The 52,422-nt window shown below is 43.3% G+C and carries 44 protein-coding genes, 1 pseudogene and 1 riboswitch; of the genes and pseudogenes, 29 read left to right on the forward strand and 16 right to left on the reverse strand.

Going from position 1 to position 52,422, the window contains the following annotated elements; all coding sequences use genetic code 11:
- Window positions 1–363 precede the first annotated feature (363 nt).
- On the forward strand, window positions 364–1,746 hold the full coding sequence (locus F6J94_RS05030) for an IctB family putative bicarbonate transporter (protein WP_293037572.1): 1,383 nt from the start codon (window positions 364–366) through the stop codon (window positions 1,744–1,746).
- Between the two features lie 71 nt (window positions 1,747–1,817).
- Complete coding sequence (locus F6J94_RS05035) at window positions 1,818–1,988, forward strand: hypothetical protein (protein WP_293037574.1); 171 nt, start codon at window positions 1,818–1,820, stop codon at window positions 1,986–1,988.
- Here F6J94_RS05035 and smpB read toward each other — a convergent pair.
- Window positions 1,975–2,442, reverse strand: coding sequence for an SsrA-binding protein SmpB (gene smpB / locus F6J94_RS05040; RefSeq protein ID WP_293037576.1), 468 nt, complete (start codon window positions 2,440–2,442; stop codon window positions 1,975–1,977). The two genes, F6J94_RS05035 and smpB, sit on opposite strands and share 14 nt — an antisense overlap.
- A gap of 140 nt (window positions 2,443–2,582) precedes the next feature.
- A riboswitch (Glutamine riboswitch) is annotated at window positions 2,583–2,667 on the forward strand.
- Window positions 2,668–2,702: 35 nt separating this feature from the next.
- Between smpB and F6J94_RS05045 the strand changes: the two genes are divergently transcribed.
- Window positions 2,703–2,876 carry a DUF4278 domain-containing protein gene (locus F6J94_RS05045; RefSeq protein WP_293037578.1) on the forward strand — a complete coding sequence of 58 codons (174 nt, stop codon included), beginning with the start codon at window positions 2,703–2,705 and terminating at the stop codon, window positions 2,874–2,876.
- A 371-nt stretch (window positions 2,877–3,247) separates the two neighbouring features.
- Window positions 3,248–3,670 (forward strand): hypothetical protein, encoded by a 423-nt coding sequence (locus F6J94_RS05050; RefSeq protein ID WP_293037581.1) that lies wholly within the window; start codon window positions 3,248–3,250, stop codon window positions 3,668–3,670.
- A gap of 41 nt (window positions 3,671–3,711) precedes the next feature.
- Here F6J94_RS05050 and F6J94_RS05055 read toward each other — a convergent pair whose 3' ends face one another.
- The 3 genes from F6J94_RS05055 to F6J94_RS05065 are packed head-to-tail and all read right to left on the reverse strand — an operon-like array spanning window position 3,712 to window position 6,248.
- Window positions 3,712–4,902 carry a TRC40/GET3/ArsA family transport-energizing ATPase gene (locus tag F6J94_RS05055; protein ID WP_293037584.1) on the reverse strand — a complete coding sequence of 397 codons (1,191 nt, stop codon included), beginning with the start codon at window positions 4,900–4,902 and terminating at the stop codon, window positions 3,712–3,714.
- A 53-nt stretch (window positions 4,903–4,955) separates the two neighbouring features.
- Window positions 4,956–5,381 carry a DUF2358 domain-containing protein gene (locus F6J94_RS05060; RefSeq protein WP_293037587.1) on the reverse strand — a complete coding sequence of 142 codons (426 nt, stop codon included), beginning with the start codon at window positions 5,379–5,381 and terminating at the stop codon, window positions 4,956–4,958.
- Between the two features lie 45 nt (window positions 5,382–5,426).
- Window positions 5,427–6,248, reverse strand: a complete 822-nt coding sequence (locus F6J94_RS05065) for a DUF928 domain-containing protein (RefSeq protein WP_293037590.1) — start codon at window positions 6,246–6,248, stop codon at window positions 5,427–5,429.
- Window positions 6,249–6,473: 225 nt separating this feature from the next.
- Between F6J94_RS05065 and F6J94_RS05070 the strand changes: the two genes are divergently transcribed.
- The 3 genes from F6J94_RS05070 to F6J94_RS05080 all read left to right on the forward strand — a co-directional run bounded on the left by F6J94_RS05070 (window position 6,474) and on the right by F6J94_RS05080 (window position 12,182).
- The gene (locus tag F6J94_RS05070) at window positions 6,474–8,165 is read left to right on the forward strand and encodes a transglutaminase family protein (RefSeq protein WP_293037593.1); all 1,692 of its coding nucleotides are present in this window, start codon (window positions 6,474–6,476) and stop codon (window positions 8,163–8,165) included.
- A gap of 170 nt (window positions 8,166–8,335) precedes the next feature.
- Complete coding sequence (gene hisA / locus F6J94_RS05075) at window positions 8,336–9,109, forward strand: 1-(5-phosphoribosyl)-5-[(5-phosphoribosylamino)methylideneamino]imidazole-4-carboxamide isomerase (RefSeq protein ID WP_293026019.1); 774 nt, start codon at window positions 8,336–8,338, stop codon at window positions 9,107–9,109.
- A gap of 778 nt (window positions 9,110–9,887) precedes the next feature.
- Window positions 9,888–12,182: a polysaccharide biosynthesis tyrosine autokinase gene (locus F6J94_RS05080; protein WP_293037597.1), complete on the forward strand. Its 2,295-nt coding sequence runs from the start codon at window positions 9,888–9,890 to the stop codon at window positions 12,180–12,182.
- A gap of 1,110 nt (window positions 12,183–13,292) precedes the next feature.
- Here the strand turns inward: F6J94_RS05080 and F6J94_RS05085 are convergent.
- Window positions 13,293–14,936, reverse strand: a complete 1,644-nt coding sequence (locus tag F6J94_RS05085) for a hypothetical protein (protein WP_367142165.1) — start codon at window positions 14,934–14,936, stop codon at window positions 13,293–13,295.
- A gap of 294 nt (window positions 14,937–15,230) precedes the next feature.
- On the opposite strand from F6J94_RS05085, the gene F6J94_RS05090 reads away from it, so the two are divergent.
- Window positions 15,231–16,886: a glycosyltransferase family 39 protein gene (locus F6J94_RS05090; protein WP_293037603.1), complete on the forward strand. Its 1,656-nt coding sequence runs from the start codon at window positions 15,231–15,233 to the stop codon at window positions 16,884–16,886.
- 68 nt (window positions 16,887–16,954) lie between these two features.
- On the opposite strand, the gene F6J94_RS05095 is transcribed toward F6J94_RS05090, so the two are convergent.
- Entirely contained in the window at window positions 16,955–18,559 is a 1,605-nt protein-coding gene (locus F6J94_RS05095; RefSeq protein ID WP_293037606.1) for a glycosyltransferase family 39 protein, read from the reverse strand.
- A gap of 434 nt (window positions 18,560–18,993) precedes the next feature.
- Between F6J94_RS05095 and F6J94_RS05100 the strand changes: the two genes are divergently transcribed.
- Window positions 18,994–19,329 carry a DUF4870 domain-containing protein gene (locus F6J94_RS05100; RefSeq protein ID WP_293037609.1) on the forward strand — a complete coding sequence of 112 codons (336 nt, stop codon included), beginning with the start codon at window positions 18,994–18,996 and terminating at the stop codon, window positions 19,327–19,329.
- Between the two features lie 95 nt (window positions 19,330–19,424).
- Entirely contained in the window at window positions 19,425–21,425 is a 2,001-nt protein-coding gene (locus F6J94_RS05105; protein ID WP_293037612.1) for an FAD-dependent oxidoreductase, read from the forward strand.
- Window positions 21,426–22,028: 603 nt separating this feature from the next.
- On the opposite strand, the gene tatC is transcribed toward F6J94_RS05105, so the two are convergent.
- Window positions 22,029–22,811, reverse strand: a complete 783-nt coding sequence (tatC, locus tag F6J94_RS05110; RefSeq protein ID WP_070395249.1) for a twin-arginine translocase subunit TatC — start codon at window positions 22,809–22,811, stop codon at window positions 22,029–22,031.
- 72 nt (window positions 22,812–22,883) lie between these two features.
- Window positions 22,884–24,473: a glycoside hydrolase family 57 protein gene (locus F6J94_RS05115; protein WP_293037615.1), complete on the reverse strand. Its 1,590-nt coding sequence runs from the start codon at window positions 24,471–24,473 to the stop codon at window positions 22,884–22,886.
- 245 nt (window positions 24,474–24,718) lie between these two features.
- On the opposite strand from F6J94_RS05115, the gene F6J94_RS05120 reads away from it, so the two are divergent.
- Entirely contained in the window at window positions 24,719–25,918 is a 1,200-nt protein-coding gene (locus tag F6J94_RS05120; RefSeq protein WP_293037618.1) for a histidine kinase, read from the forward strand.
- 76 nt (window positions 25,919–25,994) lie between these two features.
- Here F6J94_RS05120 and mutT read toward each other — a convergent pair whose 3' ends face one another.
- The 4 genes from mutT to F6J94_RS05140 form a co-directional block, all read right to left on the reverse strand.
- Window positions 25,995–26,408, reverse strand: coding sequence for an 8-oxo-dGTP diphosphatase MutT (mutT, locus tag F6J94_RS05125; RefSeq protein ID WP_202970699.1), 414 nt, complete (start codon window positions 26,406–26,408; stop codon window positions 25,995–25,997).
- 121 nt (window positions 26,409–26,529) lie between these two features.
- Entirely contained in the window at window positions 26,530–27,030 is a 501-nt protein-coding gene (locus F6J94_RS05130) for an A/G-specific adenine glycosylase (RefSeq protein WP_293029534.1), read from the reverse strand.
- 396 nt (window positions 27,031–27,426) lie between these two features.
- Window positions 27,427–27,774 carry a DUF760 domain-containing protein gene (locus tag F6J94_RS05135; protein ID WP_293029537.1) on the reverse strand — a complete coding sequence of 116 codons (348 nt, stop codon included), beginning with the start codon at window positions 27,772–27,774 and terminating at the stop codon, window positions 27,427–27,429.
- A 232-nt stretch (window positions 27,775–28,006) separates the two neighbouring features.
- Complete coding sequence (locus F6J94_RS05140; protein ID WP_293029540.1) at window positions 28,007–28,966, reverse strand: RNA polymerase sigma factor, RpoD/SigA family; 960 nt, start codon at window positions 28,964–28,966, stop codon at window positions 28,007–28,009.
- Window positions 28,967–29,125: 159 nt separating this feature from the next.
- On the opposite strand from F6J94_RS05140, the gene F6J94_RS05145 reads away from it, so the two are divergent.
- The 16 genes and pseudogenes from F6J94_RS05145 (at window position 29,126) to F6J94_RS05220 (ending at window position 46,345) form a co-directional block, all read left to right on the forward strand.
- Window positions 29,126–29,764, forward strand: coding sequence for a histidine phosphatase family protein (locus F6J94_RS05145; RefSeq protein WP_293029543.1), 639 nt, complete (start codon window positions 29,126–29,128; stop codon window positions 29,762–29,764).
- 641 nt (window positions 29,765–30,405) lie between these two features.
- Window positions 30,406–31,863, forward strand: coding sequence for a PAS domain S-box protein (locus F6J94_RS05150; RefSeq protein ID WP_293037621.1), 1,458 nt, complete (start codon window positions 30,406–30,408; stop codon window positions 31,861–31,863).
- A gap of 571 nt (window positions 31,864–32,434) precedes the next feature.
- On the forward strand, window positions 32,435–32,659 hold the full coding sequence (locus tag F6J94_RS05155) for a sensor histidine kinase (RefSeq protein WP_364302468.1): 225 nt from the start codon (window positions 32,435–32,437) through the stop codon (window positions 32,657–32,659).
- The gene (locus F6J94_RS05160) at window positions 32,659–34,398 is read left to right on the forward strand and encodes an EAL domain-containing protein (RefSeq protein WP_367142166.1); all 1,740 of its coding nucleotides are present in this window, start codon (window positions 32,659–32,661) and stop codon (window positions 34,396–34,398) included. The genes F6J94_RS05155 and F6J94_RS05160 overlap by 1 nt, the downstream gene beginning before the upstream one ends.
- A 24-nt stretch (window positions 34,399–34,422) precedes the next feature.
- On the forward strand, window positions 34,423–34,563 hold the full coding sequence (locus F6J94_RS05165) for a hypothetical protein (protein ID WP_293037624.1): 141 nt from the start codon (window positions 34,423–34,425) through the stop codon (window positions 34,561–34,563).
- A gap of 23 nt (window positions 34,564–34,586) precedes the next feature.
- A complete protein-coding gene (locus F6J94_RS05170; protein ID WP_293037627.1) occupies window positions 34,587–34,979 on the forward strand; it encodes a response regulator in 393 nt (130 codons plus the stop codon).
- Between the two features lie 108 nt (window positions 34,980–35,087).
- On the forward strand, window positions 35,088–35,288 hold the full coding sequence (locus F6J94_RS05175; RefSeq protein WP_293037630.1) for an ATP-binding protein: 201 nt from the start codon (window positions 35,088–35,090) through the stop codon (window positions 35,286–35,288).
- 21 nt (window positions 35,289–35,309) lie between these two features.
- A complete protein-coding gene (locus F6J94_RS05180) occupies window positions 35,310–35,537 on the forward strand; it encodes an ATP-binding protein (protein WP_293027949.1) in 228 nt (75 codons plus the stop codon).
- A 171-nt stretch (window positions 35,538–35,708) separates the two neighbouring features.
- Window positions 35,709–36,476, forward strand: coding sequence for a YebC/PmpR family DNA-binding transcriptional regulator (locus F6J94_RS05185; RefSeq protein ID WP_293027962.1), 768 nt, complete (start codon window positions 35,709–35,711; stop codon window positions 36,474–36,476).
- 91 nt (window positions 36,477–36,567) lie between these two features.
- Window positions 36,568–37,455, forward strand: coding sequence for a hypothetical protein (locus F6J94_RS05190; RefSeq protein WP_293037634.1), 888 nt, complete (start codon window positions 36,568–36,570; stop codon window positions 37,453–37,455).
- Window positions 37,456–37,606: 151 nt separating this feature from the next.
- Window positions 37,607–38,680 (forward strand): DUF4231 domain-containing protein, encoded by a 1,074-nt coding sequence (locus F6J94_RS05195; protein ID WP_293037639.1) that lies wholly within the window; start codon window positions 37,607–37,609, stop codon window positions 38,678–38,680.
- Window positions 38,681–39,085: 405 nt separating this feature from the next.
- A pseudogene (locus F6J94_RS05200) lies at window positions 39,086–40,669 on the forward strand (toll/interleukin-1 receptor domain-containing protein); the annotation flags it as partial.
- 540 nt (window positions 40,670–41,209) lie between these two features.
- Window positions 41,210–43,246, forward strand: coding sequence for a WD40 repeat domain-containing protein (locus F6J94_RS05205; RefSeq protein ID WP_293037666.1), 2,037 nt, complete (start codon window positions 41,210–41,212; stop codon window positions 43,244–43,246).
- Between the two features lie 132 nt (window positions 43,247–43,378).
- Window positions 43,379–43,819 (forward strand): DUF29 domain-containing protein, encoded by a 441-nt coding sequence (locus F6J94_RS05210; RefSeq protein WP_293037642.1) that lies wholly within the window; start codon window positions 43,379–43,381, stop codon window positions 43,817–43,819.
- 163 nt (window positions 43,820–43,982) lie between these two features.
- Entirely contained in the window at window positions 43,983–44,489 is a 507-nt protein-coding gene (locus F6J94_RS05215) for a Uma2 family endonuclease (protein ID WP_293037645.1), read from the forward strand.
- Between the two features lie 611 nt (window positions 44,490–45,100).
- Window positions 45,101–46,345 carry an FAD-dependent hydroxylase gene (locus F6J94_RS05220; RefSeq protein WP_293037648.1) on the forward strand — a complete coding sequence of 415 codons (1,245 nt, stop codon included), beginning with the start codon at window positions 45,101–45,103 and terminating at the stop codon, window positions 46,343–46,345.
- Between the two features lie 17 nt (window positions 46,346–46,362).
- Here F6J94_RS05220 and F6J94_RS05225 read toward each other — a convergent pair whose 3' ends face one another.
- A complete protein-coding gene (locus tag F6J94_RS05225; protein ID WP_293037651.1) occupies window positions 46,363–46,986 on the reverse strand; it encodes a hypothetical protein in 624 nt (207 codons plus the stop codon).
- Between the two features lie 418 nt (window positions 46,987–47,404).
- Between F6J94_RS05225 and F6J94_RS05230 the strand changes: the two genes are divergently transcribed.
- The gene (locus F6J94_RS05230; RefSeq protein ID WP_293037654.1) at window positions 47,405–48,883 is read left to right on the forward strand and encodes a leucyl aminopeptidase; all 1,479 of its coding nucleotides are present in this window, start codon (window positions 47,405–47,407) and stop codon (window positions 48,881–48,883) included.
- A gap of 371 nt (window positions 48,884–49,254) precedes the next feature.
- On the opposite strand, the gene F6J94_RS05235 is transcribed toward F6J94_RS05230, so the two are convergent.
- From F6J94_RS05235 to F6J94_RS05245, 3 genes are all read right to left on the reverse strand, one after another.
- Window positions 49,255–49,596, reverse strand: coding sequence for a transcriptional regulator (locus tag F6J94_RS05235; protein ID WP_293030498.1), 342 nt, complete (start codon window positions 49,594–49,596; stop codon window positions 49,255–49,257).
- A 43-nt stretch (window positions 49,597–49,639) separates the two neighbouring features.
- Complete coding sequence (locus tag F6J94_RS05240) at window positions 49,640–49,939, reverse strand: type II toxin-antitoxin system HigB family toxin (protein WP_008189566.1); 300 nt, start codon at window positions 49,937–49,939, stop codon at window positions 49,640–49,642.
- Between the two features lie 392 nt (window positions 49,940–50,331).
- Window positions 50,332–50,532, reverse strand: a complete 201-nt coding sequence (locus F6J94_RS05245; RefSeq protein ID WP_293037657.1) for a hypothetical protein — start codon at window positions 50,530–50,532, stop codon at window positions 50,332–50,334.
- 15 nt (window positions 50,533–50,547) lie between these two features.
- Here F6J94_RS05245 and F6J94_RS05250 point away from each other — a divergent pair, with 15 nt between their 5' ends.
- Entirely contained in the window at window positions 50,548–52,272 is a 1,725-nt protein-coding gene (locus tag F6J94_RS05250; RefSeq protein ID WP_293037660.1) for an ABC transporter ATP-binding protein, read from the forward strand.
- Window positions 52,273–52,422: the final 150 nt, after the last annotated feature.

The following is a 52,422-nucleotide window of genomic DNA, read 5'->3' on the forward strand; positions in this document are numbered from 1 at the left end:
TGGTCAAGCCCGTTATGCTGTCACTGGTGGTGCAGAAGCTTGTGTAATGTTCTCCACCCTGGTAGCCTTTCAAGCCATGGGAGTGTTAGCGACTGACACCTGCCGCCCTTTTTCCTCTGGTCGGACTCGTATTTCTCAAAAAAACTCATAAGTAGAAGACTAACGGCTGATCAGGGTTGCTCAGTTAATAAATTGTTTAATTTTGCTTAGTCTTTGTGAAGTGGTCGATAGCAAAAGTGCTAAAGACCCCCTGAGAACACCAGCTTTTCGGGAAGCGTCGAAAAGTTTTTTAGTATTTGGTGAATGAATCCTGATCTAAAATCAAAGATTATAGATAGGGTGGGTTCAAATAAAAAATAGACAATGAATTCAGCATGGGCTAAGTTTACTCTCTCAAATTTACAGCTGTATCGGTGGCGAGGCACTAGCTATTTGTATCGCCTGGTGGGACTCCTAGATGCTTGGCGTCAGAGTAGCTTGCTCCTACAGTGGTCTGACGCAATAGGAGCGATGATAGTTGCTCTGGTGTTCAGTTTAGCTCCTTTTGTGTCCAATGCTCTAGTAGGCATCTTGTTAATTGCAAGTGCAGGGTTCTGGGTATTGCTAACCCTATCTGATGATACAGGAAAGCCCAAGGTAAGCCCCATTCATCTGTTAGTTTTCTTCTACTGGAGTGTTGCCACTATAGCCACCGCACTCTCTCCGGTGAAAGGTGCTGCCTGTAGTGGTTTGGTGAAATTAACCCTTTATTTGTTGTTTTTTGCCCTGATGGCAAGGGTATTGCGTTCCGGTCGGCTTCGTAGCTGGATTATTACCCTGTTTCTCCATATATCACTCATTGTCAGTATTTACGGCTTGCGGCAGTGGTTTTTTGGGGCTGAAGCATTAGCTACCTGGGTAGACCCCACTTCAGCAGCAGCAAAACTGACGCGGGTCTATAGTTATCTGGGCAACCCGAATTTACTAGCTGGTTATCTGATCCCAGCAGTAGCATTGAGTTTGGCAGCAGTATTTGTCTGGCAGGGTTTGCTCCCCAAAGCCTTAGCACTGACGATGGTGGTCGTGAATTCAGTTTGTCTAGTGCTAACCTTTAGTCGGGGTGGATGGATTGGTTTTGTTGTTTGTATTTTCGTCTTCTTGATCCTGCTGGTGTATTGGTACAGTGTACAGTTGCCCCCTAAATTACGCCCTTGGGCAATGCCAGCGCTATTAAGCAGTTGTGCTGGGGTGATGCTTCTCGCAGTCATGTTTGTTCCAGCTATACGCGATCGCATTGCTAGTATTTTTGTTGGTCGGGAAGATAGTAGTAACAACTTCCGCATGAATGTTTGGTCTGCTGTGGTGGACATGATTCGTGACCGACCCATCATTGGCATTGGTCCAGGGAACAACGCCTTCAACAAAATCTATCCCCTTTTCCAACGCCCGAAATATACCGCCCTCAGTGCCTATTCCATTTTCTTAGAAACTGCCGTAGAAATGGGTTTGATCGGGATGTTATGTTTCTTGTGGTTGCTAATGGTCACTATCAACCAAGGTATGCAACAACTGAGTCGTCTGAGAAATTTAGCTAACCGTCAGGGATTTTGGCTGATGGGAGCCATTGCTACCATGTCAGGAATGCTCGCCCATGGTCTGGTAGATACCGTTTGGTACCGTCCTCAAGTACAGACCCTATGGTGGCTAGTCGTCGCCATTATTGCCAGTTTCTATGTCAATCCCAATTCTGAGTCCTCAAAAGTTTAAAATTTGCAGGTTGCTTTGAAGGTTGCAGGTTACAAGTTACCAAGTTACCAAGGTTGAAGGTTGCTAGTTTTGTGCTAAACAAACAACTTTCAACCCTCCAACCTCCAACCTGCCCTACGGGAACGCCAAAGGCGAACAACCTCCAACCTGCCCTACGGGAACGCCAAAGGCGAACAACCCTCCAACCTACCAATCTACCCTTCACCGAAAGCCAAAGGGCAACAACCTTCAATAACGTTTGATAGCCCGTGCCATATCTCGCTGATCCTGACGCCTCTTGATCGTCTCGCGCTTATCATGGAGCTTTTTCCCTCTGCCTAAACCAATGCTGACTTTAACTAAGCCGCGCTTCAAATAAATCTTTAAGGGGACAAGGGTTAAACCTTGCTGTTCTAATTTACCAGTAAGCTTATTGATTTCTTTACGGTGCAGCAGTAGTTTTCGGTTGCGACGGGGGTCATGATTAAAATATTCGTTGATATTTTGGTACGGAGAGATATGGACATTGAGCAGCCACGCTTCCCCACCACGAATCAACCCATAGCCATCCCGCAAGTTGACCTTGCCAACTCGGATAGACTTGACCTCCGTTCCCTTTAACTCAATCCCGGCCTCGTAAGTCTCTAAAATTTCGTAGCGGAAACGAGCTTGTCGATTATCACTAATAAGTTTATAACTTTCACCTTTATCACTCATCGTCTTGCCACTCCCAGACGCTTGCAGTTATCTCACTCTAGCGCCTGAGGTTAGAACTGGCGACGACGGGAAACTATTAACTTTTATGAAGATATTGAGATTTACCGGCGAAACGGTTACAATAGATACATAAATTACAAATCGTTCATCTGTTCATGACTTGAACATGGGTGATCAAGTTTCATGGATAGACGGAAGTAAGGATAAATCCTGAAGGAACGCGCCTCTTATCACTACACTGACATTATGAGGCGAAGACGATGAAACTTTTTTATCGCGGTGTTAGCTACCAATACCATCCTTGCGAAGTTTCCACCACAGCAGTTGACTTGATTGGCAAGTACCGGGGACTAAATTACCGATTGGGTAGTGCCCATCCGTTACCACTTGTGCAACACAAAGTCAACCTCAAATATCGTGGCGTTTCCTATTAACTAAATATTAACTAAGTATTCTAGCCTACAAATAAGGTGTCTCTAAACTTATAGCCAGTGGTGGCGATATGCCCTAGGCATGTGCCCTATCAGCAATTACTCTCTTGGTGCGCGTTCCCTACCGCTTTGAACCAGTGCGGGGTTCCACCCCATATTTAATTTTGCTTCCTGATTGGATTACAACCCAGCTGGATACAGAAGTACTAGATGCACCCTAACTAATTCCCTCAGCCACTAACAGAGGATATTCTCTGTTAGTGGCTGAGGTTTTTTTTGTGTTGATATCAGTTTTTGCAGATTTTATGATATAAATATTTATTATATTTAATATAAAGTAACAATCGACTACCTAGAGGCAGGAAAAATTAACTATGGGACTCTTTGGCAATTTGTTCAACTCTCAGACCAAGTACGTTGATGAGGACCGCCAGGATATGGCACAGTCTATAAAAGCTAACCAGTCCAAAGAGTATTTCTTGGACACAGATGAAGCCAAAACAATGGGAAACATTGACTACATGCGCAGCAGCGTTAAGGTCAAGAAATCCTATCCCAAGACCAAAACTGCTGTTTTAAGGGGTGAAGTGGTAGAGCAGATCTCTGCTACGGATAAAGTCACCCTTTCCCAAAATCAGACACCTATGGCCACGTCTGAGCCTGCTTCCCAGTCTGGAGCTACATCCGAGTCTGGAGCTACATCAGGACAAAACGGTCAGGTAAGCTCTCAACGCCGTCGCCCTGACTCCAGCCTGGATCCTTTCCTCAAAATGGCTCAGGATCTAAAAAAGGGTTAATTCAGTGCTTTGTAGATTGACTCCCATTCTACAAGGCATGATCAAATCTTAACTGCACCAGTGGTAAATTTGATTTTTAGATAATCCTCTTCCATCTTGGCTCCTGAAGGTTTTAGGGCTGCTAAAGCTTGGGGGAGGACTAAATTGCGCCGATGGTTACCAATGCGAACATTCAATTCATCTCCTGTTTGAGTAAGCTGTATTTTGTCTTTGGGTATACCAGGTAGATAGAGTTCTAGGCTGTACTCATTTTTATGCTGTATTACTCTAATGGTGTTTTCTTGGTAATACACTTGAGTGGGATCTTCTGAACCATAGAGAGTTTCTTTGAGACGCTCCAACGCCTCAATACCGCACATCTCTTGGGAATAGAGGGGAACTTCTTTAATGGGTAAAGGGCGGAAATTGTCGTGAATTTCCTGGCGGTACTGTTGCTGATTTTCTTTCCAGCGTTGGAAAAATGGGTCAGTTACTTGGTCAGGAATGATCCGATTGGCAACAACTAGATCAGTGGCAACGTTGTATAGGCTTAAGTAAGCATGAGCTCGTAAAGACTCCTTAATCACCATTCTCTCAGGATTAGTCACCAGACGCACTGATGTTTGTTGGTTGTCAGTGAGTACCTTCTCTAGGGCTTCAATTTGTTCATAAAACTCATAAGGAGCATCCATGACCTCTTTATCTGGTAAAGAAAAGCCAGCAATGGGTTTGAATAATGGTTCCACCAAAGGTCTCAGAGCAACTGACATAGTTTGTAGTGGCTTATAAAAACGGCGCATATACCAGCCACTTACTTCTGGTAAGCTCAGTAACCGTAGCGCAGTACCAGTGGGAGCTGAATCAATAACCAGAACATCGTACTCGTCTTCATCGTAGTGGCGTTTCATGCGGACGAGACCGAAAATTTCATCCATACCAGGAAGAACGGCTAATTCTTCTGCCTGTACCCCATCTAAGCCCCTAGCTTGCAGCACTTGGGTAATGTAACGCTTAACCGCTCCCCAGTTTCCTTCCAATTCCATCAGAGCGTCAAGTTCTGCTCCCCAAAGGTTGGGACGGACTAATCGGGGTTCGTGACTGAGTTCAATATCGAAACTATCTGCTAGGGAGTGAGCTGGGTCAGTACTCAGAACTAGAGTTTTGTAGCCTAACTCGGCACAACGCAAGCCGGTAGCAGCGGCTACAGAGGTTTTTCCTACTCCTCCCTTACCGGTCATCAAAATTACGCGCATGGTATGCTCCAGCTGTTCTGAGAAAAGTTTACATTTATTTACTTTACATTACTCTACAAAAGCTGCTTAATTACGTCCAGGCGTGAACAGTCCCAATAATCTATATGAGAAACAATTAATCCCTCAGGATTCAGCTTTAACTCGCTCCAGCCAGGAATAGTAATTCGAGGTTTCCAGGGTAATGGCGTAGTCCAGCTCAGAGTCCAGCGGGTTTTAATTGTATCTCCTGACTGGGAAATGTGTTGCAAATCTAGATGGGGCTCAAGGAACCAGCGATTGATAAAGGCAATCATTTGTTTGTAACGCTCAAGCCCGCGAAACTGGTTGAGGGGGTCTTTAAAATAGACGTCTGAGGCGTAGATGCTATAAGTTTGGTCAGCTGGGAACCTTTGATAGTCTTGTTGGAGAATTTGGGCTATAGGACTGAGAATCTCTTGTTCTTCAGGGTCTTGAGTGTTATTATACCGATTTGTATTCATACGTTGTATTCATACAGGTATTAATAACCTAATATATTTCGTTATTTATTTGTTAGTCCTACTGGCTTGTTCAAACAAGGGTTTTTTGGCAATTGGATCTAACCCGACGGAAATCAGCAGTTTGTGCCAAGCTTCTGCCAAGTTCTCGTCATTGGGGCTCTGCCTTCGCAACTCTACCAGAGTCGTTAATGTTTCGTACCAAAGTCGATCATTTACGTAGATCACAACACGCTGTTGGGGGGTTGCTTGCTTTAGACTTTGCGCTAGGTTTGGATCTTCTTCAACTCGCTTGACTCGACCATCAATATAGATATTGTTAAAGGGGCACAGGGAATCAATCAATCCTACCTGCCAGTCATACTTCTGATTAACTTCTAACGGAGGTAGGTTCACAAAGGGAGGAAGCGTTATACTCCTAATTCCAGGATATACCGTATCGGGTAAGGGATACTTGACTGAGTAAAGCTCCTTTCCATCGGCATCTTTCAGCACAAACTTTAAAGATAGCCCTAATGCTGATTCGATAGAGGGCATATACCAAGAGAAAGTGGGGTATTCAGCAACCGTTGTTCCCATCGTAGAACTGGGAACCAACGCTACAGGAGGATTTTTGAGGTTTGGTTTCACGCAGCCGGGACCCCTAGTTCCTCCAGGACGTCCGAGATCCGAGGGTGTACCATCGTTTTCCTCGTCTGAAGGTGGATTATATTCAGATAATTCCCAGTGGTTCGGTATCTTCTCAATCAGTTCCCTCCCTAGGGAAAAACTCGCCTGAGCTTGTACCTGGGCTGGAAGATTGACTGCCAGAGTAAAAGCCAAAGCAACCATTAAGAGCGTAAATTTTGATGAACGTGTTAACCAAGCCATGATAAAACTATTCCCTGGTAGAGCCAAGTTTCTCTTAAGTAAGCAGGATAAGTAACAAGTATGGCAGAACAACAGCCCTTGGAGGAACCCGTAACCCCTCTAAGAGGATCAGGTTTTCAGACCTTACCTGCATCATTTTAACAATAACTTCAGGTATTTGAGACATCGCCACTATAAGCTTATAATCTTGTCGAAATCTTTATCTGTTCTTCATCTGATTTCCTCATGATTCTGAATTCAGCTTCATTTTTTAAAGAGCGACAAAAATTAGACAAAACTATCCGACCAATTGGAGCATCTTCCTTGCAAGGGATAGCATTTTGGAAAGAAAAAATAATTGCTATCGACTCGATTAAGGGTTATCTCCTACAAATTGATCCCTTCACGGATAACACAACAATTTTGAATCCAGAACGGGACTCGGATTTGGTCGGTGTGACTGGTTTAGCCCTGGCAGGAGAAACCCTATGGTTAACACTACAATCTAGTGTATATTTTTGCCAGATAAATGATAATTTAAACCTACAACACTTTGTTGATTTGCCTTACACCGCTAACGGAATCGCTGTTAAAGATTCAACTGTTTATGTTACCTGTAAAAAAGTTGGATATATTATTATTTATAGCAGCAATACAGGTCATGAGATTACCCGGTTGCGTTCTCCCGGAGTTGGCATTGAACATATAACAATCCGCGATGAAGAACTGTGGGTATCGGATGACCAAGAACAGACAGTTTACTGTCTTGATCGAGCAACTGGCGAAATTCAGTTCAGTGTACTCACCCCCTTTGAAAATCCTACTGGCTTAGCGTTTTGTTCTGACCCCCAGACGGGAGACGATACCCTCTATGTTGCTTATGCAACTGAGGAGGCTTACATCCGGGATAACCCTAACGCTGATCCTAATTATGAATTGCAGTATCGCGATCGCACTTTTATTCATCCGTTACACTTTACCTACAATCCGGAAGGTCGCTACGCACTCTCCAATGGCTATTTAATCGAAATGTCCTACGTGGAGGAACTTGATCCCCTCAAGGATATCGAGTTGAATGATTTGGAATGGCGAATTGCCTTGCCATCGGAAACTGACCGACAAAAGGTCTCAAAAGTCGAACCCGTAGGTATACCCTTTACTATAGACGTTCAAGATGGTCAGCAAGTTGCCGTCTTTAAGTTTGACAACCTCAAGCCAGGGGAACGCCATATCTTTGGTTGGAAGGCACTCCTAGAAGTTTGGAGTATCAAGTACCGCCTGACACCACGGGATATGGAGGGGTTGCCTGAGTTAGCGCCAGAATTTCAGAACCGTTATTTGGTTGATGATGACAAGTTAGCCATGGATACAGAAATCATCCGCCGTTCGGCTAAAGAAGCAATTGGTAGCGAAACGAATCTGTTGCGGCAAGTCTACAGTATTCGCAATTATGTCTACGACAAACTTTCCTACCACGTGACCCCTAAAATAGATACTCCAGACATTGTGCTACGACGGGGTGTGGGGTCTTGCGGGGAGTATTTGGGAGTATTGCTAGCTTTGGGACGCCTTAATGGTATTGCCTGCCGCACTGTTGGTCGTTACAAATGCCCTCCCCATCCTGACCAAATCGGTATTCCTTTGGTACCAGATTTTAATCATGTTTGGATGGAATTTTATATCCCAGGAATCGGCTGGCTACCGATGGAATCGAGTGCTGATGATACGGTTGAAGGGGGTCCTTATCCCACTCGGTTTTTGATGGGTCTTGCCTGGTACCATATAGAGATCGGTAAAGGAATTAAGTTTGAAATCCTGAAGAGCCAAGGGGTGCCTGTGAAAAAGGAAGATATTTCTATTGGTGAGTTAGCCATTAATCATGTGCGGTTTAAGATTCTGGCAGAATTGCCCAGTGGTAGTGCTTCAATCGAACAATAACGACTACTACTGGCAAGGGTAGCCAGAAAGAAGTGGCTTGCAGGGGATCTAAGACCAAATCGAGGACGTAACTCCTAGACTTGGGCTACCCCCGTGATGTCAGAAGCCTACACCATACCTGCTGGGATTGGTGTGCCGTAGTTCAGTATAGGTTAGGGGGAAATTTAGTCATGGATGTTATTCCAGCTATAGACTTACTTGAAGAAAAATGTGTGCGGTTAGTCCAGGGAGACTACCAACGTGCGCAAATATTTAACGATAACCCAGTCGAGGTAGCGAAACAATGGGTTGAACAAGGTGCATCAAGGCTGCATGTCGTTGATTTGGATGGTGCAAAACTGGGTAAGCCAGTGAACACTAAAGCAATCGAAGCAATTGTGCAGGCGGTACCTGTGCCAGTGCAAGTCGGTGGTGGATTACGCTCCCGCTCCGGAGTCACTCAACTGTTGACTCTAGGCGTCGATAGAGTCATTATAGGGACGGCAGCGGTGGAAGACCCTTCCCTAGTGGAACAGCTTTGCACTGAATTCCCAGGGAAGATTGTAGTTGGTATTGATGCTCGTCAGGGATGGGTGGCCACTCACGGTTGGTTAGAAACCTCAGAAATTGCAGCTATTGACCTAGCTGAGCAAATGACTCAGCTGGGAGTAACTACGATTATTTACACCGACATTCACCGGGATGGAACTCTGTCTGGACCAAACCTAGACGCTCTAAGAGAACTAGCAAGTCATATCTCCATCCCCGTGATTGCCTCTGGGGGTGTCAGTTCAATCACTGATCTATTGAGTCTACTGACTCTCGAACCTCTAGGGGTTAGGGGTGTAATTGTTGGTCGTGCGCTTTACACCGGAGATATGTCTCTGAAAGAAGCTATTCAAGCAGTCGGTCCTGGAAGGTTACAAGATATCCCTCTAGATATGGGGTTTTCTAGCTTTGCTTGAGGAGTCGTCAATGGAAAAATGGAAAAATGGAAAATTGATCTGATTCGAGCCAAATACCCCATGATCAGTTTTTCATTGTCAGGGGCAATTTATTTTAAGATAATCATTTGTCTAATTGCTTCCTGATTAAACTTTAAAAGTTTAGTAAAGGGGTAAAGGGCAAGGAATTCCAACCATTGACCTTTTCCTTTTTATATTTATAACTTAAATTCAAGACCATACTACTAAACTAAATTGCCTTCTTGAAGTGTTATTTAGCTAGGCAGGAGGACAAGCTAATGGGGAGATAGGTAGATAGTGCTACCGCAAGCATATGCGCTACTTGAGGTGCTACTTGAGGTGCTATCAGTGGTCAGCCGTCAGCTAATCAACGGGAGGTAGTCAACAAGGTTACGGGCTGGTACCGCTGGTTGAAAATTCCTGCTCGTTTTGCTGATCTGATCCCGTGCAGTGAAAGCGGCTGCTAGTTGATAGTTTATAGCTGATAGCTGACAGCGGTAGGCTGAATCCTTACGATAGTGCTACCTATGAATTTAACTTGGTACCAGCAAACACGATTCCCCTAACTTAACCATTCCTTCATTTTATCCGGATATTTGATAAGTTTTGCGTAAAATTTTCCAGTTCTAGTGTCAAATACTAGTTTGTTAACACAAACTAACTACAGAGCTGATGGTTAGTGGCAAATACTGAAGGATATGATAGGGGAGCGATTAGCCATAGGTTCAGTTACTCTTGAACATAACTTAAACCAATAAATAAAAAGGCACATATAGAGATGGGCAATAAATCAGAGCTTTTCCCACAGGGGAATGGTAAATATTTCCACTCACAGCCCGTCATCTACCACACTAGAAACTCAAAATACTATCAGGATGGGCGTAAGCTAGAGGAGATTTGGACGATCATACGGCGTCGCTTTTTAGCGGCTGCTGGTGTAGCAATTACGATCACAGCTAGTATTTTTGTATGGACTTCTAATCAGAAACCTCTGTACGAAGGCAAGTTCCGACTGCGTCTGGAGCCTCTGACAGCACAGGATGATGAAAATCAATCGACACCAGGTTTTGAGAGCTTGGCTTATCAAACCCAAATGCTGGTACTGCGTAGTCATAAACTGATCACTCCCGTGATTGAGGAAATAAACAAGCGCTATGGAAAAACTAGCTACAAGTCTTTAGTCAAGAATAATCACCTGAGGATCAAACACATTGAAGGAACTAGTGTCTTAGAAGTCCGCTACCGTGATAGCGATCCTCAAAAAGTTCACTTTGTTTTAAACCAGCTTGCCGATAATTATATCAAGTACTCCCGCCAACAAGAAGCAAGTTACCATCACAAGGACCTTGAGCTAGCAAATAGAGAGTTGCCTCAAGTTCGCCAAGAGGTAGACAGACTGCAGGAAGAACTGCTGAAGTTGGAGCTAGGGTACAAGTTAATTGACTATGATAATCAAAAACAGCAGCTTTCAACTCAGATTAGCCAGATTAAGCAACAGCAATTAGATACTCACATCCAGCTTAAGGAAGCTCAGTCCTTTTACCAGATCATTTCTCAAAAGCTAGGACTGTCATCAAATCAGGTCAAGGACTCTCGTGCTTCGGAGTTAGCTTTGGCTCAAGTGACTTTGGCCGAAAACCCCTACTACCAAAAGATGCTCAACCACCTAGAACAGGTTGAGGCTGAGATTGCTATCGAGTCAAGCCGCTATACTCCAGACAGTCCCACCATCAAGACCCTCAAGCAGCAACAGTATAATTTCTTATCCCTGGTACGCTCTGAAGCTGAACAGGTACTAGGGATTAAACTTACAGATACAGATGTTCCTAAGATATCACCCAATTCAATTCACCAGCAGCTAACTCAAAAACTGGTAGATCAGAGCATCCAAATATCAGTTTTGCAAGCACGACAACAAGCTCTTGCTGAGGAAGAAGAAAGTCTTGAGCAAGACATGAAACAGATGTTGGCGATAGATCCAAAGTACACCAGTTTACGGCATAAACTTAAAGAGACAACCCAACGATTAGATACTCTGTTGGAGCTTAAGGAAAGCTTCCAGCCTTATTCTTGGGAACTTATTCTCAAACCCAAACAGCCTCAATATCCGATTCCGCAACATCAGGAACTTCAAATTATTTTGGGAGCGATCGCAGGTATATTACTGGGTGCAGGAACAGGGTGGTTGATGGAGCGCTTAGACCATGTGTTCCACTCTCCCGACGAACTTAAACATCGCACCCAATTGCCTCTTCTTGGTGTTATTCCTTACCATCCAGCACTTAAGCCAACCAAGTCATCAACAAGCCGCAAAGGTATACCTTTTGTTCCAAACTTCCCTAAGAATCAGAAAAATAACTCAACGCCAAAACTGCAGCAAGCTTCTCCCTTTTTAGAGGCGTTCCGGTTCCTCCATCGCAATATCGGCTTACTGGGCTGGGATCAGCCAATCCAATCTATTGTGATTAGCTCAGCTAGACCAGCAGACGGTAAATCTACCGTTGCTGTCCACCTAGCTATAGTGGCTGCTGCTATGGGTCGGCGGGTGCTACTGGTGGATACAGATCTGCGCCGTCCCCGGGTACATAAAATTTTTGGTTTGAACAATCAACTTGGTTTGAGTGACGTCCTTAGTAAGGGGATCAAAGCTAACCGAGCCATCCAGCAAGTGCCCCTGTGGGATCATCTTCATGTGCTAACTGCTGGTTCCCCAGCACATGATCCGATTCGGTTACTATCTGCGCCAAAGATGGGAACTTTGATGGAGCATTTTAATGCTGTTTTTGATTTAGTTATTTATGATACACCTCCCGTGATCGGACTTGCCGATAGCCGCCTTCTAGCAGCTAACACGGATGGTATGGTCTTCGTAGGCAGATTAAACAAGACTGACCGCTCATTTCTAATGCAAGCGTTGGATGAACTCAAAACCTCTAGGACTAATCTTTTAGGTATTGTTGCTAATGATGTTGAGAACTACGCAACTAGCTCCTATTATCACCATCAGGACTACTATACAACCGATTCAGCAACCATGAAGGTGAAAAAGCTTCTAGATCAGAACATGAGATGATATGAAGTCCAGTTAATAACTTTTAATATGGTTGATTGCTTTTTTTTAATGGTTAATGGTTAATTGACCATTAACCACTAACCATTAACCATTATAGTTAGTGCTCAGTAGCTGGGAATGAAAATACGTATGTTAACAGGACTAGCATCACCCTTGATAGCATTAAGGTTAGTGTTAAAACGACTAGGGAAACCTGGACAGTTAAGCGTAACCGTTTACCCTTACGATAAAAACGTTTATCCGGTAAAGGGTGAGCAGTTTTAGAAAAGAGTGTTAATGGTTGATGAGGCTGATAAGGATTCCAGAATACATGGGCACCTAAATGCTGATTGACACAGGGTTTCATAGTTCAAAATTAGAGGTAGTGTTTTGATCGCCAAGCAGCGTTTACGCCCTGTGGTGTAAACGTTAGTAGTAAAACTGAGATACTTCCTGTCTCAGTCTTGATAGTGATATCCAACCCTGTCCAAATTGCTTTGGAGTGGCTTGTGGTATTCAACCAGGGCTTAGGTATTTGTTTTAGTTTGTTTTAGAGTAAGGGGAGAGACAGAGCAAGGATATAGGGGGATGATTTTGTTTGGTTATTTTGTCTTTCTTCCAAGTCCACCTTGTCTTCCTTTTCCTGTATTAGATACAGAGCAATGGTTTAGCCCTGGGATAGGTAGGGTTTGATGGCTGAATTTGGTAATGCCTGCTACAATGGAAGAATGGACTTTAACAACAATTTAGGGCATCTAATTAAAATCTTGAACCCAGTCGTTTCAGATAAGTTGAGGGGTTTGACCCCCTAATTAATATAGTTTTGTTTTTTGGGTTCGATTGATTGGGTCAAGAAGGGGATGCGATCGCTTCTTAAAGTGATGATGAAAACCAATAGTTAGTGTCATACCGAGTAGCGTTCAGGGCTGGGATCACGTAAATTGCTAGGGTTTGCCAAATTATCCATTACCCATTAAATAGGTAGGCATGATTCAACCGACTAATGGAACCGACTGATGTCAAGTTTTGTAAAACATCTAGAAATTCAATCTATTCCCTTGAGCCAGCATGTTTAGATAGATTTATTTACATATATTTACATAGCTGCCAGCTTGATTTGGGCTTACCTATTTACCTCTTACCGGTAATCGCAATACATTCGGTATCCAAAACGACAATCTTATCTGTCTCGAAAACAGAACAGGAATCGATAACGTTAACAATTGCCGGAACAATGGCTTGTTTGAGTCGAGCTTGAGCTTCTGCTGCTACTGGTTGATACTGCATAATCCAGCGATTTTTAGTTATATATTGTGGATTAAATGCTGTTTTATCTAACAACCAAAAATCAATGTTGTACTGCCTAATAAATTGTTTGGATTCAGCTAAGTTTGGACTGTACTGGGCTTGAATTAAATCAATCGCTCTGTTGCGAAATTGGTTATAATAGTTAGTATGATAGGGAATACCGTATTCTCTACTGACTAAGACTGACCGTCCAGAAAACGTTGGCAAGAAATCGGCTTCCTTTGATAGTGAGGCAATCAAGATATCCTTTGGTTGTTTAGCAAAGAATTCATAGAGGCCATGTTTCCTCCCAACCTCATAGTTAGTTTTGGGGAAATTATGGAAACCAAGAGGAGACAAGATTAGAGCTATTCCTACGAGTGTAACGATCGCTCGTCCCAACACTGGTTTCCCTGGAATTGGAGGAAAGGCTAGCCTCTGGCAAGCTTGAATAATAGCATCGAGTAATAGAGTTATAGCGATCGCAGCAGCTAAGACTAGCACAATTCGCAGACTATGCTTACTGTAACGGCTGGGTAGATGCAGTCGGAACAGGACAGCATGAGCCATAATGAACATGCCAAGGGATACCAGGGCCAGTTGAGTCAGGAGTACCGTTTCCCCTTTGACTTTCTTCACTAACGGTAGCCATGAGGGAAATCTTAGCAGGATAGGCAATAGTAAACCAGCACAGACAGCTATGGGTAAACGCTTTCTTCGGGGAAATATACCACTGCGAGCATCTTCCAACCAGAAATGCCATGGGTTGTGATCGAAAAAGGCAACTCGCCCTCCTGGTTGGAATTCTGGCATGGTTTTGGCTTGCTGTGCGCTGATAATTGGACCATAGTCAGAAGTGGTCAAAGCATAGGGCAACAGGACAATGAATGCCATACCTAACCCAGCTGCACAAAACCAATAGTCATTCTTCTGGGAGGATAGTCTGATTTTACCCTCTCGCCAACGCAACAGTTTCAGCACCAGAACCCCACAACACAGGAAAACGCACTGAGGATAAAATAAACCCTGGAGGGTGATCACTACGAGACAGGGGATCAATGAGCGCCGTGATAGGTAGTACAAAAATGCTAACAGCAGGGGATAAATAAAAGCCCTAGGGGTTGCTGATACTAAATCATCGAGCATCCATAGGGTTTGATTTAGAAGCAAAGACGCGATAAATCCTGCAGCTGGGATCGGCAGCATTTGTAGACAAAGCCCGAAACAGTAACTAGTGGTAATCAACCCTAGTACCATCGGTAGTAGTTTATTCAATAAGAGGGGATTAATCCCAACAAATGCTATCAGCCGATAGAGGGTAGTATAGCCAGCAGGTGCTACAGATTGGAAGTAATTGGCAATCAGATCATCGGGAAATAAGCTGGGATCAAAAAACCGTTGCATCCAAAATACATGCTGTCTGGCATCATCTTGTACAATGTATTGATTACTAAATGCTTCATCCAGGGCGATCAGGCTGTAAAGCATAGCAAATGCTAGGCTCAAGCTAAACCAAAATATTACTTGGTTTTTAGGGGCATTCGAGGCTGGGGGATTCATACTTTTTTGTGTTTGGGTAGAGACACTTAAAATGGGATAATGGAGTGACGGTTATCGGTAAGTTTATAGATTAAGTATTATTGTTAACAGTGAAATATTATCGTTAACAGTAATCAGGAAACGGTCAATAAAAAGCGTTCAAGTACAATATCTAAATTAAACGAAGACGAATCAATTACCTTTCTACTTTCCTGTATACTTTTCGGTGTACTTTTTTGTGTGATGGAAACCAAACGATTACAGCTAGGGAAATTACCTCAACCTCCCTTGCGACTATTATGCATTACCCTACTGCTCTTAGGTATAGTCTTTCGCTTAGCCAATCTCGACAGCAAAGTCTACTGGGGGGATGAAACTTTCAGCTCCTCTAGAATTGCTGGCTATTCAGCGGAAGAAATTATCGGGGATATCTACACTGGTGAAGTGATTAGCGCTACAGAATTACAAAAATACCAGACCCCTAATTCTGACCGTAGCCTCGCCAATACCTTACGAATTATAGGGGAAGAAGCGCCACAACACCCGCCAGTTTACTATATATTAGCCCGATTCTGGGAACAATGGCTTGGTAGTTCCCTAGCACTCAAGCGCACTTTACCTGCTCTAATTAGCTTGCTGGGATTACCCTGCCTGTACTGGTTGTGCTTAGAACTATTTGGAGCATCATTGACCCCATGGCTTGCCGTGTCGCTATTCGCTGTTTCACCGATCCATATTTTGTATGCCCAGGAAGTTCGGGAATATAGTCTGTGGACTGTGAGTATCTTGCTATCGAGTGCTTCCCTGTTACGAGCGATGCGAGTCAACAGTAGGGTGAGTTGGTGCATTTATGCACTTTCTGTAGCGCTATCCTTCTACTCTCATTTATTTTCAGCACCCATTATCCTAGGTCACGGCATTTATGTCCTGATCATCGCAGGTTGGCAAGGGCGTCAACGGGTAATTGCTTACATCTCAGCGGTCACAGCAGCACTGTTGATATTTTCACCTTGGTTAGCTGTTTTCTTGGAAAACGAACCTAGAGCTAGCAAGGAATGGGGATGGGTCATTAAAGAATTACCACCCCTGGATCTGGGTCGATATTGGCTGAAGAATCTACTCTACGGCTTTTTTGATGTACCCCTAGGCAAGGAGTACCCGTTTGACCTAACCTTTAGCTACACCCAGCCGAGAACTTACCTAGTCCTACCAATTGTGGGGCTAGTGATTTATGGGCTATATTTTCTCTGTCGCTATACTCCAAAACAGGTTTGGCTATTTGTTTTGCTCCTGATGGGATTTACTAGTCTACCCCTAGTGCTACCAGATGTGATTTCAGGAGGCATGCGCTCAACGATTGCTCGATATCAACTCCCAAGTTACATCGGGATTCAACTAACTATTTCCTATTTACTCTCCACCAAACTAACTAAGTTTTCGATTGGTATTTGGCAAAAACGTTTATGGCGATTGACTACAGTTATATTAGTCTCTTGTGGTGTGCTATCTGGTGTGCTGATTGTCCAAGCTGAAACCTGGTGGACGAAGTACAGCGACTACTATAATGCAGACGTTGCTAATATTATTAATCAGTCTCCTGCTCCCCTTGTACTGAGCGATAGTACTCACAATCGAATTCTATCCCTGAGCCATAAGCTTGACCCAAAGGTTCAATTACAACTCATCAAAAAAATTAAAAATGTTTCAGAAATACCTGAAGATAAATTACCAAAAATATCAGGTAACTTTAGTGATGTTTTTGTATTGGAAAATATTCCATCACCATCATGGCTACGCCCAAGTATTGAAAATCATAGTAACTATAAATTTAACCTGATATACGAAGGAAATATTGGCTTTAAAAAACGAAAAGTTCTGTTGTGGAAAAAAAATGATTAGATGGATTAGTCATTAGTCATGAGTGATTGGTCATTGGTGAAGTGGGTTTGACCTTTTGACTTTTGGTTTCACTGCACTAGCTTCCAGAGATGCTTGCGTTTATGAGCTGGTTTAACGTCATAGGGTGACTCCTCTTCAAATTTTTGTCGAAGTTTTGGAGAAGGTCTATATAAGAAGACGTCACTGAAACTGGAAAAAACTTTAGGAGAATCCTTAGTTTTGATTAACTGTAAGGTCACGTTGGGCTCAAGTAAATAACTGAGAGACACTAATCGCATGATATCACTACTAATCACCAAGGGACGATTGGCTTCATTAATAATATGAGCTTCCTCAGGCGTGTAATAGTTACTGTATTTATGCCACCAAGTTTCTGCTTGAGAACTAATGGCACAAGAGAGCACACCTGCTGAAATAACTGTAATAGCAACTAATCGCCATAGTTGTTGTTGTTTTATTGTCTGACCATTAAGGGGATTAATTTTTTTAGCAAGGAGGTAAGCAACAGCAAGTTGTATACCCAAGTAAGAAGGAATGAAATAGCGCGCCATGCTGGAACGCTGTCCTCCTAAAATTAAATCCTGAGCAATAGGAAACATCCCAACAACGGCGATCATGGTCAAGATAAATAACCAAACCCGCTGCTGACTATGACGAAATATAAAATAAATAGAATAGCCGACGATAATTAAAATAAGGATATCGAAATAAATGAGGAAATGGTCGTAGCTAAACTTTAGGTCTCGACCTGACCGCACATCAAATAAGGGATTGTTATAGCCAATCTGGATATCGAAAAACACAGAACTCAGATTGATAAGCCAGCGGGTGATCAGTTTACCGAGTGGAGTCTCTTTATCCGCCCAATCCCCCAATTCAATACCGTTTTCAATTACCAATCTGAGCCAAGGTAAAAAGGCAATAATGCCGAAAAGCGAAGCTAATCCATACCTAACGACTTGTTTACTAAAACGAAATTTTTCTATACAAATAACATAGATACCATGTCCAATAAAAACTAATCCAGAAAGCAAATAGCTGTAGAGATTTAGAGAAACTGTTATGGCATAGATTACCCAACTGATCAGTGTGCTAAGACGCATCGCCCTCAGCAAGGCTATGCTGGAAAGCAATGTGGTCAATGTCCACAAGCTATATTGTCTAGCTTCCTGGGCATACAACACATGGAATGGAGAGACACACAGCAATGCGATCGCAATCCATCCCGTTAGGGGAGACTCGAACAACTCCAAACAAAGCCAATAAATGCACGGCAAAGTCAAAAGACTAATCAAGGCTGGTAAACTTCTCATCACCGTAACGGAATAACCGAACAATTTTGCCCAAAAGTGAGCCATCACAAAATATAACGGTGAATGTTGTGGTTCATGTAACGCTAACCCTTGGATCGTGTCACCTACATCTTTGTTATCATTAGGACGCTGATACTGCTGTAAATCTTTAACATTAATTTGACGACCATCAATGTCTTGGATAATTTCTGCTTTGGTATAGCCAGAAATTCGCAAGGATGTATAGGCTTCATCAATCCAATAGACTTTTTTGTCAATATTGACTAATCGAAAAACTATCCCCAGGAGTAAGATAATAAGAATTAAATACTTAGACAATTGAGCAGATGTAGGTCGATTAAATTTTATATGATTTCCCATGAATTATCGGGGTAGGGGTTATTAATTGGTGGCCTTTGAGCAGAGGTTAAGGATTGGATAAGCGTTGGGAAAATTAAGTTAGCCGTTTCAGGCAACACCAAATGGTAAAGCTTACCCCTCAGCAGCAGTATGGCAAGACTAAATTCATGGCCAGCACTTTCAAACCGTAGCCGAATCGTGATTTAAGACTGAAACTCGGAATTTAGGGAAGGGACCAGTGAAGGCAATACCAAAGGCGGGATATGACGACTGGTAGTTCTGCCTTAGTTAGAAAGATTATCAGCCAACGACACCGGCTTAGCCATCGTATTGATTAGTCCCTTACATATCTTTACATAAATTCGTTCCGTTCAATCAACTCTACCAACTTACCTGTATTATGGAAGAGAAAATCCATAAAGGTAACCCTGGGGAAGCATGGGAGGATTTATTGGATGAATGACATGGATCAACGAAAGCTTTTATCACTGTTATGTCATGGCTCAATATTTTTTAGCTCTTTGGTGGTCTCTATTGCCATCCCGATAGTTATTTTTTTGGTCACCGAAGACTCAGTGGTCAAAGAAAATGCCAAAGAAGCTCTGAATTTTCACATTTGCCTTTATATATATGGGGTGATTTGTTTGATACTGACTGTGGTGATTATTGGGATTCCGCTGCTAATTATATTAGGGCTTGTTAGTCTAATTATGTCCATAATTGCCTTAGTCAAGGTGCTGGAAAATCCTAATCAGCCCTATCGCTACCCGTATATTTTTCGGGTGCTTTGACATGCCATGGCATAATTGATACAACGTTTGGGAGATGACAGTATTGATAAGTTAGGGTAATTTATCGTCAAAGATTTTACTGACTATCTCGAATCATGAAGCGATCGCTTGTCCCTATTTCCCTATTCATATCATTACTAGGGTTTACTCCATCTCCTGGTATAGCAGCTCCCCCTAGAACTCCAGACCAAACCGAAACCTGTGAAATCTTAGTGATTGGAGGTGGACTGGCTGGTGCGGCGGCTGCCTACGAAGGCTTATTGGCAGGGGAAACGGTGTGCTTGACTGAGATTACCGACTGGGTAGGGGGACAAATTTCTGCCCAAGGAACCTCTGCTCTCGATGAACGACCAACTCAGCGATCGCGTTTATTCTATCCTAAGGGCTATCTAGAATTACGCGATCGCATTAAACGCTACTACCGTCAACTCAATCCTGGGGACTGCTGGGTAAGTGAATCCTGTTTTCTACCCCGTGATGCTCACCAAATCCTGTTTAATATATTACGAAAGGCGGCCAAACGGGGAAAAGGGACATTAAAATGGTTTCCCTCTACTGTAGTTAAGGAACTAGAGATTAGCGCCGATGGCAAAACCATTGACAGTGTGATTGCTATTCAACACAAAGGTACTGCTGATGCTCCTGCCCTGAACACCTTTCCCCTATCTCAAACTATTGAAGATTGGTATAGCTACGAGAATTCCTCCCGGTTTGAGAAAAGCATTTTGCGCATTGTTCCCCAACAGACCCAAGACAATAGTTCTAATTGGTATATTATCGACGCAACAGAAACTGGTGAAATTATTGCCCTAGCTGACGTTCCCTACCAGTTGGGGATTGACTCCCGCTCCTACCTAAACCCTTCCGCATCTAGTGCTACTGACGACCCCTATTGCACCCAAGGCTTTACCTACACCTTTGCCATGGAGCAAACCAAGGAGGCTCAAACCCAAGAAATGCCCTCCTTTTACCCGCAATACCAACCTTACTACAGCTATGAATTACAGCGCCTAGCCGACTTTGAAGGAGTATTCACCTATCGGCGAATTTGGAGTTCTAAGCGGGGTAAACGGATCCGATGGGGAGTTACTGCTCCCACTCCGGGAGACATTTCTATGCAAAACTGGACATGGGGTAATGATTATCGTCCTGGCACTTCAGAAGATAATCTAGTTTACACCCGTCGCCAATTACGAACTACTGGTCAACTGGCTCCCGGTGGCTGGATGGGAGGCTTGCGTACGGAAAGTCTACGGAAAGGAGAAGAAAACGCTCTCGGTTATTACTATTGGCTAGTGGCAGGGACTACCGACTCCCAGCTTGGGGATGGGGTAAAAGAGCCTCATCCCAATCACCGCTATCTAAGCGGGTTAGATTCTCCGATGGGGACAATGCATGGGTTGTCTAAGTATCCCTATATCAGGGAAGGGAGGCGGATTATTGGACGCCCTTCCTTTGGCTATCCTCAAGGCTTTACTATATCAGAAGTGGATATTTCCCGCCGTGACTACCAGGATGACTATTATCGGCAGACCCTTTCACCAGATGAATATCGCCGCTTGTGGGCAGTACTGGCTGGATTAGAAGCACCCTCTGTGATTCAAGGTAAAATCCAGCCAGATCAAGTCAGTCAACGCAGTCGCTCTACTATCTATCCTGATTCTGTGGGTATTGGTCACTATGCCATCGACTTTCATCCCTGTATGACCCTAAGTCCAGCAGAAACCCCAGGAAACACCGAGCGTAAAGGGGAACGGCGGGGAGCAGGTCAAGCCTATCCGTTCCAAATTCCCCTGCGAGCAATAATTCCCCAGAAAATTGACAACCTCTTAGTAGCAGGTAAAAGTATTGCTACCAGTCACATTGCCGCTGCTGCTTATCGAGTCCATTCCTTTGAATGGTCATCCGGTGCTGCTGCTGGTACAACTGCTGCTTTTTCCTTAGAAACTGGGATAGCACCTTACCAGCTTATACAAAAACCTCTGCTACAACAAACCCAACTCCAAGCTCTACGCCAGCAGTTGGAAAAAAACGGTAATCCCACCGCTTTCCCAGACACGTCCATCTTTAATCAGAATTGGGACGATTGGCGTTAAAGTCACACACTTAACTAATAGTAAAGCTTAGTAAAGCTCTGTAGTAGGCTACGTCTTTACATACATTTATAATGGCTCTTCCATAGATATTATGCGAAATAAGCGCCCAAATCTATTATCCCCTTACTGGGCAAGCCTTTGACTTGATAAACAGATTTTTAACTGTCAAAGTAATGCCCAGTAAAACTTTCAGCATAAGTGAAATCAAAATTAGCATCAACTTGTAAGGAAGAGCCTTTATTATCTGTTTTTAAATAATCATAATTCCTGCTTGTTCAATAACTTATCACTCTTATGAACTAGAAAAAATAATGCTCAAGATAGTTAGTTAGTTAGTAATTGGTAATTGGTAATTAGATTACTATTCCCTATTCCCAGAAGGTATTCTTAGCCAATATTCAATTAAATTCAGGTTTAGATATTGATCATAATCAGGATTTGGAACTCTTATAGCATGCTGATTCAGCTGATATGTGGTAGTCATAAAATCAGCAAATTAGTTAGTAATTAAGGTTTGTTGACAATTAACGCAGATGCAGCAAATGCTAACACTTAGAAGCGCGATAGTAGTTTTGATAGCCCGTTGATTAATCCGACTTAATATTATTTCCCAACCAACTTAACCATTCCAATCCCACCAAAATACAGACCAAGTACAGCACCCCCCAGTAAACTTTGAGTGAGAGGATCTGTCGAAGGAGTCAGCACCGCTCCCAAGATAGCTGCTCCTAGGACAACTGTGCGCCAACCAGAAAGCATTTGCTTGGAAGAAACAATTCCCAAAAACCCCAGTAACATTTGAATAACTGGGATTTGAAATGCCAAGCCTGTACTAAACATCAACAATAAGACAAATTCAAAATACTTATCAATTGACCACAACTGCTCTACTACATCTGCTCCGTAACTGATAAAGAAATTCAGAGCGGCAGGAATTAGAGCAATGTAGGCAAATACCAAGCCTAGGAAAAACAGAACTGTTGATCCTAAAACCACAGGTCCGATGAAGCGTCGCTCCCGACGAGTTAACCCTGGTAAAACAAATAGAAGGATTTGGTAAAGAATAAAAGGACTAGCAACCAATAAGCCACTATAGCCAGCCACTTTCAAGGACACAAAAAAGTATTCCCCTGGAGCCAGTTGCAGAAACTTGACCCCCCTAGCTGGAATTTCCAGCAACTGAACAATCGGCTTAACTGCCACAAAGCAGCCAGCCATGGACAAGAATACAGCAATCAGCGAGTAAAAAATCCGCTTTCGCAACTCCTCTAAATGGTCGAACAGAGACATCTCGACATCATTAGGTACCTCGTCGAGATAGGTCTCAGGGTCTTTGAGAGTATCCAAACTTTCCTGGGGAGCAGTATCTAACTCAGAAGGCGTCATGGATTTTGATTGGCTTAGGGAACGTTCTCTATTGTATCTTCTTGTATCTTCCCAGGATTGTGTGGGGAGATTTCAAACAGGACGATAGACGCGATAGTTAATCTTGGGAAAGATATTGTCAATTTTCTCGACTTTCTCCAGCCAGCCTGCATCAATCTTGCCCAGCTTGATATCATCGTAAAGCTTATTAAAGCGCATCAAATGCGATCGCGTTCGTCTAACTGCATAAGGTACCATTGTCTCGGTGCGCATAATAAATGCCCAGTCTGACGATTGCGCTAGTAGTAACTCTCGCGCTGCTTGATTTAATGCCTTCCATTCCAACTCATCTGTAGCTTCCAACCTTGACAGCTCAATCATCCGTTCTGTAGCTTTGTGCAGATGAGGGTAAATCCAGGTATTGGTTTCATTCAGCCAGTATTCATGAAAGCCCTGATACCCCCAGCTAGATTGAGAAGGTTTACAGACTTGTTGGATCGGATGATTCCGCAAATAATCTGCCAAATGAGTCATTTCATAGGTGTTCTGGTCATACCAGGACTTACGGAGCAAGACATCCAGAAACCAAGGTCCCTCGTACCACCAGTGACCAAATAACTCTGCGTCATAGGGAGATACCACAATCGGAGAACGCTGTATCATTGCTGCTAGATGTTTAACCTGCTGCTGGCGATTAAACATGAAATTTCCAGCATGTTCCGCAGCTTTGTCTTTTGCCCAATACGGATCATACAGTTGCTTTTCCCCTAATCCTATACCACGGTCTGTAATTTTGTGATATTTTATACCCGTATTCTTCCGCTGTCCATGGGGCATAATATATGCTTTAATGTAATCATAATCTGCTTCCCAGCCTAAATCCTTGTAGAATTCCCGATATACTGGATCTCCTGGATACCCGACTTCCGAAGACCACACCTGCTGGGATGACTCATGGTCACGACCAAAGGCAGCAACTCCTGTCTCAGTATAAATGGGGGCATAGGTACCAAACCGTGGTCGGGGACGAGCGTACAGAATACCATGACTATCCATCAGAAAATAGCGCAAACCAGCATCTGCTAGCATCTCCTCAATCCCTTCGTAGTAAGCGCATTCCGGTAACCAGATGCCCTTGGGCGGACAGCCAAAGTTTTGCTCATAATGTTCACAAGCCACCCGAATTTGAGCCCAAACTGCTTGGGGATACATTTTCATCAAAGGAAAATAGCCATGGGTAGCACCGCAGGTGATAATTTCCAGGTTATTACTGTCTAAAAATTGTTTAAATGCCTTGACTAAATCCCTTTCATAGTGTATCCAGGTTTGGCGAATAGCGCTGAACTCTTGAACATAATGTTGGGCTAGGTAACGGATATGACCATTATGCTGATTATGCTCAACCTCCTTCTTGGCTAGTTCTTGGAGCAGTGACAGATGGCGCTCATAACGTTCTTGTAGTAGTGGATCCCGTAGCATCGACACCAAAGGTGGTGTCATACTAATGGTTATTTTGAAGTCAATCCCATCCCGCTTTAATCCCTCAAAAACATGTAGTAGGGGAATATAGGTTTCAGTAATGGCTTCAAATAGCCACTCTTCTTCTAGAACATAATCACTTTCTGGATGCCTAACAAACGGTAAATGGGCGTGAAGGACAAGAGCAAGGTAGCCAATAGCCATGATCAAGTAGCAGCCGTGGGTAGATTATTAAAGGAGAATTGACGCAATCCGCGATAATGTTACATTATTTTAAGATTTTAGTCTCAAATAGACTGGGAAAGTGCCAGAAAAGGGCTGGTTAGTAACGAGACTATAAAATAATAAAATAGACATTAAATTGTAAGGAAGCACACATCACCAACAAAAAATAACAAATCTTAGTCTTATTCCAGCCTTATTGGTTAAGAGTGCTAACACCAAATTGCATGCAGGCAGCTACAGAAACATACACTAACTCCCCAACCTTTCTACAACTGCTGCTGTTTGTCGATGAACGTCCCGGTTCCCGTAAACAGCTCCAGTCTATCCACCATTATCTGGAAACTCTCAAGACAGAGTATCCCTTTGAACTAAAGGTTGTGGATGTTGGGGAACAACCCTATCTAGCTGAACACTTTAAGCTAGTAGCAACCCCAGCACTGATTAAGATTAATCCGAAACCCAAACAAACCCTTGCAGGTAGTAATCTAGTTGCCCAGCTGAAGAACTGGTGGCCCCGCTGGCAACGCTCTCTAGAAGAAAACCAAACCCAACTTACCCAAGGATTCCCTTTACAACCAACTGTTAGCTCATCTAACTCCTCGGCTGAGACATCACCAGAGACAGCTGGTTCCCTGGCTTGTGCCTTGGAACTGATTCGACTGTCCGACGAAGTATTTCGCCTCAAGAAAGATAGAGAAGAATTGCTTGAGCAGCTGCAATTTAAAGACCAAGTCATATCCATGTTAGCTCACGACTTGCGCAGTCCTTTGACAGCAGCATCCATTGCCTTGGAAACCCTACAGCTAGAGCAACCAGTAGCCCAGAATGGCAGAAAATCTGGGCTGACGCCACAGCTAAAGGCACGGCTGTTTGAGCAAGCTCGTAATCAATTGCGCACTATCAACCGGATGGTGGTGGATCTGCTGCAAGCTAGGAAGGGAAGTAATGCTGAATTCAACATCCGACCTCATAAGCTGAATTTTGGCAGACTTTGCCAAGACGTTCTAGTTCAGATGCATGAACAGTTTCAGCTCAAAGCTCAGGTTCTGCAAACCGACATCCCACAAGACTTGCCTCCTGTCTACGGCGATGAAGAATTGGTGCGTCAGGTGCTAATTAACCTGCTGGATAATGCGATTAAGTATACTCCCAAAGGGGGGAAAATTGCTGTGTCTAGCATCCACCGTACTACCCAGAAAGTTCAAGTTAGCGTTTGCGACAATGGTCCTGGTATACCACAAGAAAATCGCGATCGCATTTTTGAAAACCACTTCCGCCTTAAGCGAGACGAAGCTATAGAAGGCTATGGGTTGGGCTTAGCCCTATGTCAAAAGATTATCCGTGCCCACTATGGTCGCATTTGGGTTGATTCACCTATCAAGGGTGGCAGCTGTTTTCACTTCACCTTACCGATTTATCGATAGGAAATGGGGTTTAAGGTTTAAGGTTTAAGGTTTAAGGTTTAAGGTTGTTTTCTTGAACTGATCAGGTAATCGCTGTTCAGTCTTGAGAGCGCAAAGCCGCAATAATCTGAGTATTGGCTTTGGGGAAGGGAAACTGATCTACTTCATCTAAGGTTACCCAGCGAATCTCATCACATTCAATAGGTTGCGGAACACCACTGAGATGGCGACAGTGGTGTACACTTAGCACAACACGAAAGTGGCTGTAGGCGTGATTAATTGTGATCAGGTGTTCACCAACCTCAATCTCAATGCCCAATTCTTCCTGAATTTCCCGTTTAATACATTCCGGAACAGTTTCACCAAGCTCAATTTTGCCACCAGGAAACTCCCAAAGACCACCCAATAAGCCTTTTGCAGGTCGGCGGTCGATTAGAATTTGTCCCTGGTCGTTCCAAATCACAGCGACACCGATATTTTTTGTGGGTAGGGGAGAAGATGGTTCACGCATAGGTATTTCAGATTGAATACCATGATTGTAAGCCTGACAGTAAGTTTTCCAGGGACAATCAGGGCAATTGGGAGTTTTCCGAGTACAGATAGTTGCTCCCAAATCCATTATTCCGTAGGTTTTACTCTCGAGGATGTTGATGATCCAGTAAGGCTTCTGATAGCTTCCATAATTGTTGAGTGGCTTTGGCAGGTGGTATCGACAATGCTACCAATCGTGCTATTACTCGTTTAACATTACCATCGAGAATAGGCACTGGCTGATTGAAGGCAGCGCTGAGAATACCACCTGCTGTTGTTCTACCAATCCCTGATAATGCTAAGACCTGGCTCAGCTCTTGGGGAAAAACGCCACCATGACACTGCATAATTGTTTTAGCGCAGGCGTGCAAGTTGCGAGCACGGGAGTAATATCCCAGACCCTCCCAAGCTTTGAGGACTTGCTGTAAATCAGCAGATGCCAGATGTTCGAGGGTGGGAAATTGCTCCATCCAGCGGTGATAGTAGGGAATGACCGTTTTGACCTGGGTCTGCTCTAGCAGAATTTCAGACACCCAGATGCTATAGGGTTCCCAACTTCGTCGCCAAGGTAAATCTCGACCAGCTCTGGTATACCAGTCCAAGAGTGATCTTCTTTGTTCCGATACTTTTTAGCTACCAAAGTCTATCAAGATAAACTTTAGCCCGCCAATGCAAGCTGATTCGAACGCCAGGGGGTATCTCCCAAAGCACAAAGAAATATTCCTCGTGCGCCATTAAATTTCTAGAACCAGATCCAATGTCACTACAAAACCCTTGGTTTTCGGGAAATATTAATTAAGACAAGGTCGTGGCACTAATATAATAGTTAAAGTATAGCAAATTACTTGAGGCAATGGCCAACCTTTGTGATACTTTTGCCTACTGTCCACTAACCTCAATAATAGAAACCGACAGACTCAGGTGATGATCTGCCGATATTCGATTGGGCATTTTCTATCAAAAATCTATAGATTCAGCCCTATGGGGCCAAGGTTTGACTAATCTTCCTCCACAGATTGAGATTCAGCTATTTGCAAAGACTTGTCAAAAACCATACGTTGTTCAGCGTTCCTAAGGAAATAGCCGCTAACCATGGCTGAAGCCAAAAGGCGACCTAGATTCTCACGGCTAGTACTGATAGTTACCCCAAAGTCTTGGGAAGGCAAGTTTCCCAACATTCCCATAATATTGTTTTCCATCACCTGATAGACTTCCGAAGACGTTGGTCTAGACAGCTGGGTAATGGTTTCTGGACTCATCGATTGAACATACTGCCAGAGTAAATTATTGTCAGAATCTTTATCAAAGAACTCAGGAACATGATTGGGATTGGATGCGTTATTCACCGTTTTACCTCCTAGCGATGGCTAATTCCGGTTTTTCTACTAGAGTCGGCAGCCAATGATGATGTTTATCTGTTTAGCTCTACTGCTTCGTATTTCTAATTACTTTAACAGGCAAGTGACCATGGCAAAGTAGGTGGAACCGAACCATCTAGGATCTGATTTTCTCACCTATTGGTCATTAGTCATTGGTGATTGTGGCTAATGACTAATGACTAAACCAACTCAGAACAAATTAACTAGCTGGGATATATTCCCGCATATCCCCTTGACGCTTACGAAGTTTAGCGATCGCTTCTCGTTCGATTTGTCGCACTCGTTCACGGCTGATGTTGAGGTGTTGACCAATTTTGGCTAATGTCATTGGTTCGTCCTCTGCCAAGCCATAACGGAGTCTCAACACCTGCCTCTGCTGCGGTGTCAAATCATCCATGAATTTCTCTAAGTCTAGCTGCATTAACGATTGAGTCACAAAGTCTTCTGGTCCAGGACCGGTGTCTTCGAGCAACTCAACTAATTCTGTATCTTTGTTATCCCCCACTCGCAACTCCAAAGAGAGGGGTTGACGTGCTTGCTCGAAGTACTCGCGCAATTGTGATGGTGTTAGGTTCAACTCAATTGCCAATTCTGAGATAGTAGCTGTTCGTCCCAGCTTTTGGGAAAGTTGGCGCTGGGCTTTTTTGATTTTGTTTAACTTCTCGGTAATATGGATAGGAAGGCGAATCGTGCGCCCTTTTTCTGCGATCGCACGAGTAATTGCCTGCCTTATCCACCAGTAGGCGTAGGTAGAAAAACGATAGCCTTTGGTAGGGTCAAATTTTTCTACACCCCGCTGCAAGCCGATGGTTCCCTCTTGAATCAAGTCCAGCAACTCGAGATTACGCTTAATGTATTTCTTTGCCACTGCCACCACCAATCGCAAATTGGCTTCCACCATCTTGCGTTTAGCGGATTCACCAACAGCTATGCTAGACTTTAACTGAGAATCCGTTAGGCAAGATGCTGTTGCCCACTCAGAAAACGTAGGTTCACGACCCAGCTGTTGGACAAGGGACTCTTTGACTTCCTTTAAGGTTGTTAACTGTTTAACCTTTTTCCCGTAAGAAATTTCCTGCTCATGGGTCAGTAATGGTACACGACCGATTTCCTTTAAATAGGTACGAACTAAATCTGTAGAGTCCTGAGCGGTTTTCATTGAATTCGATGGCGTTATCAGTGAGATTTAAATTAAGAAAATTAAAGCAGACCATGCTGGTTTTCCAAACCAGATGATAAGCTTTGTGGGATTCCAGTTAAATTATTTTAATAAATTTTACATAACTTAACTAAATTCCCGAAGAAGGTGTAAGGTAAGATGACCCAAACAGTTTGGATTGCCAGACACGGAAACCGCCTTGACTTTGTTAACCCCGAATGGTTCAACAAGGCAGAGCGACCCTATGATCCACCGCTTTCAGTAGATGGGGAACTGCAAGCAGCGCAACTGGGTCAACGCCTTGTAGGAAAAGGAATTAGGCATATATTCGCCTCACCGTTTTTACGAACTGTCCAAACGGCTAACCAAGTCGCAGAAATTCTGGATTTACCTATTAAGCTAGAGTTGGGTTTAAGTGAATGGCTCAATCCTGAGTGGATGGCAACTGAACCAGAAAGACTGCCTAATGAAGTATTGCACAAGCAGTTTCAGCGAATTGACACCAGTTATACTTCCTGTGTAATCCCTGAATATCCAGAAACAAGTGTTGCTTTACTCAAACGAACAGGTGAAACGGCACAACGTATCACCGCTCAATTTTCAGAAGATTTACTACTGGTTGGTCACGGACCATCAGTAGTTGGAACCACTCAGGGACTAGTGGGTGCCACACAAAACATTAAAGCATCCTTGTGCTGTTTAGTTAAACTAGTGCGCCAAGAAAAACAGTGGGTGATGGAACTGAATGGAGATACCTCTCACCTGAGTCAGACAGAAGATGTCCTCCGGTTTAATTGAAGGGTATAAGCTTCCATAACATACAAAGTTGTTTTTGTCAATAGTCTACAGCCATAGTCTCCTTTGACTCATCATCTCACACTTCCCTTCGCCCAAGGGGCGACAGTGGCGCGAACGGGTAAGACCTAGGGCTAATCTGGCTGAGGGACGCGCTTTGACCCATAACCAATCACCAAAGACCAATGATACACTAACTGTTCGTGAATTTACAGGTGTCAAAATAGACAAACTAGCTAAGACACCGTAGTTTCCACGAGGGCTAGAAATTAAGACTGTGCAACAATTTAGGCATCTAGTGGTGGTATAACATCTTACCATCACCTAAGGTTGGGCGGCGAGTGTTGCCCCTATGTTCTTGGTATGGGCATGAATCGACGCCTTGCAATGGTCAGTGGTCAATGGTCAGTTCCATGCATGTAATTAGCAATTAGCCCATAGCTAAAAGCTAGTAGCTGCAAAACAACTGACACAAATAAACAAGCATGGACAACTGACCTCAAATCCCCCGAATTGATTGGTGGGGATGGGCTGAAAATTATGGTACAGCGTAGAATTGATGGCGGTTGCCTCTATGTCCAGTCTAGGCTAGACAGTTCGGCTCTTAGCTAATTTTATTGGTTATGTTACCTGAGCATACACCCATGGAATCGAGCACTGGACATCAAAGAGTGGACTATCACCTCTTGAAAGTCCAAGCGGAAATGATTAACCAGATTGCCCAGGTTACAAGGGGGACGTTAGTCCTCAATGAATTGCTACCCACCATAGCTAATCAATTACATCAAATCTTGCAAGTGAGTGGCTGTTTAATGTTTCCCACTCACGACCCTCCAGCTATGGCAACTCATCAAGTTAGCTTTCCCATTACCCAATCAGTGGAGAGTACAGGCGAGCCATGTCTGATCGAGGTATTTCGCCACCTCTTTCAGAGTTATCACTCCTGGCTAGCTCAGGGCAAACCGTTGATTATTCCTGAATCGGAGGGAAAACTCCCACCAGAACTGAAGGAATTAACCTATCCATGTGACCTCCGTGCCATCATGATGGTGCCACTGCTGCATGGGCAGTCTTGTCTAGGTAGTATGACCTTGTATCAGTGCGTACACGAACGAGAATGGACAGTCCAAGAAATTGCCTTTATCCGAGGGATCGCCGATCATTTTGCCATTGCCCTAACCCACCAAGAACTTGAGCAACTCTATCAAAAACAAAGCCAAGAACTTAAACAAAAAGAGTCTGCACTAAAAGTAAGCGAGGCTAGAAACCGAGCCCTCTTAGAAGCGATACCAGATGTAATCTTTCGTGTCAATCGGGATGGCTTTTACTTGGATTGGAAAGCGGCCATTGAAAACCCTGTGCTGTTTCTCACCAATAACTGTATTGGGAAACATTTACATAACTGTTTACCCACTGAGGTAGCAGGATTAATTTGGGAGCATGTGGAAATAGCCCTAGAAAGTGATGAGATGCAAGTTATTGAGTCCCCAGTCAGACAAGATGGTAAACTCCGCTACTTTGAGGCTCGTATTGTTAAAAGTGGGTTAGATGAAGTTGCTGTTATTGTCCAGGATATCACTGAGCGTATTGAAGCACGACTCACCCTAGCACAAGTCAATGATGCTTTGGAAGTCAGAGTTCAACAACGTACCGCTGCTCTGAGGAAAGCGAACCAAGCACTCAAGGGGGAGATTATTGAGCGCCAGAAGGCAGAAGAGCAGTTGCGGCAGAGTGAAGAGCGGTTTCGTAATGTCGTAGAAATTAGTAGCAATTGGATGTGGGAGATGGATGAAAATGCTGTCTATACCTACGCTAGTCCCAAAATCTGGGACTTACTCGGTTATGAACCATCAGAAGTAGTTGGCAAAACTCCCTTTGACTTAATGTTAAAGGAAGAGGCAAAACGTGTGATGGAAATTTTAGCTTCCTTTACCGTTTTAAAACAGCCCTTTAGCAACTTGGAAAATACCAGAATTAATAAAAATCGTCAGTTAGTGGTTCTGGAAACCAGTGGTGTACCAATTTTTGATCGTCTTGGCAAGTTTTGTGGTTATCGAGGAGTTGATAGAGATATCACTAAACGGAAACAAACGGAAGTATAAATCATAAATGCACTGGCTAAATAGAAACAACTTGGGGAGCTAAAATCCAGGTTTATAACCATGAAACTTTACGAATTTTGTACCCCTATAATAACGATTTATTCATCAGCGAATTTACTGGGACATTACGGAACAAAATGATCAAAATCTAAAAAAAAACATCACCTACATCGCATTAAAAACATGGTTCAATATATAACCATAATTTTGAATGATATCTTGCTGATTTGCAAGGTATAAGCCGGTAAAATAGAGTTACAGCTAAAGCCGATAGACTTGGAAAGTTTTTGCACCGATTTAATTTATAAAATCCAGCTTAATGAACGAAATGAGCACACAATAAAATTTACTTATAGCTTAGAAAAGTTTTAAAAAAAATTAGGTAGTAATCATGGAAAAAATAATGCGGCTAGTTCGTTATCATCCGCCCGACCGTATATGGATGAAAAATTGCTTAGGCAAATTTTGGAGAATTTGCTGAGTAATGCACTGAAGTATTCTCCCAAAGGTAGCATAGCACAGTACAGTTGAGCTTAAACTCACTTGCTCTGCCAATCAGGCTATCTTTAAAATCAGCGATCAAGGTATTGGTATTCCTGAAGAAGACCAAGGACTACTCTTTGAGACCTTCCATCGAGGTACGAATGTGGGGACAATTACCGGCACTGGCTTAGGACTGGCAATTGTCAAAAAGTGTCTCGATATCTACCAAGGTCAAATTGATCTAGAAAGTGAGGTCACTGTCGGTACAACATTTACTGTAACCCTGCCAATATATTACTTGCTATCAAATTAATGATGAGAAAAATATTAGTGATTGAAGATGAAGAATTTGTCCGGGAAAACATTATAGAACTCCTCGACGCCGAAGGATTTGATGTCATTGGAGCAGAAAATGGTCGTGTTGGTGTTAATTTAGCTAAAGGAACTATCCCAGATTTAATTATCTGTGATGTCATGATGCCGGAAATGGACGGTTACAGTGTCTTAACATCCCTGCGTCAAGACTCAATGATGGCAACAGTTCCTTTTATTTTTTTGACAGCAAAGGCTGCTAAAAATGATTTTCGTCAGGGTATGGAACTAGGGGCAGACGACTATATTACCAAACCCTTTACCAGAGCAGAACTCCTCGGGTCAATTTCCAGTAGACTCAAAAAAAAAGCTGCTGTTCATAAGCATTACAATACTGAACTTCAGGAAGCTAAAAATAAACTCAATTACTTAATCCGCCATGACAGCTTGACAAACCTACCTAATCGGCTGTCGTTGCGAGAACGGTTTAAGCAAGTAAAACAACACATCGACGATAATCACAAACTGCTTACCTTTCTGTGTTTGGGTTTAGATCGGTTTAATCAAGTTAACAATAATCTCGGTCATTTTTGGGGTGATTACTTACTCAAATTTGTGGCTCAACGCCTAACTTATTGTGTGGATAATCAGGGTACAGTTGCTCGTTTAAATGGCGATCAATTTGCCGTTATTATAGCCACAGCTCAACACAAACAAGATGTCATCAATGTTGTCCAAAGCATTCTTGAGAGCCTCTCTCAAACCATCGTTCTGGATGATCAAGAAGTTTTTATCACCGCCAGTATTGGTATTACCATTTATCCCCGTGATGGTGAAGACGTTGAACAATTACTCAATCATGCCAACCAGGCGATGCTTCAGGCAAAGCGTCACGGTGGTGATCAATATCAGTTTTACACCAGTTCCTTGAATGTCAATTCTTCAAATTATCTTACCTTGCAGAGTAGCTTACGCTATGCTTTGGAACGGGAAGAATTCCAGGTTTACTATCAACCCCAAATCAGTCTCGAGACAGGAAAAATTGTTGGTGCTGAAGCTCTATTACGTTGGCATCATCCAGAACTTGGTTTGATTCCCCCAGCAAAATTTATTCCAATCGCGGAAGAAACGGGTCTGATTATATCCATTGGAGAATGGGTATTACAGCAGGCTTGTCAGCAAGCTAAAGTCTGGCAAAATGATGGATTCACCTCTTTTCGTATAGCAGTAAATTTATCAGTTATTCAATTTAATAAACCAGATTTTTACCATAATTTGATCAAGATTTTGCAGTCAACTGAGTTAACCGCTCGAACTCTAGAACTAGAACTAACTGAAAGTATACTAGTAAAAAACACTGAAACTGCTATTCGTCAGTTATATGAATTAAAAAACCTAGGATTAGAAATTGCAATTGATGATTTTGGAACCGGATATTCTTCATTAAGCTATTTACAACAATTTCCCTTTGATGTCATCAAAATTGATCAGTGCTTTGTCCGTAAGATTGAGCATAAACCTAACCAGGCTGCTATTACTAAGGCCATTATACAAATGGCAAAAAGTTTAAATCTACAACTGATTGCTGAAGGAGTAGAAACTCAAGAAGAATTTGATTTTATTTATTATCATAAATGTGATCGAGTTCAGGGTCATTTGATTAGTAGGGCTTTACCAGCGCCAGAATTTAAACGTTTACTCAATAGCGGTATTGGGTTCCCACTACCTCAAGTCAATTAGATTAGTTTCACAAAGCGCAAAAAAATGGTAAGAACAAAAATTATGTTAATTGAAGATGAACCTTCAGTACGAGAAAATATACTGGAGTTACTGGAGGCTGAAGACTTTGAGGCGATTGCTGGTAGTAATGGTCGGATTGGTATCGAGTTAGCCCAGCATGCCTAACATATTTTCGGATTTGCGATGTTATGATGCCAGAATTTGATAGTTATGAGGTATTGCAGATCTTGCGCAAACATCCTGATACGGCAACCATTCCTTTTATGTTTCTCACAGCTAGAGATGAAAAAACTGATCAGCGCCAAGGAATGGAATTAGGAGCAGATGATTATCTAACCAAGCCATTTACTAGAGTAGAACTACTAGGAGCAATTACTACTAGATTGGAAAAGCAAGCTGCCCTTGAGTTGCAAAAAGATAAAAAACTGGATTATTTGCGCAGCAATATTACACTGTATTTGCCCTATGAAATGGATAAACCCCTAAATCTGATTCTGGATATTTCCAAACTAATTATGGATAAATGGGATAGTTTGGAACGATATCAAATTAAGACTATGGCAGAAGATATCCATCAGTAGGCTGAACGGTTATTAAGGTTAATTCAGAACTTTTTACTTTATGCAGAACTTGAAATAATCGCTACAGATTCCAATAAACTGGAAAATCTGCGAAAGACTACCAGTAAATTGCCTAATCCGGTTCTGGCTAATTTGATTCAGAATCTTGCTCAAAAGACAGGACGGGTTGAGGATTTGCAATTAGATTGGCAAGAGGCTACTATTCCTATGTCCCAAAATCGACTTAATAAACTGTTGGAAGAGTTAATTAATAATGCCTTTAAATTCTCACAAGAGGGAACACCTGTTTGGGTCAATAGCTATTCATAAAATAATACGTTTATCTTGTCAGTGCAGGACAAGGGACAAGGGATATCTAAAGCTGAAATGGCTGAATTGGAAGCTGACTTACAGTTTAAAGGTAACCTTTACGAACAACAAGGCTCAGAGTTGGGGCTGCTGATTGCTAAACGTCTAGCTGAGTTACACGGTGGTAAATTAACAATAGATAGTATACTAGGAGAACAAACTACAGTTCAAGTAATCCTACCCCTAATCTCCAAAGGGCTACTGCCTTGACCAAGAACCATTTAACATCTACCATTTCCCATGGACTTTCTTTCCTTAAGTTAGTAGCTATCCTAGAATAAATAATATTATATTATATTATGGAATGACTTGGGTAGGTTATATGCTTAAACCAAGAAGTGGAGGTATTTTGTTAGTTGGGTTGTAATCAACTTAACCGTTATGGCAGGACATAGTAAATGGGCAAATATTAAGCGTCAGAAAGCGAGGGTTGACGCAGTTAAAGGTAAGACCTTTGCTAAAATCTCTCGGGAGATTATAGTAGCTGCTCGCAATGGCATCCCGGATCCGGAGGGTAATTTTCAGCTGCGGCAAGCGGTGGAAAAGGCGAAGGCAGCAGGGATTCCCAATGAGAACATTGAAAGAGCGATCGCAAAAGGAGCCGGTACCCTAGGCAATGAGAGTGACAATCTCGAAGAAATTCGCTATGAGGGGTATGGTCCAGGAGGCGTTGCTATCTTGATCGAAGCTTTTACTGATAATCGGAATCGGACAGCAGCTGACCTGCGCTCAGCATTTACTAAGAATGGTGGCAATCTGGGTGAAACAGGCTGCGTTAGCTGGATTTTTGAGCAAAAAGGTATCGTTACGCTTACGGGTGATATCACAGAGGACCATTTGTTTGAAGCATCCCTTGAAGGGGGAGCTCAAACTTATGAGTTGAACGAGGATTCCGAAGGTGTAACGGCTGAGGTATTTACAGAAGTTAGCAACCTGGAAAACCTGAGTCAAATTTTGAAAAATCAGGGCTTTGAGGTCAGTGAGGCGCAGTTGCGCTGGATTCCTAGTAATACGGTGGAAGTGACTGACCCAGATCTGGCGCGGACGCTTTTAAAATTAATGGATGCTCTGGAAGAGTTGGAGGATGTACAAAATGTTACCGCCAATTTCGAGATGTCCGATCAGCTGATGTCCCTGAGCATGATCTAGCAGATAAAATATTATAAACCACTATAGGTAATTTTAAATGTTTCTATCTGCCAAGACAAAGCAAAAGCGAACAGATCACCAAAAGGTCTTAATGGCTAGATGCGCAGGCATCGCTCCCCCCCGATTGCTCAAGAGGAGAGTTTTAGCTAAGTCTGGTGCTTTGTCCCAGCATGGAAACAAGCCAAACCATCTCATCTTCAAGCAGTTCTTAAATAACCAGCCTCTCACACTCACCTTCAAGAATGGGCAAACGGCTTGTGCTATTCAAGTGGATCATTCTGTTGACTTGTCTGCTGCCCTGAACCAAATCGGTCTTCACGGCTCCCGTCCGGTTCTAGTGGTAGTTGGGGGGGCAAGTAAGATGAGTGATCAGAGTATGGCTCGTCTGCGCTTGTTGTTTGTCAATGTACTAGCTCCCATTGCTGAAACCCTCGGAGCATGTGTGGTGGATGGCGGTACCGATACTGGGGTGATGCAGATGATGGGGCAAGCTCGTGCTGAGATTGCTGGCACCTTTCCCTTAGTAGGTATTGCCCCAGTGGGCCAGATTGCGCTTCCTGATGCACCCCCCTCATCTTCTGGTCAAACATCACTGGAGCCAAATCATACTCATTTTGTGCTGATTCCTGGGTCTACCTGGGGTGATGAATCCCCCTGGTTGGCTCGTATAGCTACTACCCTGGCAGACGAAAAGCCATCAGTGACAGTAATGGCTAACGGTGGGGCAATTACCTTAGTAGATTTATTTGAAAACAAGAAAGCTGGACGACCATTGGTAGTTCTTGGGGGCAGTGGTCGGTTGGCAGATGAAATTACTATGGCAGTACGGTATCCAGAACAAGAAGCACGAGAATCTGTTACGGAACTATTACAACCAAATCACTTGCAACAAAATCAATTGACCTGTTTTGACCTCTCACAACCATTCAGTGAATTGACTAAAATCATCATGGAGGGACTGACTAGACAGTCAATGTAGACAGTAACAAGCACATAAGCTAAAACCCATTTAAAATGCTTTTTAGCAAGGCAAAAGGCAAAAGGCAAAAGGCAAAAGGGGACTGATATATATCTTTTTTATTTGATTTCGCGCGCTTATACAGTTTAAATGCACAACAGCTTAGACTGCCATGACGTCAGAAGTTGAGCCTACATACTCCCCTGGGCCAAACCCAACCCTCAAACGTGCTTGGGAACGTCAGCGTACCTACAGCAAAAATGCCACAGCGGCTCAGAAACGTTTCTTCCTGCTGCGGATAGGAATTCTGGTATTGAGTGTGTTGGCTACCTTGCTAGCTGTGGTCCACTCAGAGTTGGTAGACGTCCTTGGTGATTCACACCAGACGGTCAAAGTAATTCACTACATTCTTCTACTAGTGCCAATTGCTCTAAGTGTACTACTAGCAGGTGCAGTTAAGTTCGACAAAGGTGGCAATTGGATTCTGTTACGGGGTAGTGCCGAGGCAATTAAAAAGGAAATTTACTGTTACCGTGCGCAAGTTGGGGAATACAGTGATAACACGTCGCGGGATGCTAAGCTGGCACGCAAGGTCAAGGTGATTAGTCAAAGGCTAAAAGGAACCACAGTTCACCACACTAGTTTTAGCCCCTACGAGGGGGAAGTTTCCCGTAGAAAACGCTCATCCTTAAGCAAAGACAAGAAAAGCAAGGACAAGAAACATCAGGAAGCTCAACAGCATCATCAAGACGATAAGTTTTCTGACCTCACCCCCGAACACTACCTAGTCTGGCGAGTGGAAGACCAGTTTAAGTGGTACCGAAAGCGAACTAGGAAACTTGATATACAATTGCATGGCTACCAGTGGGGAGTATATATCTTGGGCGGTGTGGGTTCATTTCTGGTGGCGCTGGGTGAAGACATCTGGGTGGCGGTCAGTACAGCCTTTGCTGCAGCATTTTCGAGTTTCCTGGAATTGAAACGGGTTGAGACAACGCTGATTGCTTACAACCAAGCAGCTGATGATTTGTACGATATAAGCACTTGGTGGCATGGTCTCTCAGACGAGGAAAAATTGGAGAAATTTGAGTTATTGGTGATCAGTACAGAGAAAACCATCCAAAACGAAAATGTAGGCTGGGTGCAAGAGATGAATGATGCACTAGCAGAACTCTATGGTGAAACCCAGGAGTCTGAGGCTCAGGAAAAAAACACCTCTCCGTCTAAGAAAGTCGATACTAAATGAGATCATTTATAATATCATTTACGTGCTTGACAGACTGGCTTTCTTGTGGTGTAAATTCATCCGATGGGCAGAGCACCAGAGGTGACACCTCAATCCTAACTATTCTTCAGCTGCTCCCCATTGGTTATATCCGTTACCTATCCGTTACCCATCTGTTGCCCCTATTTCCTTGTCTTGATGCAATAGCGAGTGGGGGAAACCACGGCAGTCGCTCATGGGGGAGACCCCCAAGACCGCGCTGCCTCCCCAAGACCGTAATGGTGCTTTTTCCGTAGGCGAATTAAATTCGCCACGGGTCGCACCTCTGCATCGCTCTCACAACTCTTCAAGCTTGCTCGATTTACGAAATCCAGGGTGTTACAAGTGTAGTGTTAAGTAGATCTCCTCACTTAGACCCCTGGACAAATGACTATATTTTTCGATGCCTTTATCTCCTACGGACGTGCTGACAGCAAAGCCTTTGCTACTAAACTTGAAGCTAGACTAACACAATTGGGCTTAACGGTCTGGTTTGACCAGAAGGACATTCCGCCTGCTGTAGATTGGCAGCATCAGATTGATAATGGCATTGAGAGAACTCATAACTTCATTTTTATCATTTCCCCCCATTCCGTTAATTCAAAATACTGCCTCAAAGAAATTGAACTGGCTATTAAATACAATAAACGCATTATTCCTTTAGTGCATGTTAAATACCCTCGTGACAAAATTCCTACGATTATCCGTAAACTGAACTGGATCTATTTCCAAGAGAAAATCAACGATTTTGAAGCGTCCTTTAAACAATTAATGAATTCCATCCGTAAGCATGCTGATTATGTAGAACAGCATACTCGGTTTTTAGTTAAAGCTCTGGAGTGGGACAGAAATCAACAAAAAACGAACCACCTGTTAATCCAGTCAGAACGTATTCAAGCTGAATCTTGGTTAAAGGTGCGGTTTAAAAAAGAGCAAGCTCCTTGTGTGCCAACGGATTTACATTGTGAGTTTATTTGTGAAAGCACCAAAAATGCCAATAATTTAATGACCCAAGTGTTTATCTCTTATTCTGATAAAGATCAAGATATCAAGGATAAACTTAGCAAAACCCTGATGCGGGAAGGAATCACAATCTGGAAACCTGAAACTGATATTAAAACCGGTATAGACTTCCAAGCGGCAATCAACCAAGGAATTGAGGAAGCTGATAATGTCATTTACTTAATTTCACCCAATTCGAGTCAATCAAAATACTGTCAGCAAGAACTTGAACACGCCTTTGCTCACAATAAACGGATTATATCACTACTGATTGAAGACACGGATATTGACCAAATACCACCAAAAATTATTTCATTACAATTCCTAGATTTTACTAAGTCTAACCATGAAGGAAACTACCGCTTAATGGCTGCTCAATTATTAAAAGAATTAAATCAAGATGCTCTCTATTACGAAGAGCATAAGCTTTTGTTAGTCAAAGCGATCAAATGGCTGAGCCAAAACCGTAATTCTAGCATTTTATTGCGGGGTCACAATTTAAACTATTACGAAAACTGGCTGAACGTAAATCGGCAACGCCTGGAACATCCACCCCTAGGATTACATGAAGAATTTCTGGCGGCTAGCAGGAATCAACAGCATGAATCTTATCTAGACGTTTTTATTTCTTATTCCCGTACTGATTCAGATTTGGCTAGGAAGTTAAATGAGGCATTGCAGTTACAGGGTAAAACTACTTGGTTTGACCAAGAAAGTATTCCTCCGGGCAGTGATTTTCAATAGGAAATCTATCGTGGAATTGAACATTCTGATAATTTCTTATTTATTATTTCCCCTGCTTCGGTAAATTCACGCTACTGTGCTGGGGAGGTAGACTATGCTCAGACATTAAATAAACGGTTTGTGACTGTGCTTTCTTCACAGGTAGCAGCAAAAATGCTACATCCTGGATTAGCTAGCATCCAGTGGATTGATTTCAACCGGCATGGAGGAGATTTTTATCCCAATTTCAGTGAATTGGTCAGAACCCTTGATACTGACCGAGAGCATGTGCGCAGTCACACCAAATGGTTGCAGCGAGCTAGGGAATGGCAGCAGTCTAAGCAAGATACAGATTTGCTGTTGCGTGGCAGCGAATTTTCTATTGCCCAACAATGGTTGCTTGATGCCGAGACCAATGATAAACAGCCGACTGCGACACCTTTACACAAGGACTATATTGCTAAAAGTGGGGATGCCATATCGATTTTGACAAAACGGGAAAAGCGTCGATTAGTTATCTTACGGTTGTCCCTTACTTTGATGAGTGCAGCATTTGCAGCAGCTGTTGGCTTTGGCTTGGTTGCTTTCATGCAATGGAAACGGCCAGAAACGGTTAGGGAAGGTCACATTAATGCTCTGAGTCGATATTCACTGGCTCTGAGAGAATCAAATCAGGAATTTGATGCCCTGATCGAAGCAATCAGGGCTGCACGGCAACTGCAAAAACAGATACGTAGTGTAAAACCTGAAACTGAGGGTCTGGTTAGGACAGCATTGCACGGAGCAATGTCTTGGGTTAGAGAATACAACCGTTTGGTAGGCCATAACAGTTGGGTTACTAGTGTTAGTTTTAGCCCTGACGGTAATCTGATTGCTTCTGCTAGTAAAGACCATACTGTCAAACTGTGGAGCCGCAAGGGTAAGCCACTCCAAACCTTTAAGGGACATGACGGTACCGTTTGGAATGTTAGTTTCAGCCCAGATGGCAAGACTATTGCTACAGCTAGTCAGGATAAGACGGTCAAACTGTGGAGCTTAGACGGGAAAAACCTCCAAACCTTTAAAGGACATCAGCGTGGAGTGCGGAGCGTGAGTTTTAGTCCGGACGGCAGGATGCTGGCTACGGCTAGTAACGATAATACTGTCAAGCTGTGGAGCCTCAATGGCAACCAACTCCAAACCTTTGAGGGGATTGCGGCTGGATATCGCAGCATCAGCTTTAGTCCGGATGGCAAAATTCTGGGTTCTGCTGGAAGTAACAATACTATCAAACTCTGGCACCTGGATGGGACAAGTATTGCAACGTTCAAGGGGCATAAGGCTGAGGTTAATAGCATCAGTTTCTCACCCCAAGGCAAGATGATTGCTTCTGCTAGTAGGGATAAGACTATCAAACTCTGGAGCCTTGATGGTCGGGAACTAAAGACTTTTCCAAAGAAATTCCCTGGAGTCAGAAGCGTCAGGTTCAGCCCGGATGGCAAAACCCTCGCCTCTGCTAGTCGGGATAAAACTGTTAAACTCTGGAGCCTTGATGGCTCGGAACTCCAAACCTTCCGAGGGCATCAGGCTGGGGCTTATGACCTTAGCTTTAGCCCAGATGGCAAGACCCTGGCTAGTGCTAGTGAAGATAAAACCATTAAACTCTGGCGCTTATATGCGAAAACACCTCGCACTTTCAAGGGTCATAGGAGTAATGTCTGGAGTGTGAGTTTTAGCCCAGATGGCAAAACCTTGGCTAGTGCTAGTGAAGATAAAACTGCTAAGCTATGGCATTTAGATTATACCTGTGGCAAGGAAGGATTAGGGGAGAGAAGGTTTAGTAAAACTATCAATGTGGTGGATTTTTGTTTGACTCCAAAGGTTCTAGAAAACCACAGGGATGTAGTGTTTAGTGTTAGTTTCAGCCCCGATGGCAAAACTATTGCTACAGGTAGCCGGGATAGTAAGGTTAGACTTTGGAGTAAGGATGGTAAAAAAATCCAAACACTCCAGGGGCATCAGGCTGGAGTCTTTAGCGTTAGTTTCAGCCCTGACAGTCAGACGATTGTATCTGGCAGTTGGGATAAAGCTGTCAAGCTTTGGACTTTTAAAGGAAGAGAACGCCAAAGGTTTAAAAAGCTTAGGGCTGCGGTTAGAAGTGTTAATTTTAGTCCCGATGGTATGATGATTGCTGCTGGTAGTGATGATAATACTATCAAGCTTTGGAGTCGGGGAAACTTATGTAATGGTGAATTAAAATCAGCAAACTTAAAATCAGTAAACTTAAAAGCAGCAAACTTAAAACCAGCAGTTGGCTCAGACCATAACACAAATTTTTTGCCTTTTTGCTTAACTCCTACTATCCTCAAAGGTCATGATGATGTAATTTGGAGTGTCAGTTTTAGTCCCGACAGTCAGATGCTTGTCTCTGGTAGTGAGGACGAAACAGTTAAACTTTGGAGTAGAGACGGTAAAGAAATCCGAACTCTCAAAGGGCATAAGGGTAAGGTGTTTAGCGTCAGTTTCAGCCCAGATGGCAAGATGATTGCTTCGGCTAGTGGTGACAAAACGGTTAAACTCTGGAATTTGAAGGGGCAAGAACTTGAAACTCTGATTGGACATAATGATGGCGTTTTTAGCCTCAGTTTCAGTCCCGATGGCAAAATCCTGGCTTCATCTGACTCCAGTGGCAATGTGATTATGTGGGATATGGATCTAAGTTTAGATTTCAATGACCTTCTGGGTCGGGCTTGTGATTGGGTAGGGGATTATCTCAAGCACAATTCTGCAATCGATGAAAGCGATCGCACTCTTTGTGATGGTATTAAACCCAAATCAAAATAGACTGGATTAAGGAAAGGCAAGAGGCAAGAGGCAAGAGGCAAGAGGCAAGAGGCAAGAGGCAAGAGGCAAGAGGCAAGAGGCAAGAGTTAATAAAGTAAGAGATAAATTGGGTATAGAAAGGGAGAGACACTTGTGGAAAAAGCATACACAAAAGACTTTAATTCCTGGACACAACAAACAGCACAGTTGTTGCGAGAAGGTCGTTGGCAAGAGATTGACTTAGAAAATCTGATTGAGGAGGTTGAAGACTTGGGCAAGAGTGAAAGGCGGGGAATTACTAGCCAATTGATTCGCCTGCTTTTGCATTTGCTCAAGTGGCAATACCAGCATCAGCGTCGCTCCGATAGCTGGCTGGATTCGATTACTGACGCTCGGACTCAGATTGAGTTAGCTATTGAAGATAGTCCCAGTCTCAGGAGCTATCCCGCTGAGCAGCTGGAACAAAGCTATCAGCGGGCTCGCCGTAAGGCAGCCCAGCAAACAGGAATGTCTGTTTCGGTTTTCCCAGAGGCTTGCCCCTATTCTCTTGAATTGATTTTAGATCAGGATTGGTTACCAGAAGCTGAAAATTAAAGCCTATTTTAGCATAATATAGTGAATATTAAATTAATTGATATTGGGGTGATTAAACCCATAACTTGGACTCAAAAACTAAAGGCACTAGAGGCACGGGTTGATAAATGGGAAACGGATAACCCCTCATACAATTAAGCTGTATTTTTAAAGTTAAGTTATCATGACCCTGATCAAAACTAAACGCTTTAGCCTAGCTGACTATCATCGCTTGATTGATAATGGTTTTCTAACAGAAGATGACCGGGTGGAGTTGATTCGGGGAGAGTTAATACAAATGGTGGCGAAGGGTACGTCCCACTCGGTTTGCAACACTAAGTTATGGCGAGAGTTGGACAGACTAGTAGGCGACCGTGGGGTGGTACGGGGACAGGAACCAATCATCCTATCGAACGACAGTGAACCGGAACCGGATGTTGCGATCGCATGGGGTCAGGCGGATGACTACTTGCCAAATCACCCTTATCCAAAGGATATATTCCTAGTGATTGAGGTGTCAGATTCAACCCTGGAGTATGACCAAACCGTAAAGCTATCCTTATATTCAGAAAACCAAATTCAGGATTACTGGATTGTTAACCTGGTGGCTGGTCAACTAGAGTGCTATACTCAGCCCTATCAAGATACTCAAAGAAATTTCGGCTATCGCTTGACACTCCCCGCCCTATAAGAGCGGGGATTCTTAGTTCTACGACATGCCTTAAAATTAGTTATCCTGAAAGGCAATACTTAAGCCAAATATCCGTCCAGAAGAACCAAATATTGAGCCTAATTTAACTAACCCCAGTGGGCTTGTCTCCCTAAGCGTTGGGATTTACCGTTCCCGTGTGCCCCACGGTACGTTATATACTTTTAATTTGTACTTTACTGGTTTTCGGTGTCTGTTAAGACCCATGCGTTTTAGAGGTTTTTCGCGCCTCGTGTACTAGCATCGCTTTACGTCGTTGTTGAGTGAGGCAGTACCGACGAATCCTGCCTGTGCTAGGCTACACACTTAGATATATTATACACTATTTTTTTTATAACTTCTGGAAAAGTCGCCCTAGAAGGGCGTTCGCCTAGCGTGGCCATAGGCCAGGCTTGAAACCCAAAATTTTTGGTCAAACGGGTAGTGTTGCCCAATGAAACGGTTACCATTCCTGGTCTTGGAGATTTGTCCCTAGAGTTAAGTCGTGTGTTTCCAGGTTGAGCAAAATTGGATCAGTTGATGGGTTGATCTAAAAGCGTCAAAATGAAAAAGAGTATATATTACTATTTACCGAGACACTTACTACTATAGTTATGGCGCTGGAACTGCTGATTCAAACTACCTCAGCAACCCATCAAAGTTTTGATTACGACCTAGCCATTGTCGGGGGTGGCATTACTGGTTCTACCCTGGCCTGTGCGTTGAAACATTCTGGGTTGAGCGTATTACTCATAGAAGCCAAACCCAAGTCAGTGGCAGTTGCCAGGGTACAAGCCTATGCTTTGTCTATCCTCTCAGGGCGTATTTTCGCAGGTATTGGGGTTTGGGATAAAATCCTGCCACAGATTAGCACATTTCGGCAGATCAGGCTTTCCGATGCTAACCATTCCGGTGTGGTGCATTTTTCCCCTTCAGATTTAGGTACCAACGCCCTAGGGTATGTGGGAGAACACCGTCCGGTGCTAACGTCGTTGCAAGAATTTTTGACAGATTGCCCCAATGTTGACTGGCTGTGTCCAGCAGAAGTAGTGGATGTAGACTATCAGGAGTCTGGGGTGGAGATTACTGTCAAGGAGGGTGATACTCAGCATCGAATTAGGACACGGCTAGTGGTGGCGGCGGATGGAGCGCGATCGCAAATTCGGACTAAGGCTAGGATTACGACTCGTGGCTGGAAATACTGGCAATCTTGTGTGACTGCCCGGATTAAAACCGAAAAGCCCCATAATAATACGGCTTTTGAACGCTTCTGGCCTAGTGGTCCGATGGGGGTGCTGCCCTTGTCAGAGAATCGCTGCCAGGTAGTGTGGACAGCACCCCATGCTGAAGCAAAAGCGTTACAAGAACTAGATGAAGAAAAGTTTCTCGCTAAGCTGGAATACTACACTGGTGGTCTGTTGGGTCGCTTGGAGTTGGAATGCGATCGCTATTTGTTTCCAGTGCAATTGATGCAGAGCGATCGCTATATTCAGTCACGATTGGCACTAATTGGTGATGCTGCCCATTGTTGCCATCCTGTCGGTGGTCAAGGACTAAACCTCGGCATTCGCGATGCTGCTGCCCTTGCCCAAGTCTTGACTGAAGCACACCAAGCAGGGGAAGATATTGGATCGATAGAGGTTCTTAATCGCTATGAAAACTGGCGCAAGCAAGAGAATCTGGTCATCTTAGGGTTTACCGATACCCTGGATCGGATGTTTTCCAACAACTGGTTACCAATAGTGGGGATACGCCGTCTCGGGTTATGGATGCTGCGCCGGATTCGTCCAGTGAAGATTTATGCCTTGAAGTTGATGACTGGTTTGAGAGGAAATATTCCTCAAGTTGCTCAACAATAGAGCAGTGGCTCTCTTACTCAATTACTGCTAGAGAGCGCTGCGATCAGAATTCTGGTTAAGGGATCTAAATCAGTTGGTACGCGGTAGAGAGTCAATTGTTGGGTGATTAATTTGTCTTGACGGTGCAGAATACCAAACTGCCAGATTGTTCCAGTTGAAACCGCTCCAAATAGCTGTGGCTGTTGCTCAACCGATGGGCATTTTTCCCATTGATCGAGGGCAATCAGTTCCACTGCCATCTGAGTGAAACCATTGGTAAGATCCTCTTGCTTTGCCTCAACCACTAACAGATTAGTCGTTGTCCTGAGCAAATAGTCCAACGCGCCTTGAAGCTGATTGCTTACCTTGAGTGAATACTCAATTCGCAACTGCGCCCTTGTGTAGTGAATCAAATCTGCCATCACAGGTGCAATTAACATCTCCCGCCGGGATTGTTCGTTGCTCAGATCCAGGTAAGGTAAAATTTCTTCGAGGCGTGATTGGCGCTCCTGCAATCGATCTAACTCACCCCGATATTGCCGTAAATCCAATAAGCTACGTTCTAGTGAATAGCCATATTCTGCCAAGATTTCATCCGTCGGAGTTTTCAGTTTGGCTATTTCACTGAAGCTATAAGAACGGTTGGGGTCGAGCAGAGGCATAGGATGGAAACCAGAAATCAGCGATTAAGGGGAAATATTCCTCAAGTGGATATACAATAAAGCATCACTTAAGTCAATAGAACACTTCTTTCTAGTTTGGCTTACCTCGTCAAGCCAGTAAGACCTCGACAAAAATGTTTAGTTTCGTATAGCGTTGTCGAGGATTTATTTTTTGTGTGTTAACTGACTCGATATTTTGAGCCATAAACGTCTCGATCCGGAACAAGTTTATTGATAGTTTATGATTATAAATTATAAGTATAACACAGATAGAATGTTTTTTTCGTTAATCGTCAGATAAAATTTCAACAATCTTGACACTAACTACCCGCCACACCCCTCACCCCATTACCAGTCGATATCTGTTATGGTATTGGTCTCAAAACTATTCATTTTAACTACCTAGACAGAGAAAAATATGGAAATTCGAGGGATCGATACACCACGGTTAGACTGGACTGGCGATGCCCTAGCCATTGGGTTATTTGAGGATGCTGTAGACCTGACTGGTGATTTAGCCGAGTTGGATCAGAAACTGGCTGGTACGATCACAGAATTGATCGAGGAAACAGAATTTAAAGCTAGCGCTAATAGTTCTGCTGTCACCCGTGTGGGATCCGGTAGCCCAATCCGTAAAATTATCCTGGTCGGATTGGGTAAACCAGATGACCTGAAGTTAGATACACTGCGCCGTGGGAGTGCCACAATTGCCCGGACTGCGAAACAGCAAAAGATTACAACTCTTGGAATTAGCCTACCCGTGGTTAATGATGACCCCACAGTAACGGCACAAGTGATCACTGAGGGGATAATCCTGGCACTACACCAAGACAATCGCTTTAAGTCGGAATCCGAGGATAAGGGCGCAAAGCTCGAACAGATTGATTTACTGGGATTGGCTGGGCAAGAAGCAGGGATTGATAAGGCTCAGAAAATCTGTGAAGGTGTAATTTTGGCACGAGAGTTGGTGGCAGCACCAGCTAATGAGGTGACACCAATTAGTTTGGCTAAGACAGCAGAGGAGCTGGCCTCAGAGTATGGTTTTTCCCTGGAAATCTTGGACAGGGAAGCCTGTGAAGAACTGGGAATGGGTGCTTTCCTAGGGGTTGCCAAAGCTTCAGATCTGCCCCCCAAGTTTATTCATATTACCTACAAACCTGATGGCACGCCAAAACGCAAATTAGCGATTGTGGGTAAGGGGTTAACCTTTGACTCCGGTGGCTTGAATCTTAAAGGTGCTGGTAGTGGCATCGAGACTATGAAAATCGATATGGGGGGTGCGGCGGCTACCTTGGGGACTGCTAAGGCAATTGGCCAGTTAAAGCCAGATGTCGAAGTTCACTTTATCAGTGCGGCCACGGAGAATATGATTAGTGGTCATGCTATGCACCCAGGGGATATTCTTACTGCTTCTAATGGTAAGACGATTGAAGTCAATAATACGGATGCGGAAGGAAGACTGACCCTAGCAGATGCTTTAGTGTTTGCGGAAAAATTAGAGGTGGATGCGATCGCAGATTTAGCGACCTTGACTGGTGCCTGTGTTGTAGCATTGGGAAATGATATTGCTGGTTTATGGACAACCGATGAAACCATAGCGCAACAGTTTAAAGAGGCAGCAGAAGCGGCTGGTGAAAAACTCTGGCAGATGCCCATGGAAGAGAAGTACTTTGAGGGATTAAAGTCTCAAATTGCTGATTTCAAAAATACTGGGCCCCGTGCAGCTGGTTCGATTACGGCAGCGTTGTTCTTGAAGCAATTTGTTAAGGAAACGCCTTGGGTACATATCGATATTGCTGGAACAGTTTGGACTGAGAAAGAAAATGGTTGTAATAATTCTGGTGCGACTGGCTTTCCAGTTCGTACTTTGGTGAATTGGGTATTGAGTGAGACTTAGAGTAATCGGTAATCGGTAATGAGTAATCGGTAACTGATCCAACTATACTTAAGATCATTACTTAAGATCATTAAGATCATTCCTTAGTTTAGCAATCCCATAGTAAGGCACGGCGGAAATAAAGATACTTTTCAAAGCGATGCAGCGCGGTCTTGGGGGTTTCCCCCATGAGCGACTGCCATAATTTTGAATTTTAAATTCCGCCCAGCATTACTAGCTATGGGTTTTCAAAAGAAGCAATTGGCTAAAGTACATAATTTATTAGTTTTAGGGAATAGGGAATAGTAAAAAACTTCTTTGTACCTCATAAGTATGGACAACACTATTATAAATCGAACTGAGGTATTACCAAATTTTGATTTGAGCTTTTTTTACATAAACAAACTGGGATCAACTTGAAAAAAAACTCCCAAGGTTTTGGCTTGATATTTGCTAATTTCTCGCTTCCCATTAACGATGTCATCAACGGTTTTTTGAGAGCCAATAATTCCCACTAAATCCGCTGGTTTTATGTCTTTTTGATCCATTAAAAAAAGTAACATAGACTGAGGCTCAGATCTAATCCCTGGGGAGTAATAGTCTTGTTCAAATTTTTCAATTAATGTAATCAGCAATTCATAAATTTCATCTTCTTCTGGTGTTCGTTTAGGTCGGTGCATCAACTCTTCTACAAAAGCTAAAGCTTTTTCATTCTCTTCTTCTGTTTTAATCATTTTAGGTTGATATTTTACTAACAGTTTTTTGTATGGCTTTTGATTAAAAGTAAGGGTCATTCTTCCAGTTATTATAGTCGTATTCTGCGTGATTCAGAATATACTTGATGTAAATTAAATGCTTTTCATAATCTATACTTACAATTAAGCGGTACTTATTCCCCTTAATATTAAAAACTGTAAAATTTCCTACTGCTTCAGCTTTTCTAAAAACTGATTGTACCTCAACTAAGTTAGACCAAGTAGCCTGATTGGCAATCTTATACCAGTTATCGAGAGCATCATGGCAATCAGCGTGTTTTTCACTAAATTCCCGCAAACGTCGATAGCTGATCACATGCATTTGATATCCTCTTTGGTGCCCTGAACCTAGACACAACTCTGATTTCCTGTCTTGATGCAATAGCGAGTGGGGGAAACCCCCAAGACCGCGCTGCATCGCTTTATTTTGAAACCAAAGGGAATAGAGCTATTCCAAGTTATGTTCACTAACCATTACAACGGTTGCTTAATCTGATTGCCTTGAATGGGACTGGTCTTGAACTGGAGGGACAAAAATGATTGATAACGCCCAAATTTATTTAACCTGGGAAATCCATATTATCTGGTCTTAAATGCTTCTATGGTGTTGTGCAGTGGTTTAATCACATCCTGATTTACCTGAGAGTGAAATGCTTTTTGGGGCTTGAAGCTCGAAGACAGATAAAATTATTATTCTTAAGGGCACAGTAGTTCTTACTTTGAATACCAACCAATGATCAGGATATCACAATAATGGTCATGGTCACACAGAACGTAGTGCGATCGCGTAGCGTGACCGTAGGTCAATCGCATTTTGGGAAGTCTGTAGTCTGTAGGATGGGCATTGCCTGGGCAAATCCGGGACTTATCACCATCAGCTAACCGTAAGTGATAGGTTAAAACAGAAGCCATCATTCTCCCGATTGACACTTGAAACCCCACTCTAGTTACTGGCAACTGCGACCTTACCTTCGTTCCCAAGGCTTAACTCTGGCCCAGACATTGGTTTCTACATTAGTATTCACCGTCTGCTGGCCCCTACTCCTTTGGCTATCTGAGCCCTTTTTTGATGTGGTCGGACAGGGAAAACTGGTCAGGAGTCTTCAGCTAGCTGGGTTAGCTGCTGTTGTGTTTCTGACCCAGAAAATAGCGCAGTACTGTTTATATACCCTATCAGCAAAAGCTTCACTACAGATTGCCCTCCATTTACGCCAAAACGTTTTTAACCATTTGCAGCGCCTCAGTATTGGTTACTTTGAAGCTGCTAGAACTGGTGACCTTACCTACCGACTCACGGAAGACCTCGATCGGATTGGGGAGGTGATTTACAAAATTGTTCGTGATTTTATTCCTTGTGTCTTGCAACTGATTGTAGTACTAACTGCTGTCATCTATATTAATCCAGAACTGACCCTAGCCATAGTAATTATTGCACCATTGATGGGCTTGTTGATTGGTTGGTTTGGGGAACAGATCCGTAAATTCTCCCATCGCAGCCAAAATCGGATATCGGATTTGTCCGCAATGCTGACGGAAGTGTTTAGCGGGATTCGCTTAATCCAAGCTTTTGCCGCAGAAGACTATACCCTGGAAAAATTTAGTCAAGAAGCAGAAAACAACCGCAAAGCCAAGTATGCTGCTGAACGCCTCAGAGCAATTCAGTTTCCAATAGTTGGTTTTCTCGAAGCCTTGTGCTTCTTGTTACTATTATTGTTGGGAGCATGGCAGATTGCTGAGGGTAACCTCACCGCTTCCAAGTTTGTCAGTTACGGTATCGGTGTTGCTATGTTGATTGATCCGATCAACATCTTAACCCAAAACTATAATGAGTTCAAACAGGGAGAAGCATCGATAGACCGCATCTTTGAACTATTTGCCCTTGAGCCAACGGTAATTGAAAAGCCAAGCGCTATAGTTTTACCCCCAGCAACGGGTAGGGTGGAATACTGTAATGTCAGCTTTGGTTATCAACCTGGTGAGCCTGTACTGAGAAATTTGAATTTAGAAATTGCTGCGGGAGAGGCGATCGCATTAGTAGGCGCTTCGGGTGCTGGTAAAACTACTTTGGTTAATCTCCTGCCTCGCTTCTATGATCCGCAATCTGGAGAAATCCTGATTGATGGGATCAATATCCAAGATATTACCCTCAATAGTCTACGGCGTCAGATTGGCATTGTCCCCCAAGATACTACTCTCTTTTCAGGTACTATTGCTCAAAATATTGCCTTTGGTCAGTTAAAACCTGACTTTAAAGCTGTTCAGGAAGCGGCTAAGATTGCCAATGCTCACCAGTTCATTATTAAACTATCCCAAGGATATCACACTTGGGTAGGGGAGAGGGGAATTAATTTATCGGGAGGGCAACGACAACGGATTGCGATCGCACGAGCGGTATTGCTCGATCCTAGAATCTTGATTCTCGATGAAGCCACCTCCGCTTTAGACTCAGAATCAGAAGCCTTGGTACAAGAAGCCTTAGAACGGATTATGAAAGACCGCACTGTTTTTATTATTGCTCACCGATTAGCAACAGTGCGCCGTGCTGACCGGATTATAGTAGTAGAACAAGGACGAATTGTTGAATCTGGAAACCATGAGGGACTGTTAGAGAAAGGTGGTCGTTATGCTCGGTTTTATGCTCAGCAATTTAATTGATCTAGTCAAGGGAATAGGGAACAGGGAATCGGGAATCGGGAATCGGGAATCGGGAATCGGGAATCGGGAATCGGGAATCGGGAATCGGGAATCGGGAATCGGGAATCGGGAATCGGGAATCGGGAATCGGGAATCGGGAATCGGGAATCG

Origin of the sequence: Moorena sp. SIO1F2, assembly GCF_010672755.1 — a bacterium.
Taxonomy (GTDB): domain Bacteria; phylum Cyanobacteriota; class Cyanobacteriia; order Cyanobacteriales; family Coleofasciculaceae; genus Moorena.

Excerpts from the sequence above, each read along its gene's own strand:
- F6J94_RS05030 (WP_293037572.1), top strand. The coding sequence starts at position 364 with ATGAATTCAGCATGGGCTAAGTTTACTCTCTCAAATTTACAGCTGTAT.
- smpB (WP_293037576.1), bottom strand. The coding sequence starts at position 2,442 with ATGAGTGATAAAGGTGAAAGTTATAAACTTATTAGTGATAATCGACAA.
- F6J94_RS05185 (WP_293027962.1), top strand. The coding sequence starts at position 35,709 with ATGGCAGGACATAGTAAATGGGCAAATATTAAGCGTCAGAAAGCGAGG.
- tatC (WP_070395249.1), bottom strand. The coding sequence starts at position 22,811 with ATGACGCCTTCTGAGTTAGATACTGCTCCCCAGGAAAGTTTGGATACT.
- F6J94_RS05105 (WP_293037612.1), top strand. The coding sequence starts at position 19,425 with ATGAAGCGATCGCTTGTCCCTATTTCCCTATTCATATCATTACTAGGG.
- mutT (WP_202970699.1), bottom strand. The coding sequence starts at position 26,408 with ATGCGTGAACCATCTTCTCCCCTACCCACAAAAAATATCGGTGTCGCT.
- F6J94_RS05050 (WP_293037581.1), top strand. The coding sequence starts at position 3,248 with ATGGGACTCTTTGGCAATTTGTTCAACTCTCAGACCAAGTACGTTGAT.
- F6J94_RS05080 (WP_293037597.1), top strand. The coding sequence starts at position 9,888 with ATGGGCAATAAATCAGAGCTTTTCCCACAGGGGAATGGTAAATATTTC.
- F6J94_RS05065 (WP_293037590.1), bottom strand. The coding sequence starts at position 6,248 with ATGGCTTGGTTAACACGTTCATCAAAATTTACGCTCTTAATGGTTGCT.
- F6J94_RS05235 (WP_293030498.1), bottom strand. The coding sequence starts at position 49,596 with ATGATTAAAACAGAAGAAGAGAATGAAAAAGCTTTAGCTTTTGTAGAA.
- F6J94_RS05140 (WP_293029540.1), bottom strand. The coding sequence starts at position 28,966 with ATGAAAACCGCTCAGGACTCTACAGATTTAGTTCGTACCTATTTAAAG.
- F6J94_RS05240 (WP_008189566.1), bottom strand. The coding sequence starts at position 49,939 with ATGCATGTGATCAGCTATCGACGTTTGCGGGAATTTAGTGAAAAACAC.
- F6J94_RS05095 (WP_293037606.1), bottom strand. The coding sequence starts at position 18,559 with ATGGGAAATCATATAAAATTTAATCGACCTACATCTGCTCAATTGTCT.
- F6J94_RS05045 (WP_293037578.1), top strand. The coding sequence starts at position 2,703 with ATGAAACTTTTTTATCGCGGTGTTAGCTACCAATACCATCCTTGCGAA.
- F6J94_RS05145 (WP_293029543.1), top strand. The coding sequence starts at position 29,126 with ATGACCCAAACAGTTTGGATTGCCAGACACGGAAACCGCCTTGACTTT.
- F6J94_RS05245 (WP_293037657.1), bottom strand. The coding sequence starts at position 50,532 with ATGATGGCTTCTGTTTTAACCTATCACTTACGGTTAGCTGATGGTGAT.
- F6J94_RS05170 (WP_293037627.1), top strand. The coding sequence starts at position 34,587 with ATGATGCCAGAATTTGATAGTTATGAGGTATTGCAGATCTTGCGCAAA.
- F6J94_RS05060 (WP_293037587.1), bottom strand. The coding sequence starts at position 5,381 with ATGAATACAAATCGGTATAATAACACTCAAGACCCTGAAGAACAAGAG.
- F6J94_RS05070 (WP_293037593.1), top strand. The coding sequence starts at position 6,474 with ATGATTCTGAATTCAGCTTCATTTTTTAAAGAGCGACAAAAATTAGAC.
- F6J94_RS05160 (WP_367142166.1), top strand. The coding sequence starts at position 32,659 with ATGATGAGAAAAATATTAGTGATTGAAGATGAAGAATTTGTCCGGGAA.
- F6J94_RS05165 (WP_293037624.1), top strand. The coding sequence starts at position 34,423 with ATGGTAAGAACAAAAATTATGTTAATTGAAGATGAACCTTCAGTACGA.
- F6J94_RS05055 (WP_293037584.1), bottom strand. The coding sequence starts at position 4,902 with ATGCGCGTAATTTTGATGACCGGTAAGGGAGGAGTAGGAAAAACCTCT.
- F6J94_RS05085 (WP_367142165.1), bottom strand. The coding sequence starts at position 14,936 with ATGCTTTACAGCCTGATCGCCCTGGATGAAGCATTTAGTAATCAATAC.
- F6J94_RS05090 (WP_293037603.1), top strand. The coding sequence starts at position 15,231 with ATGGAAACCAAACGATTACAGCTAGGGAAATTACCTCAACCTCCCTTG.
- F6J94_RS05215 (WP_293037645.1), top strand. The coding sequence starts at position 43,983 with ATGACCCTGATCAAAACTAAACGCTTTAGCCTAGCTGACTATCATCGC.
- F6J94_RS05190 (WP_293037634.1), top strand. The coding sequence starts at position 36,568 with ATGGCTAGATGCGCAGGCATCGCTCCCCCCCGATTGCTCAAGAGGAGA.
- F6J94_RS05195 (WP_293037639.1), top strand. The coding sequence starts at position 37,607 with ATGACGTCAGAAGTTGAGCCTACATACTCCCCTGGGCCAAACCCAACC.
- F6J94_RS05225 (WP_293037651.1), bottom strand. The coding sequence starts at position 46,986 with ATGCCTCTGCTCGACCCCAACCGTTCTTATAGCTTCAGTGAAATAGCC.
- F6J94_RS05100 (WP_293037609.1), top strand. The coding sequence starts at position 18,994 with ATGAATGACATGGATCAACGAAAGCTTTTATCACTGTTATGTCATGGC.
- F6J94_RS05120 (WP_293037618.1), top strand. The coding sequence starts at position 24,719 with ATGCAGGCAGCTACAGAAACATACACTAACTCCCCAACCTTTCTACAA.
- hisA (WP_293026019.1), top strand. The coding sequence starts at position 8,336 with ATGGATGTTATTCCAGCTATAGACTTACTTGAAGAAAAATGTGTGCGG.
- F6J94_RS05230 (WP_293037654.1), top strand. The coding sequence starts at position 47,405 with ATGGAAATTCGAGGGATCGATACACCACGGTTAGACTGGACTGGCGAT.
- F6J94_RS05150 (WP_293037621.1), top strand. The coding sequence starts at position 30,406 with ATGGAATCGAGCACTGGACATCAAAGAGTGGACTATCACCTCTTGAAA.
- F6J94_RS05205 (WP_293037666.1), top strand. The coding sequence starts at position 41,210 with ATGTCTTGGGTTAGAGAATACAACCGTTTGGTAGGCCATAACAGTTGG.
- F6J94_RS05220 (WP_293037648.1), top strand. The coding sequence starts at position 45,101 with ATGGCGCTGGAACTGCTGATTCAAACTACCTCAGCAACCCATCAAAGT.
- F6J94_RS05115 (WP_293037615.1), bottom strand. The coding sequence starts at position 24,473 with ATGGCTATTGGCTACCTTGCTCTTGTCCTTCACGCCCATTTACCGTTT.